The organism is Listeria sp. ILCC796 (assembly GCF_900186175.1).
In the GTDB taxonomy this organism is placed as follows: Bacteria; Bacillota; Bacilli; order Lactobacillales; family Listeriaceae; genus Listeria; species Listeria goaensis.
In genome coordinates, this window is sequence record NZ_FYBV01000001.1 from 173,015 (window position 1) to 230,685 (window position 57,671).

Genomic DNA, 57,671 nt, shown 5'->3' on the forward strand with positions numbered 1-57,671 from the left:
AAAGTGATTAAAGGTTATGCACTTCTGAAAGGAGGAATAGCTCTTTCACTCACTATTTTGAAGCATTCTGATTTTATAGTGTCCGTCATAACTGACTTACTTGAAACACTTTATTCTAATCTCTATTATTCGAAAGAGCACACTACTCATGAACTATACGACTACAAAATTATATGGAATAACTACAAAAAAACATTTATCTTACATATTAAAAATAGACCAAAAGGTTCTAATGAACATAGAACCTCTTTTTTGTGCTGATTCTTTTACAAAAACTAAAAATGAAAAAACCAGAACCTTTTTTGACCCGAATGTATCCCAAAGAAAAGTACTCAACCGGATTAACCATTACTTGCAGCAAATAGAAGCTCCTTCCTTTGCATACGGTGGGATTAAAGGAAGAAGCTATATTGACAATGCTAAAGTCCATAGTTCTCAAAGTTCTCTCTTATTAATTGATATAAAAAATTTTTTCCCTTCTACAAACGATTTTTATGTCTATAATTTTTTCAAAAATAAGTTAGCTATGTCTACAGATGTTGCAAAAATTTTAACCCTCATTGTAACTGAGAAATCTGGTTTATCAAAAAATAGATTTATTCCTCAAGGTTATCCTACTAGTCCATTAATCAGCCTTTTTTCTTACATTGATATGTTTAGCAAAATAGCTGAAATAGCTAGTTTGAATCGTCTTAATTACTCGTGTTATTATGACGATCTAACTTTGTCGTCAAATAAGTACATTGATAAATCCGTACTACGACAAATCAAAAAAACAATTTCTTTATATGATTTGAAGGTAAATGAAAATAAAACACGAGCATTATTCAATCGAGGTAGTAAACTTACTGGAGTTATTGTATTACCAGATGGTCTTGAAATACCCGGTAAAATACAATTACAAATGATTCAAAACTTTGATCTACTAATGAAAAGTATTTTTTCAGAAACTCAAATTGATAAAAAAACTATCATTACCCTTTGCAATAAAGTTCAAGGTTGTATAGCATCCATGAGATCTATTGATAAATACAAGAATGATTTTGATAGAGACTTATCTTTTTACTCAAACAAGGTGAAAGAAATAAGAAAACTCTTATAGAGAATATAGATAAATGTAAAGGATATCGTTTAATTGCAATCTTTTTTGTGAGTTCTCAAAATACTAACACCTTTTCTAATTATTATTGTTTCAAATATTTCTTATTCTTAATATTCTAATTACTACATTTACTAAAAAATCTTCAATGTAAAACGAAAGTACATATCATTAGTATGAAACGAGGATAATTATGAACCCCTACACGACTACACCTTATGTATTTAGTCCCTATGAACCTTGTCCTTGTGAAAGCGGGAAAAAATACAAATTTTGTTGTTTCGCTAAAAGCAAAAATATGTCTTATAGTAATCAGAATTATAATGCCAAAAGACTCTATTCAGAAGCTCATAAACATTTTAGAGATACCGATTTTAAAACATGTTTTGGATTTGATACTAATTGTAACTACGGTCATATAGGTGCCCATTCTTTGCAAAAAAATGGCGTTTTAAACCTAATTGCTGATGAAAACCATGTTTATATGTTGGAGATGAACTATCAAGAAAATTCCTTAACTCCAAAATTAGAATTTAAAAAAATTGGAAAAAATCAAGCAAGCGTATTTGATGGTTTTTGTAAGCATCATGATGAAGACTACTTCAAAACAATAGAAGATATTCCTTTCGAGGGAAATGCTGAACAAAATTATTGGTTTGCTTTTAGAGCTCATTGTTTTGAAGCTCACAGAAAATATAGACTAAAAAAAAGTTATTCTTCTTTCTTTAAGAAATCACCCGAAACCACAAGAAACAAGCAATTATCGAATAATTATAGGGGGAACGAATTAACTATAAGGGATATGGAAGTTGATTATAAGCGATTTAAAAGTATTTTTGAATCTCGCGATTTTGATAAATTAGAAAGCTTTGTTAAAGTTCTACCTTTTAAAACTGCATTCACAGCAACAACAGCTATTGGTGTATGTGTTGATATAGAAGGAAAGACTGCTGCGGATATTTATAATTATAATGAATCTGTATTTGTTCCAAGTATTTATTTATCTGTAATCCCGAAAGAAACTGAAACTATTATTATAGTTTCCAGATTTAAAGAGGATGAATGCTATGAAAATTTCATCAAATCTTTAAACTCTTGTGAAGAGGATAATAAGATTTTCTCTTTCTTGACTTATTGTTTAGCAGAATACAGTGAAAATGTCTATTTCTCTCCCCTACTGATTGATAAAATCTTAACTTCAAGTGAAAAAGAGCTAATTACAACAGCTTTTTTGGGATGTATTAGCCCAAATCAGGAACTGAGATTTAAAAGTATGTTCAGCACATTTAAACTAGATTTATTTAAATACAAACTACAATAAATATTTTTATTAATAGCTACTACGTTTATAGTGTAAAAAAGAGTTATATATTAATTCTTGTAACCCTTACTGTGCACCACCTTGTATAGAACTTTCTCAGCTACCCATTTTAAGCAAACACAAGAAACACAATTTTGAGCTGAGTTGCAAGTTCGATATAGTTGCTACTGTAATCCTGATTGTGACCTGAAAAAATACGATACGAAACTATGCCAATACTCGCTGACTTTTTAGCCCTAGCGAATAGGTTAGAGTGGGAATAGTAGTAGGAGAGCTAGAAAGCCTTTTGTAATAAGGGTTTTTAGCTCTTTTTTTAAATTCATTGCACTTTTATTGTACTATTTATTTGATTTTTCTCACATACTTCACCGAATCGTATTACAATGAAAAAGCTAATCTTGAATCGTATTTTGGAACTTTATCTAATGAAAAATTTGAGGAATTATGGAATACTTGTAAAAGGTATATAGGTAAAGCTGACTATTCACATCAAATGATAACGATGGCTAGCAATCTAAATGATAATTATTTTAGATTAGCGAATGGTGTAGGGCTAATTCATGGAAAAGGATTTAATCATGAGTTTGTTAATGAATTATCAGGATGGAGAGGGGATGCGACATCGCAAGCGGCAGGAATGAAAGCAATCTTAGGGAATGATGATTATAAAGCCGATTTGGATGCAGTGAATATACTTCATTTGATGGATAACAAAAAGATAAGTTATGAAACAGCTTCTAATCAATATTATAGTGATATTAAGAATGGGAAATATACAAGGGCGGAGACTTTTAAAGACAACGTAGATTTTGAATATGTCAAATCTGAAATACTAAAATCGGAAACGCCTGTTTTTGAATATACAATTAATGGTGAAACATACCAGACAAAATTTGAAGAACGATATGATGTTCCTTACAAGAACACGGAACGGGTGCTGACAGAATCTGAGAGGCTCAATAGCTTAAAGGAAAAATCTCCAGCATCATATAATTTTATAAAAAGTTTAGAAAATGATCTAAATGAACTAAAAATTTATGCAGAAGAAGGAAAATGAACTTATGGAAAAGAGAACAAAAATCATAGCAATTGTCGTGCTATTATTAATGATAGTTGTGGCGTTTGTTTCGACCAAAAACATTACACAAAGTACCAAGGCAGAGAATATATTTGATGAGATTTTTTATGATGAAAGAGAGGCATTAGATATGCCTGGCAATGGTGGTGCTGCTTTAGCAAGAGTGGAAGGTATGGAGCAATGGAATCGTGCTGGTGCTGATAATATAGGAGAGCAAATATTTTATGAAAAGTATGAGAAAAGTTCGCTTCCAATGAGAGTAAAAGATATGTACTACATTTTTTCATTTATAAATGAGGATATGGTAGAGAGCAAGCAACATATTACGAAAAAGGATAAGGTGACAATCGTAATTATGTATCAATTTGGAGATAACTTATTTACAGAGATTAGCTATATTTATGATGTCAAAGCAAAAATATTAACAAAAGGAATAGCTATACTAGATGACGAACAAGTCATTACAAAAGATAAAGAAGATATAGAGAAATATTTCGTAGAGAAGGGCACAAGTTTAGAAGAAATAGAAAATTTAGGAGAAGACCTCCTAAGAAGCAGGTTATTAACGGATTGGTGCTCTGTTTATGACAGTCAATTTTCGCAAGATGATTTTGGTGAAGTTGAGATAAAGAAAAAATATTAAAATAGTTAAGAAAAAGTTATGAGGTTCAAAATATTTAATCATTCAATTCAAAAGACCGAAGAACTTATTTTTGATAAAAATATAACGTTTTTTGTTGGCGGAAACGGCATGGGAAAATCGACTTTATTTAGAAGCGATGGCGGTTAACTACGGATTGAATCCAGAAAGCTGTACAAAAAATTTTACTTTCTATACGAAAGAAACGCATAGCCAATTAAGTGATGCAATTCGGGTTGTGAAGGGAATAAAACGAGCAGATCAATCTTTCTTTTTAAGAGCAGAAAACTTGTATAATTTAGCTACAACGATAGATTAATTGGATAAAGAAGGTGGTGGGAATCCGATTATTGATTCTTACGGGGCGGGGTATCTCTTCATGAACAATCGCATGGTGAGGCTTTTATGGCAGTCATTTTGAATCGTTTTTCCGAAAATGGCGTGTATTTATTGGATGAACCGGAAGCGGCTTTGTCACCAACTAACTTTGCTTCAGGCGATAAATAATTTAGCGAAGAAAGGGGCGCAATTTATTATCGCCACACATTCGCCTATTATAATGTCTGAGGTGGTCCATAAATGTTAGACTATAATAATGAGCGAATATCTTTGCGACTTGATGGAAAATCGCCTAGACAATACTTGAAGTTCAAAAATAAATAGTATGATTATTTGGAGGAAATAAAATGCTGAAAAATCACTTTGACAAAAGGAAATTTAGAATTTGGAAATATAGTGTATCATTAAATACATTATTGCTCAGAAGTGTCGAAGATTTAAATACTACTATAGATATATTATTTTATGGAGTTAAATCCATGAATATTGAAAGTACTATGACAATAACTGGAATTAACGAAAAAATACATAGTGAATTTTCCGAATTCATAATCAATACACCGAAAGGTATCATGACAATTAAGGCAATTTCATGTAAAGTGGTTGAGTCTGAACTAAGTTATGATGATTTAAATGGATATTTCAATCATATGCTCTGAATTAACATTGAATTCAGTCAAGAAGTCCAACTTTCGCGGTGCACTTCAGTCGTGTCCGGATGCTGCCATTTTTTTATTCAATCATGAGGACACAATTCAAAAAGTAGACTACGAGGAAACAGAACATTTTATTGTATCGAAATACTTTTTTAGCAACTATCCATCTTATCGCGACGAGTTTTTGGAAGATAATTAAAAAAGCAACAATCAAATGGTTTTCCACTTGATTGTTGCTTTTTTTAAACAAAAAAAACCAAAAAAGCGACAAGGCCAGTTCGCTCTTTTGGTAACTAGGTGGGGCAGCAAACAGCAAAAAGCTGTTTACTACATTTATACAATACCATGATAACGTGGAGGAAATATGGAGGCGCATTCTAAATTCTCCATATTTTCTCCATAGAGTTTTGCTAACCTATATGTATAAAGGAGGGGTGAGATTGAAAAAAAGTTTAATTTGGAGCATTGTTATTGGTGTTTTACTGCTGATAAGTATTTTATTAATTGGTTTTTGGCTGATGAATAAAAATATGTCCCCAAATGAACATCGCAATATGGACATGGGAGCGGAGGATAAAGTTGTTACCTTAAAAGAAGAACCAGATGAAGCGCCTCGGCCACTGAAAATACCGGATATACTTGAGCCATCGACGGTTAATGATGAAAGGGTCGTTTATGATATTGAAGCAAAAACTGGCGAATCAGTCATAAAAACAGGTGAAAAAACGAAGACACTTGGTTATAATGGAAATTATTTAGGTCCAGTTATTCGGCTGGAGAAAGGTCAAAAAGTAACCTTTCGAACGAAAAATAGTTTGAACGAGGAAACAAGTTTCCACTGGCACGGGCTTGTTGTACCTGCTGTTTCAGACGGTGGGCCGCACCAAACCATTCCTGAATATAGTAAAAAAGAGGTCAACTTCACTGTGAAGCAAGATGCAGCGACACTCTGGTTTCATCCTCATCCGAAAGGCAACACGGCAAAACAAGTCTATCAGGGCCTTGCCGGCTTAATTTATATTGATGATGAAAATCAAAAGAGTAAAAACCTTCCTTCAGCTTATGGGAAAAATGACTTTCCAGTGATTATACAAGACCGCAATTTTATGGAAGACAACCAATTTGATTATGCGAACGATCGAAACAGCGACGGGACACAAGGCGAAAGCTTAGTCATCAATGGGACTATCCGTCCGTATCTTGATGTGAAGTATGATAAAATTAGACTTAGAATGGTGAACGGTTCAAACGCGCGTGAGTATAACTTGGCCCTTTCAAATGGTGCCAAAATCACGCAAATCGCGACTGATGGTGGACTTCTTTTGAAACCAGTGTCGCTAACAAATTTAAAACTATCGCCTGGTGAGCGAGCAGAAATTATTTTAGATTTTACAAAAGTACGGAATAAGAAAGTGGCGTTACAAGACGGTCGGGCAACCGTTTTACGTTTCAATGTGGCGGATTCGCTTATTCGAACCGAGAACCCACAACAAGTGCTTAACCAAATTGATTCCCCTATGGAAACTGAAGATGCGAAGGTGGACAAAATTACGCTTTCTGGAATGGGGCATATGGTGGCAATTGATGGGCAGAAATTTGATATGAATCGCATTGACAAGGAAGTGAAGCAAGGTACGGAAGTCATTTGGGAGGTGACAAATGAAGGTGGCATGATGGGGGATATGAATCACCCATTTCACATTCACGGTACGCAATTTCAAATTGTAAGCCGAAATGGAAGGGCTACCATGGGCAATGAACGGGGATTGAAAGATACGGTTGTGATTGCGCCAAATGAATCGGTCAAGCTAAAAATCCGCTTTAATCAAAAAGGTGTGTTTATGTATCATTGTCATAACCTTGAGCATGAGGAAAACGGTATGATGGCTCAAGTCAAGGTGCTGTAGAAAAAGGAGTTGTGTGAAAATGATTGGAGATTTGTGTGACTATATTTTTGGTGGGGGGACGGTTGGAATGCTTCTGATGCTGCTTTTCTGGGTGGTCATGATGGCAGCGATTAGTTTTCTCATGTATGTCATGATGAGTCGCGAGAAGGAAAAAATTGAATTTGCCTCCTCTAGTGAACAGCCTGAACAAGTTTTACTTAACGAATTCATGCGCGGTCACATCAATGAAGAGGAGTATTTGCATAAAAAGAAATATTTATAAATCATCAGCGCGGGGAGTGTTCACATTGAAAATCTTAATTGTAGATGACGAGCCTAAAATTTTAGATGTTGTAGAGGCATACTTAGTTGCCAAAGATTATCTGGTATTTCGGGCAAATTCAGGTGAAACTGCATTCAAGAAATATACGTTAAGTAGCCCAGATTTAATCATTTTAGATTTAATGTTACCTGATAAATCTGGTTTAGAGATTTGCAAAGAAATTCGAGCAAGCGGGGACGATACACCGATTATTATGCTTACAGCCAAATCAAAAGAGCAAGATATTTTAACAGGTTTACAATTGGGCGCAGATGATTACATCGTCAAACCATTTAGCCCAAAAGAGCTTGTTATGCGAGTTGAAACGGTTCTTAGGCGAAGCGGAAGTTTAATGAGCAAAAAGAATAATAAGTTAGCCTTTGATCAAGGAACATTAATTATTTATCCGGGCTCTCGGCAAGTATTTTTACACGAAGAAGAGATTTTTTTGACTAAAAAGGAGTTTGACTTACTCGTTACATTGGCGATGAATCCGACGCAATATTTTCCGCGAGAGGCGCTTGTTGAGGCATTATATGGTTGTGATTCAATAAATTCCGATAGAGCGATTGATTCCCATATTAAGAATTTGCGACAAAAAATAGAAGTTGATTCGAAAAAACCAAGGTTTATTTTAACAATACACGGGAAAGGCTACCGATTTGGGTGTGCAGAATGAAAAAACGAACGATTAAGACGCAACTTATTTTCGGATTTGCAGCGCTTTCGGTCCTCATTATTGGCTCAATTAGTTTTATTACAGCTTATTTAATGAATACGCATTTTGAACGATACATTATGGAAAAACAAAATGAAATGATTAAGCAAACGGAACACAGCGTTTTGCTCGCTTACAATGAGGATGCGAATACATGGGATACGAAGCGGCTTAGGCAAATTAATGAATCTATTGCTACTAAGGGACAATGGTACATTCTATTTGATGTTTCGGGAAATTCAATTTTCTCACCAACAGAAAGTGAGCAAATTGACAGCCAGAAAGAGATGAAAGCGCTGCAAGAAAAGAACCCAACTAAAACGGAAGAAATGACGAAAATTTTTAATCTTGAAGATTCGAATGGTCGAGAAATTGCAACGTTAGACATTCATTATGTTGGTCCATTAAATTATACCAAACATGACCTTGCTTTTATGCGCGATATGAAAATGAATCTACTCATTGTTTCCATTTCTGCCTTTTTCTTTTTGACTTTTATCGTAACATGGATGTCTAGACGACTGAGTTATCCACTTGTTCGCTTGAATGAGAAGACAAAAGAAATTGCAGAAGGAAATCGGCTTGAAACGATGCTGCCAGAAAGTTCAACAATTGAAATCAATGAGCTTGTATTATCGATTAATGAACTGTCACGTCGCTTAGGCAAACAAAACGAATTAAGGAATCGTTTGACAACAGATATAGCGCACGAGCTTCGAACCCCTTTAACGACTGTAAAAGCGCACATTGAAGCGATGATTGACGGGATTTGGCCGGTGACTCCAGAGCGTCTGAGAAGCTGTTATGACGAAGTGGACCGATTAACTCGTCTTATTGGGAGCATTGAGCAAATATCAGCGATTGAAAGCCATATCGAAAATCTAGATATTCGACCTTTTGATTTAAAAAGAATGTTGTTTACTTTGCGTGATAATTTTGAAGCTCAGTATGAGGCGAAAGAGGTTGAGTTAGAAATTATTAGTCCTGAAATCGAATTAGTTGCAGATGAAGACAAAATTCGCCAAGTCATCACGAATCTTTTAGCCAATGCTTTAAAATTCACGCCTGCTCTTGGAAAAGTCATTGTCCAAGCGGCAGATACGGGAGATGAGGTTATTATTAAAGTGATGGATACAGGCGAGGGCATCCCAATTGAGGAACAGGAATACATTTTTAATCGATTTTATATGACGAATTTATCACGAAATAACGGCTCTCGTGGCAAAGGTATTGGACTTGCCATTGCCAGATCAATTATTCGAGCACATAAAGGGAATATTCGTGTCGAAAGTGAGCTTGGTAAAGGTAGTATTTTTATTATTCAACTACCTAAATAAGGTTTTTATTGGGCCTATAGATGGTTTAAAGCGTCTATAGGTTTTTTGTGCATTTTAGGTAGACGCCATGTAGTTCTTTATGATACATTAAAAAATAATACCGAAAATAATTTATTTGAATTGAGACGGGGGCAAACATGAATCGCTATAAAAAAATAATCATCGTATTTTGTGTGCTAGCATTGTTTCTAGTAGTAGCATCCTTAATGAAAATCGAATTTTCATCCGAAGAAAGATCTTTTTTAACCCAGTTATTACGAAATCTTTTTTAAATAAGTGAAGAGTAGGAGTATGATTTTTTAAAAATCATGCTTTTTTTGTCCCAAAAACAAAATTATTTTGTAGTAGTAATGAAAGGAAATTTGTTTTTCTTTCAGAATCCATGGTTTTGAAAGGAGGAGCGTTGTCTTATTCACCATGGAAAAACACAACTACCGAGAAGGGATGGGGAAAAATGCAAAAAAGAAAAAAGGGGACAAAAATAATTAGCATCATCTTATTAGCGGTTCTTTTAGTAAGTGTTTTGTTTCCGAAAACTGGATCTGCAGCATATTTACAACTGGATGAAACTGGATATTATTATACTGGAACGAGTGTTTCAAATGGACATTACGCTAATAATGATGATATTTGGAATATGAAAATGGACGGGAAGGACGTCTTTTGTATTGACTCGGGCGCTCGTGCAGATTCATCTGATGGGTATTACGCAGAGGAATATTTCCATGCCGAGAAAGATCGTCTATCTAAAATAGCTTATTATGGTTTCACAAATACAAACCAAACGTATACGGATTTTGCGGTCACCCAATTGATGATTTGGGAATCATTTGGGGATAGTTTAGAGTGGACTTCAGTTCCAAATTACTGGGATAGAAAACATCAAATTAATTTGAAAATCCAAAAACATAACACACAACCTTCATGGCACAATCAGGAAATCACTTTAATTGAAGGCCAGGAATTGGTCCTTGATGATACGAATAATGTGACAGACTGGCTGAATCTTGTCAGTAATACAGCGAATATTTCTGTTCAAAAAGAGGGAACTAAGTTACGTCTTAAAGCAGAACGTAGTGCAGCTTCTACTGGGGCGCTAACATTTACGAAAGTTCCAGATAATGTGGTGGGTGCTTCAATTGTGTACCACAGAGCTAACTTTCAAAGCTTAACAGATTTCAAATTGCAAGACCGCGGGGAAGCGAAATTAAATGTGAGAGTTAAAAAACTTGGCGGTGTTCGGATTATGAAAATTGACCAAGAAACGAAAGCGCCACTTCCAGGCGCGACGATTCAGTTTAATTACGGGGATCAAGAGCGGAAAGTTGTGACGAATGCAAATGGAGTTGCAGAACTTCAAGGAATTCCTGAAGGGACGATTGTTACGGCTTCAGAATCTTTAGCGCCGAATGGTTATCATAATTTGAGAGCGCGTCATGAAATCACGGTTAAGCCGCTTGAGACGGTTGAAATCATTTTGGATAATGCCAAGCAAAAAGGTACTGTTTCCTTAGCTAAAACAGGTGAAGAATTTGGTACCGCGATGCCAAATCAATACTACAGCTTGCAAGGTGCAGTTTACGGGGTCTATACGAGTGAAAACGTTCGGGTTGCTGAACTTCAAACCAGTGAAACGGGTGTCGCTACATCACAAGCACTTCCACTTGGGAATTATTATCTTCAGGAGGAAGTTGCACCAGCTGGTTATTTATTAAATACTGCAAAAATTCCTTTTAAACTTGAATATGCAGGACAAGACGTAGCAATCACAAATGTGAATGCTGCTGCTTTTGATAAAGAACAAAGAGGCGAAGCTATTTTAATTAAGGAAGACTCGGAAACGGGAGCTAAGCCCCAAGGAATGGCGCAACTAGACGGTGCGGTTTATGAACTTTACCGGACAAGTGATGATGAATTAATCGATACGATTACAATTGAAGATGGTCGGGCAAGTGTAAGCAATTTGCTGCTTGATGATTATTATTGGCTTGAAAAAGAGGCGCCGCTTGGGTATCAGTTGGACGTGGAAAAGCATCATTTTAAGCTGGAGTATGATGTTCTTTCTGAATTTGCTACAACAACGGTTACAGTAAAAGAAAACGTTATTAAAGAGCAAATTAAAGTGATTAAAATAGATGCGGATACGAAGCAACCGATTAAGAGAAATCCTGCAAAATTCAAATTGAAGGATTTAACGACCAAATTATATGTTCCGGTAGATGGCAAAGAAGAGTTTTCAACTGACAAAAATGGTGAGGTTACAACAGCGCCAGTTCCGTTCGGGGAATATGAGCTTATTGAAACGGATGCACCTGATGGTTACTCGCTATGCCGGGCAACAGAGAAAATTACGGTGGACGGCAGCCATAACGGCGAAATTGTTGTGAAAATAACGAACAGTGAAAAAGAGAAAATTACAACACTGACTTCAACAGATGACGCATCAAAAGATTTTCTATCAAACCGTTATAAAATGAAAGAGATGCCACAGCTCGGTGATGAAATGGATAAAATGGCTTTATTTATCGGATTAGTTATATTAATGGCTGGGCTTACATTGTTTTGGAGCAGCAAAAGAAGAAAAAATTCAAAAGAGTAAAGCCGAATTCTTTTGAAAAAAAGCTGTTGCGAAATCATCCTTTTTGATCGCGCAGCAGCTTTTAATACTATAAGAAATAAAATTGTATGCATAAAATGAACAATTTATAATGAGATTAAGGGGGAATCATAGAAAAAGGTGGGATAATGAATGCGAATCGCAATTGTAGATGATTCAAAGATGGATGCTACTAAATTAGAAGAAGAATTGCTATGCTACTTCAGAAAAAATGAGATGAAAAAGGTGGAAATTGATATTTTTGAAGATGATGAAACTTTTTTAACGTATGTGCTAACGAATGAATTTCACTACAAAATCATTTTCTTAAATATTGGAAAAAAACCTTTAGATGGAATAAAAACAGCAAAGAAACTCCGTTTTATCGAGAAAGATGCTCTAATTATTTATGTGACCAACGCCGATTTATATGAAATCGACACATTTTCAGTTCAGCCATTTCGCTACATCATCAAACCAGTTACTGAAAAAGTGGTTACACTTCATTTAGATGCTGCTATAGCAGAAATTATGAGTCAAGTTGACTATGTTTTTTTGAAAAAAGGACATGAACGTCATCAGTTTAAAAATAAAGATATTTTGGTAATTCAATCTTTTGGGAGAAAATTGAATATTTTAACAACGGAATTGGAAGAGTATAATTTTTATGGTCGGCTAAAGAACGTTGAAAGAAATTTAAACCCATATTTGTTTGTGAGAATTAATAATTCCGTTATTATCAATCTTTCCTATGTGAGAAAAATAACGGCAGATGATATATTTTTATATACCAACGATCAATTTCATATAAGTCGGGCAAAGAAAAAATATGTCATTGAAAAATACCAGCAGTTTATTGGTAAAAAAATGGGGATTGTTTATGAATAAGCACATTTAAATTTTTAAGATTTAGCATAAAAAATATTCTGTGCCTTTCGTAATCTGTGGGATTCCAATTTGAAAATGTCAAAATTGGTTGCCGGTTATGACATAATAGTAGCCTATTTATAGCAAGCGCATGTTTCAAGTAATTTCTTTTCTTATGCTGATAGTAAAAAGCAAAGAAAAGGGGATGAACGACTTATGTTAAATCAGAAACATCGTGTGCATAAGCAACACACTTTTGATGCTTATTGTAAAAAAGTTTTAAAAAATGAGGTACGGAATATTTATAAGGAGCTGGAACGGAAGCGTCAAAGGGAAACTTCACTTTCGCTAGTTTCACCAAGTGAGCTGTTTAAACTTGGCTTTATAAAAAAAGATGAACTGTTTATGAGCGATAAACTCATAGTTGTGCAAGAATGTGAAGTTATCATTAAAAGTGAAGTCATTAGAAATGGTATTTTAGAACTGCCTGAAACATTCCGACAAGTGGTTATTTACTATTACTTTTTAGGAATGTCTGACTATGAAATAGCGGAGAAACTTGGCATGGTTAGGCGAACAGTTTCTAGATGGCGCAATCAGGCGCTAAGTTTGTTACAGCTTTATTTTGAAGGAAAATGCTTATGAAAAAGCTGCTGCACTACGAAATTATTTGTGAGGCGACTTTAGGTGATGCTTTAGCCATTCAAAAAGTTTTACAGCGCTATATGCCATATATTAATACGCTTGCTACGCGGAATGTTGTCGATGAGTACGGTAATTCCTTTTTTCAAATTGATGAGGAAATACGGAAACGTCTGGAAAATAAATTGACAGAAACAATCCTCTTATTTGAAGTATAGTAAAAAACCGGTTATCCGCGAGGATAACCGGTTTACTTCGTTATTTAAAATCTGTTAAACCTTTTCCGCTTAAAATTTTTGGAATGTATTTTTCAATGCGGGCTATTTTAGTTTTGGATTGTTTTGGCTCTGCAAAATGGCGGATATAACCACGTTGTCTGCCAGGCGTGAGTGCGAAAAATGCTTCATGTAGTTCTGGATTTTCATTGAGTTTTTCTTGGAATTCTGGCGGGATAGGAATATCTTGTTTTTCTTGTTTAGGAACTTGTAACCCTGCTTTTTCCACCTCAATGGCTTGATTAACGTAAGCTTTGATGGAGTCTTCAAGTTTTTCGACTTCTTCTAGGGAAGTGAAGCGAATTTGACGCCCAACAACCGTATTTTCTCCAGTTTTTTTAAGAATATCATCGGGATCTTGTAATAAAGCACCTTTAAAAAAGAGGAGAGCCATATAGGCTTTAAAACCTTGAATGATAACGATATTTTTATCATCAAATGTGTAGCAAGGTTTGCCCCATTTTAATTCTTCTGTTAAGTCGCACGTTAAAAGAATGGAGCGTAGTTTTTCAGATTCAGCATACCACTGCTTTACATTACTTAAATACTCATCAATTCTCGGGTTCATTTTGCTTTCGGTCACGAAAAGCACCTCGTTTCTTCAATATCATGTTGTTTCTTTAGCCAAAAGTTGGAAAAATAAAACATTACCCGAAAATTATAACATAAAACGAGGAATTTGTATGTCAGTAATGATTTGGCAAAAACCTTGTCGTAGTAGAAAAGAGAGATTTAAATTCACTAAAATCACCTGCGACAGGAATGCTTGCTATCCATAAAATGGAGAAAATAAGTACGACAACCAGTAGAAATTTGCAAGAAAATAAAAGAATTTTCATGAGCTGCCTCCTCAAATAAAATGATTAATTAACGTTCTTTAAAATTCCGATAATATGGTGTATCTTCGCTAAAAGCTTTAAAATGATAACCTTGTTGTTTCAATTCTTTAATAATAGACGGAAGTGCGTTCAGCGTGCTTTTTCTTTCATGGAACAAAATGATAAGGGGGTTACCAGAATCTTCTAAGTTTTTCACCTGTGCTAAAACTGATTTTATGACTTGATTTGTATCATCTTTATAGCGCCAATCATTGCTATCGATATTCCAGTCAAGTAGATGAAACCCTTCACCTTTTGCTTTCGCATATTCAGCATCTGTTAAGTAAGTACTCCCGTAAGGGGCTCGAATGAGCTTGGTCGAAATCCCTGAAAGTTCTTGCAGTTGTAGTTGCATTTTCTTCATTTCTTCGAGGAAAGTTGGATTATTCTTGCGGTAAAGTAATTTGGCATCGTGGGTGTAACTATGTAGGCCAACTTTGAAAGGAGAGCTTTTTAAACGCTGGAATGTTTTTTTATCGGCTTGATGTAAATTATTGCCGACAAAAAAGAAAGTCGCTGGCGTTTTTTCGGCTGTCAGAAAATCCATGAATTGATTTAAAAAAGGGGTAGGCCCGTCGTCGAATGTAAGGAAGACTGTTTTACTGTCTATTTTTTCCACAGGAGGAGCTTTTGGTTTTTCTTTTTTGATTTTATCTGGCTTTTCTTGTGTACGCTTGGTTGAAACAGTGGAATGTTCATTTGCTTGACTTGTGAAATAGCTTGGTACTTTCCAAAGTAAAAGCAATAGGATAATACAAAGTGGGACGAAGAGAGTCAGAGACAGTGTTCTGACTCGCTTTTTCTGCGTCCTTTTCTTACGCATTTAAAAAACTCCTTTAGTAAATATAATTTGTATTTGTTAGCTCAGCTTGAATGGCCTCAGTTGGGATGACAAATGATATCGGACCCATGTAGCCAGGGGCAACATCATATTCATCAAAAGTGATAACGAGTTTGCGATTTTGATCAATATAAAAATGATTTTCAAAGTATTCTTTTGTTAGAATAGGTTCCAGTTCATTTTCATCCCAATAAATTTTATCCGAATCATCTGCTGACATTTCCGCCTTCATTTGTGCTTTAATATACTCTTGTAAAATCACGGTATAATCATCATCTTTAAATAAATCGTCTAAGCGCACCAGTTTCTGCTTCTCTTTATCAAGTGTGATATATTCATTTTGAACATAACTACTCGCCATGGTCTTTTCCACTGTGAAGCGAACTACAAGAAGCTGCTTGGTGTTAACAAGTGTGTCATAATAACTTGTAACACTATAGTGCTCACCTTTTTTTGAAACATATTCTTTGTATTCTTGGTATAGCTCTTCGCTCGTTTGGATATAAGCGTTATTGATTTGTTTCGCAAAGGCATCATTTGAAAGTCCCTTTATTTCAGGCGTTTCAATTGAGGCTTCGTTTTTTTCAGTCTTATCCTTAAACTGACTACCTGTTACGACGGCAATAACTTGATTTAAGATGGGCACGTTCCGCATTGCATTTGCAACTGTTGAATTCGTCATCACTACAACGAAAAACATCAAGCAAACTACTACGGCACTACATGCGCTCCAAGCTAGAAAGTGCTTTTTTTTCTTTGGCTGAGTTTGTAGAGCATGATTGACACGTTCATTTAATTCACTTGGGATGGGAATGTTTTTATAGGCTCTTCTTAGTTTCTGAAAGTTCTTATTTGTCATCGAATAAATCCTCCTTGCGAATATCCATGCGAAGTAATTGTAGGGCTTTATAAAGCCTTGTTTTAGTTGTACTGCTGGTTTTGCCGATAATTTCGGCTATTTCGTCAATCCGCAAATCTTCAAAGTAACGCAAGACAATGATAGTTTTATATTTGATAGGCAGTCGTTCAAGCGCTTCTTTTAAATCGATATCTTCATAGCAATCCACGTGTTGCTGGCTAATTAATTCTAAAGTTTCTCCGTCGACCAGCTTTAATTTTTTATTTTTACGTAAAAAATCTATCGCCGTTCGAATGACAATTTTATAAAACCAGCTTTTTAGCGCTTCTGGTTTTTGAATAGAGTTTAAATTTAGCAGCGCTTTTTGAATGGCATCTTGGATGATATCCAGTGCATCCGCTTCATTTTTAACATAACTATATGCCAAACGATAAAAGTCAGCTTGGTAGACGGTTATGCATTCAACAAAATGATGGCGTATTTCTTCTTTCATCGAACAGGGGCCCCCTCAATATGCATATACCTAATAGACGATACAGCATAGCAAAAAGTTTGTTTTTTTACAAAAAATTTTTTTCAGTGCTAGCTTAACAGATTTTCACTGTTTTTCATACATGATTATGTTATAATCGCCTTGAAGAGGCAATAGTTTGTCTAATCACATAGTTAGACAAGGATGGCGAGTCGTCATCTGAACACAAGAATTCGAGCATTAGCCATAAAATGCTACAATGTACAACTGCACATTAAAATGTGCTGGCCTGTCGGCAAGTACATCTCCGCATTTTACGGATCGATTTTTAGTATTGCCTCTTTTATTTTGGACAAAAAGGTGTGAGCGTTATGCAAAATCAAGATGTGTTTGGCTATGCCACGAACGCACAAATCAATGATTTCCTGTATTCGCTACAATTATTTGGCGCGTCTGATTGGTCAAAAGAAAAACAAATTGGGGCGTTGTACGCGATTTCCAACCATATTGAAGATCATTACACGCTTTTTCAGGTGCCGAAGCGGAACGGAAGTGAGCGGACGATTTGTGCGCCTAGCCCGCTACTTAAGACGGTGCAAAAGCGCATTTTATTTGCTGTTTTATCCGAGCGACCGGTTTCCGAATTTGCCACTGCTTATAAAACGGGTGTTAGTATTTTAGATAATGCGGCGGGGCATGTAGGTCAAAAATACGTGTTAAAATTAGATATTGAAAACTTTTTTGGAAGTATTTTATTTCAAGATGTGATGAATTTTGCTTTTCCAAGAGCGTTGTTTCCTAAGCGTGTAAGCGCACTATTTGCGAGTTTATGTTGCTATCATGACTGTTTACCACAAGGTGCCCCGACTTCTGCGTGTATTTCGAATATTGTATTAAAGCCATTTGATGACTATATTGGGCGAGTTGCAAAAGAAATGGGTGCAGTATATACGCGTTATTCAGATGATATGACTTTTTCTGGTGATTTTGATACGAAAAAAATGTATTACAAGGCAAAATTGTTTTTGGAAGCTATGAATTTCACGGTAAATGAAGCGAAAACACAAATTTTGACTAAAAAATCCCAGCAAAAAGTGACAGGTTTAGTCGTCAATGAAAAAGTGCAAGTTCCTAAAAACTACCGGAAAACAGTGCGCCAGGAGGCTTATTTTGCGACTAAGTATGGGCTGACAAGTCACCTTGCGTATCGCCAAAATATACAAGCGGCTGAGGTAACACAAAACGCAGCTTTCTGCTATAAACTTTCACTTCTTGGGAAAATCAACTATATTTTATTGGCGAATCCTGAGGATCAGGAATTCAAGAAATGGCAAAATGAAATTAAAAGCTTGTGACCTTTCGCGTCATGAGCTTTTTTTGACGAAATGAAAGGTAGGAAATATAATGGAGAAGGAGTGAAAAAGGTGGGGTGGAGATGGAAAATGGTGAAAACCAATTTATTATTCAAACGGCTCTTTTGACAGGGAAAATTTTGCTTGAAAACGGAGCAGAAACTTCTCGCGTGGAAGATACGATGGAGCGGATTATTAGGAAAAGTATGGGAGAAGTGGCTGCTAAAAGCTATTATACATATGTTACGCTTTCGGGCGTTTTTGTGAAAACCAATTTACTTGAAAGTAGTTTCTTGCGAATTGATACGCGCGGTTACAATTTAGAAAAGGTCGTTTCGGTCAATCAAATTTCCCGCGACTATGCGAACAATCAAATTTCGCTTTCGGAAATGTACGAGCAATTAAGACAGCTCGATTTAGATTACTCCAATGATGCCATGTGGAAACAGCTCCTTTTTACGGGGCTTTTAAGTGGTTCAATTGTTCTTATTTTTGGCGGCAATTGGACAGACTTACCAAGCAGCATCATTTCGGGCATGCTTGCCTATTTTATTTTTCAAAAGCTAACGAATTTGGCGGACTATCCATTTATTTTTGAGTTTGTTTCGACTTTTATCGGCGGATTAGTCGGCTATATGATTCATCATGTTATTGGCACGAATATTAATTTGACGATGATTGGGACGGTTGTGCCGCTTGTACCGGGAATTGGAATTACGAATGCCATTCGCGATTTGATGGCGCGCCATTATATTTCGGGCATCATTCGGTTATTTGAAAGTTTGTTTGTTGCGGCTGCACTTGGCTGTGGTGTGGCACTTGTAATTTTAATCGTATCGTGAAAGGGGCATTAAAATGGCGTTTACAATCATCTATCAGTTTGTTTTTAGTTTTATCGCATCGTGTTCATTCGGCTTTTTATGCCGTATTCCGAAACAGACGATTATCGCTGGGGGCATCGTTGGTGGAGCGGGGTGGCTCGGCTATTTTTTACTTAGCGCAAATGGATTTGGCGTTTTTATCACAAGCTTCTTTTGTTCGCTTATTTTGAGCACATTAAGCTTTGCATATAGCTACATTCGGAAGTATCCGTCGACAGTTTACTTCATTCCGGGCCTTGTGCCGGTCGTGCCGGGAATCACGTTTTACGAAGTTTTTAAAGAGCTGTTTACGGGGGAAACGGCATCCGCCGCCGCTACATTTTTCGACGTTATCAGTTCAGCGGTGGCGCTTGCATGTGGGATTACGATTGGAAATATTTTGTTCTTTCTTATTTTGAAACCAGTCATCAATAAAACTACCAAAAAATCAGACTGATGATAAACAGTCTGATTTTTTGTCCGTTTGGACTATTTTGTTAGGGCAACGAAGCGAATTTCTTTCCCAGTTACATCAAGGAAAGGAAGTTTGACGCGTGTATCTAAGCAGAAGGCATTGTAGAAGAACGGTTGTAGTGTAGTTTCTGTGCTGTCGATAGTATCTACAAAGGCTTTAATTTCTGCGTATAAAATTTCAATATTTTTTAGTTTACCAATTTTTGAATCAATGCGGTTTTCGCTCACATTAACGTTTGAGTTTTGAATTTTTTCGTCAAACTCACCATTAATTGCGGCGCGAGTTTTTTCAACACGTGTGTATCTTTGATCGTCCCAATCGATTTCAATGATATGGCAGTCTTCAAGGTGAATAAAATCGCCAACCCAAAGTTTACCCTCTATTTCGACAACCATTTTGGTTTCTGAAAAGATTTCCTTGTTGCAATATTTTTTGAGTAAATAATCGTACATTTGCATGTGTGCTAGACTTTGGCACATGTGAATCATCTCCTTATAGTGCTAGAATACCACAATGTGAAATTTTGAACAATCATTTTTTTAGAAATCCGCCTAAAGCACTGTTTATTTTTTTACTTTCTATGCGAAAGACCTAGAAAAAGTCAAAAAGATACATGTTATAATGAAAGCGGAGGTGGCGGTATGTATAAAGAAATGAAACTGAAAACGCATGACAATTCGGCTTTGCATCTATACGTGTGGGATGAGGTGGAAAATCCGATTGGTATCGTACAAATTGTGCACGGGATGTCTGAACACGGAGCTAGGTACAATTTATTTGCGGAAACTTTGAACAAAGCGGGGTATATCGCTTTGGCCGATGATCATAGGGGATTCGGCAAAACAGCTTTAAACAAAAGTGAACTTGGGCATATCGAACCGAGCGATAGCGTGCGGAAAATGGTGTTAGATGAGCGGGCTGTGCAACTTTATGCGCAGGATAACTATCCGAATTTGCCTTATTTCGTTTTTGCGCACAGCATGGGGAGCTTTATTATTCGGCTGTTTATGGCGGAATTCAAGGCTGATGGCGTCATTCTTTGCGGTAGTGGTATGCAGCCGCCGCTACTTTTAACCGCAGCCAAATGGATTTCGAGCAAGCGAATTAAAAAGAATGCTGCTAGGCGCAGCGAGATTTTAAATAAATTGGCATTTTGGGGATACAACCGTACATACCACGAGCCGTCGAATTTCAGTTGGCTAACGCGCGACCGCCACATACAAGCTGCCTATGAAAAGGATCCGTTCGGCGGGCCAATCGTTGGAACATCTGGTTTCTTCCACACACTTTTCACCGTGATTGCCGAGTCGCAGGCAGAAACGACTTTTGAGCGCGTTCCAGAAGACTTGCCGCTGCTGTTTTTATCGGGAACAGCCGACCCAGTTGGTCACTACGGCAAAGACATTCCAAAACTCGCCGTCACTTTGGCTGAAAACGGCGTGTCTGATGTGACATACAAGCTATATGAAGGCGCCCGCCACGAATTGATTAACGAAACATGCAAGGAAACTGTGTTTGCTGATATTATTCGCTGGATAAAAAGGAAGACCTCAAGTTGAGGTCTTCCTTTTTATCTAATTTGGCCTTCGCCGAAAATGATGTATTTGGTAGATGTAAGTTCGTGTAAGCCCATTGGTCCTCTGGCGTGTAATTTTTGTGTGCTAATGCCAATTTCAGCGCCGAAGCCAAATTCAAAGCCATCAGTGAAGCGCGTTGACGCATTAATATAGACGGCAGCTGCGTCCACTTCATTTTGGAATTTTAATCCAGTGAAGTAGTTGTTTGTCACAATTGCTTCTGAATGCCCTGTACCGTAGCGGTTGATATGTGCGATGGCTTCGTCTTCACTCGCAACCACTTTGATCGCTAAAATGAAATCCAAAAATTCAGTTGCGAAATCTTCTTCAGTTGCAGGGACACTGTTTGTTAAAAAGGAGCGCGCTTTGTCGTCTGCTCGAAGTTCAACGTGGAACGGCGCAAGCGCTTTTTCGATAACTGGAAGTAACTCGCTTGCGACCGTCTCATGAATGAGCAGCGTTTCACAGGCGTTACAAACGGGAGGGCGCGACGTTTTAGCGTTCACTAAAATCCGTGTAGCCATTTCAAAATCGGCATCTTGATCGATGTAGACGTGACAATTTCCCGTTCCCGTTTCAATAACCGGAACAGTGGCCGTGTCAAGCACGGTTTGAATAAGCCGCGCACCACCACGCGGAATGAGCACATCTAAATACGCATTCAGGCGCATTAAATCGCGAGCTGTTTCCCGTGACGTATCTTCCACAAGTTGAATCGACGTTTTCGGAAAGCCCGCAAGCTCTATCGCTTGCTGCAAGACGGCGACGAGCGCAGTATTCGAATGAATGGCCTCGCTTCCGCCGCGCAAAATGACAGCATTACCTGTTTTAAAGCAAAGGGCAGCAGCATCCGCCGTTACATTTGGTCTTGATTCATAAATAATCCCAATGACGCCAAGGGGAACTCGCTTTTTCCCAATAGTAAGACCTGCCTCATTTTGAAACATATTGTCAACTTGACCGATTGGGTCCGGTAACTCGGCGACCTGCATGATGCCGTTTGCCATATCGTGAATCCGCTCTTCTGTGAGGCGTAAACGATCAAGCATCGTGTCCGCTATCCCATTTTGTTTGGCGTTTGCAAGGTCTTTTTCGTTGGCAGAAAGAATGGTTTCGTAATGCGCGATTAGTCCGTTTTTCATTTCAGCAAGCGCCGCATTTTTTTGTTTCGTGCTAGCCAAAGCTAAAAAGCGACTTGCTTCTTTTGCAAGTTTTCCTTTCACTTCTAATTCACCCATTTAAGATATCCTCCTTTTTATGTGCGAAAAGTGTTCCAACTTGTTCACCAGAAATAATCGAATAAATGACTTCCGGGTTATTCCCGTTTGTAAGCACCATTTTTTGATTATTTTGCAAGCAGAGGGCAGCCGCAGTGAGTTTTGTGAGCATGCCACCAGTGCCAAATTCAGAGCCTTTTCCGCCAGCTAACTTAACTATATCAGCCGTGATTTCATGAACTTCGTGAAACATCATTGCATTAGGATTTGTAAGTGGATTTGTATTATAAAAGCCATCAATATCAGAAAGCATAATCAGCAGTTCTGCTTGAATAAGTTCAGCAACAACAGCTGATAAGCGGTCATTATCACCGAATTTCGTAATATGTTCGATTTCTTCAACCGCGACCGTATCATTTTCATTTACAATGGGAATCGTTCCTTGAGAAATGAGCATCTCAAAAGTGTTGATGACATTTTCTCGACTAATCGGGTAATCTGTCACATCGCGCGTTAGTAAAACTTGTCCAACAGTATAGCCATACTCGCCGAAAAGCTTGCTATAAATGTGCATCAATTCGCTTTGCCCAACAGCCGCGATTGCTTGTTGCTCAGGAATCGTTTTCGGACGCTCTAAAAGTTGCAACTTCCGGCAGCCGACACCAATCGCACCAGAAGACACAAGGACAACCTCTTTGCCTTCATTACGAAGCTCAGACAAAACGCGAGCCAGTTTTTCAATTGTTCGCAAATTAATATTGCCGTTTTCGTACATAAGTGTACTCGTTCCAACTTTCACTACAATTCGTTTACACTGTTTTAAAGATTCGCGCATTTTTCTTACCCCTTCTGAAATAGAATACTTCTATTTTACTATAAAATGAAGTTTTTACCAGCTATTTTTCGCAAAAAAAAGCTAGCCTCCAATTTAAAGGCTAGCTTTTACTTATTAAGCAGAACGTGTCGTCTTTGCTGCTTTTCCGAGCCGAGAAACTTGTCTTAGTCCCGTACTCATTAGTGTTAAGATAACAATCCAAGCTACGATAATCAGCACAATTTGTTTAAATGCGATTTGCGGTAGCGGGTTGAGCGGGCAATCCCACAAGAAGTGGAGGACAATTGGAATAATGAACAGTTTCCAAAACTGACCAGTAAACAAGTGCTGCATTTCCAAGTTTTCGCTTCCTTTTTTAGCGAGAACAACAGCCGCACCAGTAATCGCAGCCCAAGCCACGTGCCCACCAATCGACTGCCAACCACGCGAGAAAATAATTTCAAGCATCGTGTCACTTGCGAAAGTAACGTTTTTGGTTAAAGCAAATGCTTCAAGGCTATAATTGAACGCATACCCTAGCGATTCAAATGCTGCAAATCCAGCCCCAACAGCCGCACCAATTAAAAGACCATTTAATACATATTTAGAACGAAGTGATTTAATGAAGAGGGCAACGATAACCATTTTCCCAGTTTCTTCAATAATCCCAACAAGTAAAGCATTAAAATAATTTAGTTTTCCAACCGGAATAATACTATATAAAATTAAAGTCGCAACAAGTGCCGCAACACCCCCGATGAAAAACATCTTCACAACATCAAAAATACTAATATTTCGCGGCGCATTTGTTTCAAAGAAGAAAACAAGTGCCGAAAACGGTACCGTGAACGAACCAATTACCATTAACCCAGGAATCGTGTTAGCATTACCAAAAATATATGTACATGCAAGAAGCAATCCATAAGTGATAGCAAGAATAATAAATACACGAGAATACACCCAAGGTCTCGGCCAAGAAGCCGAAATCATATTTTCAGAAGGCGTTGTACTTTCGGTTCCTACAATAAAAATTTTGTTGGCTTCACCTTTCTTATGCTTTTTAAAAACATCTCGAAACAAATCGCCAACCTTCAGATTCGCATGCTCCTCTTCACCTGTCAAATGGTCGATACTACTTAAAACCCCGTGTTTATGCTGCGTTAAATGAGATTTAAGAGAAGACTCCTGTAAAGGCTGCCAGTCGCTTCCTCCCTCTTTCTGAACTTCAGTCAACTCATTTATTTGCTTTTTTCGGAACAGTGTTTCCAGTTCGGCTTCAGTATAGGGCCCTTTTTTCTGCCCATCTTTATTTACATACCAGCGTTCCATAAATTCTCCCCCTCGTTTGTTAGTCATAAAGTACATTCCACCAATCTTTAAAGATTAAACCAAAAATAAAAAACACCTTCAGCTGAAAGTGTTTTTTATTTGGCGAACTTTTAAATTTTATTTAATTTTTCTGCTTGTTTAAGAGCAAATTGTAAACTTTCAACCAAATAATCTTTAGCCGATTCGGAAAGTTCTTTTTTTCCTAAAAATAAATCATCTTCAAATTCCATCTTTTCGCAAACTGCTTCAACATAAATAGTAATATCTGGTGAAGTTTTTGTATGTAGCTTTTCATAAGAAGGGAGATCATTTTCGCCAAGCAAGTAATCCACACTAACCCCGTATAGTTTTGCAATTTTGGCAATCATTTCTAAATCAGGCTGGCGCAGACCATATTCCCAGTTTCCGTAAGTGGAAGGGGCCTTTAAACCAATTCGCTTTGCCGTTTCAACTTTTGACCAACCTTTTTTTTCGCGTAAAAATTTAAGCCTTTCGCTTAAATTCGCCATGTTCATCACTCCTCATCGGTGATTCGATTTATTAATTCAGCGTTATCCAAAATAAATTGAATATTTTTCCTAAGAAATTCAGCGATATGAGGTTTTAGCGGTTCATCTCCAAAAGCCAACTCATTCGCATCTAGCAATTGCTCTGAAATGTGCTCAAGCTCCAGTTTAATATTTTTATTTGGGCTTTGCTTTTTGCTTTCAGATACATCATCTTCACCAATCAAATAATCTACCGTGACATCATAAAGTGTTGCAATCTCAGCCACCGTTGATAAATCAGGTTCCCGTATCCCGTATTCCCAATTCCCGTATGTAGAAGGGGCATTTAAGCCAAGACGTTTTGCAGTCTCTCTTTTTGTCCAACCACGTTTTTCCCGTAAGTTTGTTAACTGTCGGCTTAATTTTGTCATATTTTCATCTCCTTTACACATATTATACAATATTATACACAAATAAAGTATAAAACAACCCGAATCGAATTGCAAATAAATTGACATACACTTTAGGAGTTGTTAGAATGTTTTTATAAACTCATATTGTGTGAAAGGAGACTTGCTAAGATGGAACAGTTGAACACCAAAAATATCAATGTGAATAAAATTAGAGAGATTCGCCTTGGTAGAGGTATTACACAAGCGTTTATATCGCGGGAGATGGGCTATAAATATACAAGTGGCTATTCCAATGTTGAAAAAGGTTTGGTAAGATTATCTTATCAAAATGCGCTAATTCTAAGCGAAATTTTAAACTGTGACTTAACCGATTTCTGTGATTAAAAATTACGAAATCAGTTCGTTAGAAAAAGAATAAATTTACGCTAAACTAAATAATTTATACGCAATAAGGCTGCTGATTTTAAAACCAAAATGGCTGTTTGTCATCAGTCTGGAAAAGTAAACGTCTCTACTATTTAAAAGAGGCGTTTTTTATATGGTTGACAATGCGCTTAAAATCACATAGAATGAACCAATCTATTGACGGAACAGGAGTTGTAAGGATGAAGAAAAACAATGATTCGCTTCCAACGAGTATCCTTAAAATGATGCAGGAGCGAAATTATGAGTTATCACTCGAAGAACGAAGCGAAGCATTTCATTATCTTGAAACACAACATGCATTGAATCCGGCTGATTTTAAAATCACGCATGCTTTCATTCGCCTTTTAAACCAAGGTGCGGAATATAAAGCAGCAAAAGCAATTGGGCAAGAATTTTTAATGATGGTGGGGTACAACAAAGAGATTTTAAGCGAGCTGGCAAGTACATATCAAAATTTGGATGAAATGGATCAATATTTTATGCTCGTTCGGCAATATACAGAGGAAGAAAATCAAATTCAGCAAGAAGAGCAAATCGTGGATAACATCATACCGTTCCCTAAAAAGCTAGTTACTAGGAAGCCGCAAGCTAATTTTCTTTCTTTAGATAGCCAAGAACAACTTGTTTTTTTAAGTGAGCTTAATAAGTTTGATATTGACTTGTATAAGGGGGACTTCATTGCTATTTTAGCAGATAAAAAAGCGTCTCCTTTCGTACAATCAGTCATTTTTGAACTTTTACATGAATGCCAAATTGATGACACCGTTTTGGTTTGTAAACTAGGCGAGGAGGCTGTTTTCAATCCTCAGTCACTTGAAACAGATTCTTTTTTGGATGATATGGAGGCGGAGCTTTCATTTGTTTTGGAAAACGATAATCCAGTTTTATTTATGCAAATTTTTCAGATGGTGCAACATCATTATTTCATGCTCTATCCATTTTCTTTTAAACCTAAAAATGTATCTTTATGGGTGGAATGTTATATTCTTTGGGCAAATGAGCTTTACGGCGAGGAAAAAGTGACGTTGTCGAGTGATTTATCTGCGGAAGTGGAAAAAGGGTTGAATTTTATCCGAAAATTAGAAGAGAGCGGACAAAATTATTTGTTTTAATTTGTTTTCAAATCGCATGTTTTTATGTTATTATGAGTGAGTATGGCTGAATCTTGTCATGAAATGAATTTTTAATCGAACTAAATAGATGATGGAGGGAATATGACCATGTCAGTAAAATGGGAAAAAAAAGAAGGTAACATAGGTACGCTTTCTTTTGAAATTGATCAAGAACAAATTAAATCAGGTTTAGATAGAGCTTTCCAAAAAGTTCGCAAGACGCTAAACGTACCTGGATTCCGTAAAGGTAAAGTTTCACGTCAAATCTTTAACCAACGTTTTGGAGAAGAAGCGCTTTATCAAGATGCACTTGATATTCTCCTTCCAGAAGTTTATACAAAAGCTGTTGAAGAAGCTGGAATCGATCCTGTTGACACACCACAAGTGAACATCGAATCGATGGAAAAAGGCGAAAACTGGAAATTATCAGCTGAAGTTACTGTAAAACCAGAAGTTAAACTTGGGGATTACAAAGGCTTAGAAGTTGAAAAACGCGATTCCGAATTGACGGACGAAGAAGTTGCGGAAGAATTGAAGACTTTAACAGAACGTCAAGCTGATTTAGTTGTAAAAGAAGAAGAGCCAGCAGCAAATGGTGATACGGTTGTCATCGATTTTGAAGGCTTCCACAATGAAGAACCTTTTGAAGGTGGTCAAGCGGACAACTATTCACTAGAATTAGGTTCTGGTCAATTCATTCCAGGGTTTGAAGAGCAATTGGTTGGCGCAAAAGCTGGCGATGAAAAAGAATTAAGCGTGACTTTCCCAGAAGAATATCATGCTGAAAACTTAGCTGGACAACCTGTTGTGTTTAAAGTGAAAGTACACGAAGTGAAAACAAAAGAAGTGCCTGAACTTGACGATGAGTTAGCAAAAGATATTGATTCAGAAGTAGAAACAGTAGCTGAATTAACAGAAAAAGTTACAAAACGTCTAAAAGAAGCAAAAGAAGATGCAGCTGTTCAAGGAAAACAAGATGAAGTGATTGCAAAAGCAGTTGAAAATGCGGAAGTAGACATTCCGCATGCTATGGTTCATCATGAAGCAGATCACTTAATGAACCATTTTGCGCAAGACTTGCAAGCGCAAGGGCTTACTCCTGAATTGTACTACCAATTCACTGGTCAAACAGAAGAAGCGATGCATGCACAAATGGAAACAGATGCTGAAAAACGTGTGAAAATGAATCTCGTTTTAGAAGCAATTGCGGAAGCAGAAAACATTGAGCCTACTGAAGATGCTGTTGATGCAGAAGTAGCAACTCTTGCAGAGAAATACGGAATGGAAAAAGACGCTGTTCGTGCAGCACTTGGAGATTTGAGCGAACTTAAATCTGATCTTAAAATCCGTAAAGCCATTGATGTTTTAGTGGAAAGTGCTGTTGAAAAATAAGCAAACAGTAATTTGAAGCAAAACGTACAAAAGGGCATGAGAATCTTCTCGTGTCCTTTATTTATAGAGAATGGATAACTAGAATTTCTTTTTTTATAGTGCTATGATAAAATCATAAGGTCGAAAAGATTTCGACTGAATAGGAACGAAGGGGTGAAGAAGATTTGTTCAAATTTAATGATGAAAAAGGCCAATTGAAATGCTCCTTTTGTGGAAAATCACAGGATCAAGTTCGAAAACTTGTTGCTGGACCTGGCGTTTATATTTGCGATGAATGTATTGAGCTTTGCAATGAAATCATTGAAGAAGAATTAAATGTTTCGGAATTTGTTGATTTTGGAGATGTTCCAAAACCACAAGAAATCCGACACATTTTAAGTGATTATGTAATTGGACAAGAACGTGCGAAAAAAGCACTATCTGTTGCTGTCTACAATCATTATAAACGAGTAAACTCTAATGAGTCTTCCGAAGACGAAGTAGAGCTTTCGAAAAGTAATATTTGCTTAATCGGTCCAACTGGTAGTGGTAAAACGCTACTTGCTCAAACGCTTGCGCGTATTTTAAATGTACCTTTTGCGATTGCTGATGCAACTTCATTAACAGAAGCTGGCTATGTAGGGGAAGATGTTGAAAATATCTTGCTAAAACTTATTCAAGCTGCTGATTATGATGTTGAGAAGGCAGAAAAAGGCATTATCTATATTGATGAAATTGATAAAGTGGCACGGAAATCAGAAAACCCATCGATTACTCGAGATGTTTCTGGTGAAGGTGTTCAACAAGCACTACTGAAAATCTTGGAAGGTACAGTTGCTAGCGTTCCACCTCAAGGGGGACGTAAACATCCGCATCAGGAATTCATTCAAATTGATACAAGCAACGTATTATTCATTGTTGGCGGTGCGTTTGACGGTATTGAACAAATTGTAAAAAATCGGATGGGTGAAAAAGTTATCGGCTTCGGAACGGAAAATGAAGTTCTAAAAGAAGAGGAAACCTATTTGTCAAAAGTTGTACCTGAAGATTTGCTGAAGTTTGGTTTAATTCCGGAATTCATTGGGCGTCTTCCTGTTATTGCTACTCTTGAGCAACTAGACGAGGAAGCACTCATCTCCATTTTAACCAAACCGAAAAATGCTCTTGTGAAGCAATATCAAAAAATGTTGGAACTTGATGACGTCGAGTTAGAATTTGAAGAAGAGGCGCTACATGAAATTGCTAAAGAAGCGATTCATAGAAAGACAGGTGCCAGAGGGCTTCGCTCGATTATTGAGAGTATTATGCTTGATGTTATGTTTGAAATTCCTTCGCGAGATGATATTGCGAAATGTATCATTACAAAAGATGCTGTGACTGGCGATGAAGAGCCTAAACTGCAATTGGAAGACGGTTCTGTGATTCCAATTAAAACATCTGCCTAAATAAAAGCCGGTATTCTTATGGGATACTGGCTTTTTAGTATGTTAAGGGGGCATTTTGTTATATCTTTCAAACTTTTTCATGCTATAATCAAGAAAATGAAATGGATGAAATGAGGGATTTTATGGAAACGAAGAAGAAAGAGCCAAAATCAGCCATTTTTGGATGGCTAAAAGTCATTTTATTGGCACTTATTATTGCGTTTGGAATACGCTATTTCCTCATCTCACCAGTTACTGTTTATGGGGACTCAATGGATCCTACTTTGCATGACGGGGAACATTTATTCATTAACAAAATGGCCAATCCTGATCGATTTGATATTATCGTTTTCCCTGCACCTGATGAAGAAGGAGCTGAATATATTAAACGTGTCATAGGGTTACCAGGCGACACGGTGGAATATCGTTCAGACCAGCTTTATATTAATGGAAAAAAATATGATGAACCGTACTTAGATAGCGAAAAAGAAAGTATTACAAGCGGCTATCTAACTGAGGATTTTAAACTAAATGAACTGCCTGCTTGTGGTGGTGTGAATAAAGTTCCAAAGGGAGAACTATTCGTGTTAGGTGATAATCGCCGAATAAGTAAGGATAGTCGCTATATTGGCTTTATTAAAGAAGCTGATGTTCTAGGTAAAGTAATCTCATTTGGAAACACTTTACAAAGATAGGTTTTCTATAACTTTACATCAAAAAAAATAAATGGGATAATAGGTCGTGTTATCCATTCTAGAGGGCACGATATTTATTATGTACGTGCATGAGAGGAAGTCGAAAATGGAAGAAAATGAAGTGAAAAAGAAATCAAAAAAACAACAGATTCTTAGTTGGGTTCTTGTTATTGCTACTGCATTACTGATTGCACTCCTTGTTAGAACTTTTGTTTTTGCTCCAGTAAAAGTAGATGGATTATCCATGTATCCAACATATGAAAATGGAGATCGTGTTTTTATTGAAAAAATAACTGGACCTAATCGCTATGATATTGTTGTGTTTGATGCACCAGTTTCGACTGGTGATGAAGGAAAATACTTCATTAAACGTGTCATTGGTATTCCTGGTGACAAAATTGAGTTTAAAAATGGTGAGCTTTATTTAAATGGAAAAAAACATCCGGAATCTTATCTCGCAGATGGTATGAAAACATATCGTGAACCGGGCGATGGGGACGGAAACTTCACTTTAGAAGATGTAACTGGTAAAAGTGTTGTACCAAAAGGTAAGTTATTTGTTTTAGGTGATAACCGTGAAGGAAGTATGGACGGCCGTATGTTTGGCTTTATTGATGACTCATCGATTGATGGCGTTGTCCTTCAATTTTCGAAAAAATAAAGTAGATCCGCGAGATTATCTCGCGGGTTTTCCTATTCAGGTGTATTTTTTTCGTATATAATGGAAGTATGGAAGTTAAATAGTAGGCGGTGCAATAAAGTTGAAGGAAAAGAATCTTAAAAGATTGTGGGCGTGGATTTGGGCGGCAGTGGTAGCGATTATACTCGCTTTATTTATTCGCTTTTATTTATTTGTTCCAATTATTGTAGATGGCGTTTCGATGATGCCGACATTAACAGATGGTAATCGCGTTATCATCAATCGTTATGGCTCTATAGACCGATTTGATGTGGTTGTTTTCCGCGAAGATGGAACTGATTACATTAAACGTGTTATTGGGCTTCCAGGCGATGTTATCGAGTATAAAGAAGATACGCTCTACATTAATGGGAAAAAATATGATGAACCCTATTTAGATGAGTATAAAAAGAAAATGAAAGACGGTTATTTGACGGAAGACTATAGCACAAAAGAGATGCTTCCAGATGGCAAGGTGCCAAAAAACACTTATTTTGTGTTGGGCGATAATAGAAGAGCGAGCCGAGATAGCAGAATCATCGGACCCGTTTCAGAAACGAAGATAGTTGGTACAGCGCCAATTTGTTACTGGCCGCTTGCGGATGCAAAATTTATTGAGTAGGAGAAGAACGTTCATGACAATTCAGTGGTTCCCCGGTCATATGGCGAAAGCACGTAGAGAAGTGACCGAGAAATTAAAATTAGTAGATGTGATTTTCGAGCTTGTGGATGCCAGAATTCCTCTATCCTCATCGAATCCAATGCTTGAAGAAATAATCCACCAGAAAAAACGCGTCATTATCTTAAATAAAGCGGACGCAGCAGATGAAAAAGTAACGAAGGAATGGGTGGCCTACTTTAAAGAAAAAGGTTTAAAAGCAGTTCCGGTCAATGCACAGCAAGGAAAAAATCTTCATGCAATCGAACGCGCAGCCGAAGAGCTTATGGCGGAAAAATTCGCACGTCAAAAGGAGCGAGGAATGCGACCGAGAGCTATTCGTGCCATGATTTTAGGAATCCCCAATGTAGGTAAATCCACGCTTATAAATCGCCTAGCAAAAAAAAATATTGCTAAGACGGGTAATAAACCGGGCGTTACGAAAGCACAACAATGGATAAAAGTGGGCAAAACGCTTGAACTGCTTGATACGCCAGGCATTCTTTGGCCAAAATTTGAAGACCAAGAAGTAGGATTTAAATTAGCGCTGACAGGTGCGATTAAAGATGACATTTTAAACATGGAAGAAATCGCTTTATATGGCATTCACTTTTTAGAAGCTCATTACCCTGTGAGATTAAAGGAATGGCTGGATTTTGTAAATGCTTCGGATGATACAGAAATATTAGCCCAAATTGCTAGCAAGCACGGCTACTTCGATAAATATCGCGATCCAGATTATGGACGCGCGGCAGAGTGGCTAGTACGGGAAATTAGGCAACAAAAAGCCGGTAAAATCTCTTTTGATTTACCAGAATTAGGTGACACAAATTGAGCTATTCGATAAGCGAGATAAAACAGATTATAAGCGGAATTAATACAGAAAAGGAACTCTCCCCTTTTATTCAAGATGAGCGAAAAGGGGTTCAAAAGCTTGTTGAGAATGCACGTAAACGGATGGAAAAAGCATATCTTCTTCAGGAAAAAATGCGTGAGATGCAAATTTTTGAAAATGAAGCATATCAAAAAGGTTTTCGCTATGTTGCGGGCGTTGATGAAGTTGGTCGTGGTCCACTTGCGGGGCCTGTTGTTGCGGCGGCTGTCATTTTGCCAGACGATTTTAATGTGCTTGGAATTAATGATTCTAAGCAACTTAATGAAGCAAAACGAGAAGCTTTTTTTGATGAAATTAAAGAAAATGCTATTGCCTATCATGTTGGAATCGTGCCGCATTCGATTATCGATGAAGTCAATATTTATGAGGCGACTAAAATAGCGATGAATGAGGCATTAGATGGTTTAGCTCCAGCGCCTGATCTTACATTAATTGATGCGATGCCGCTAAAACGTTCGCCTGATGAATTATCAATTATTAAAGGTGACAGCAAGAGTATTTCGATTGCGGCTGCTTCAATTTTAGCTAAAGTTACGCGTGACCGTTTAATGAGGGAGTATGACGAGAGATATCCGGGCTATGATTTTGCTCATAATATGGGATACGGAACGAAAAAGCATTTAGAAGGTTTAGCAAGTATTGGACCTTGTCCGATTCATCGAAAGACATTTGCACCAGTAAAATTGTATCTTTAAGTTAAAAGCAGTTTGAAACTAGTTAAATAGATTTTGAAAAGAGTATTTCTATGTAGAACTACTCTTTTTTTGCGTTTTAAAAATGCTATTTTCGCGATTTGCTAAATCATGGCTTCTGCGTAAAATAGAGAAAAAGGAGGTTACGATATGGATTTACTTGAAAAAAATACTTGGCAGGAGTTGCTATATTTACCTGCTACTCTTCGAGCAAGAATTTGGCAATACTGTTTAGATAAAGATTGTTTCCAATATGAAGAGCGGGAATTTCATACATTATTTTTAGATGGAGAAGAGGAGCTAGAGGTAGCAGATGTGACAACAGAACTTTCTGCGTTTGAAGAGTCAGGAGGTCAATTTCTATTTTATTTTGATGATGACTATCCAACTCAACTACGGGAAATTCAAAATGCACCGCCAATTCTCTTAATTTACGGAGAGGTGTCATTACTCTCTGAACCATCTATTTCGGTTATCGGGACGCATAAAATGAGACACTACGGGAGAGCTGTTACTAAATTTTTAACGAAAGGACTTTGCAAACAAAATATGGTAGTTGTAACGGGGATCCTCCATGGTGTTGAAGAAACTGCTGCGAGGAGCGTTTTAAAGGTGGATGGCAATTTAATTTGCGTATTACCTTCTGGCTTCAACGTACCGTATCCACTAAACAATCAGGAACTATTTGAAAGAATCAAAGCTCTGGGGAATGTTTTAGTCAGCGAATATTTGCCAAATCAACAAGCAAGAAAAAATTTTTTTGAAGAACGCAGTAGAATTATGAGTGGGTTAACGAAGGGAGTTCTTATAACAGAAGCGGAAGAAAAAAGTGGTTCGCTTGTGACGGCAAGCTATGCGCTCGAGCAGAATAGAGAAATTTTTGTGGTTCCAGGAAATATTTTTGCAACAGGTTCTGGAGGAACGAATGGCTTAATTTCAGAAGGTGCGAAACTTGTATCACAGTCCATGCATATAATAGAAGAAATTAACTAAATATGGAAAAATTATAACTAAATGAAGTGATTTGGCTTGCAATTCCTGTTTTTTTGATATAAGTTTGCTTAAGAATGGTTGAAAAATAGCATGATTTCAAAAGATGGATTGACAAAAGTTTTTGAAAGAGCTATTATTGACTACTGAATTGTATATCAATTTAGAAGAAAGCAAACGATTAGCGAGGCAGAAAATAAGAAAGTATTATTTAGCCCGCTCATTTGACCCAAATCAGGGAGGAAAAGCCAATGGCGGATTATTTAGTTATCGTAGAATCACCAGCAAAAGCAAAGACAATAGAAAAGTATTTAGGTAAAAAATTCCAAGTAAAAGCATCTATGGGACACGTACGCGACTTACCAAAAAGTCAGATGGGTGTTGATGTAGACCATGATTTTGAACCACGTTATATTACAATTCGCGGGAAAGGTCCCGTTTTAAAAGAATTAAAACAAGCAGCTAAGAAGGCAAAAAAAGTTTATCTCGCGGCCGATCCAGATCGCGAAGGGGAAGCAATTGCATGGCACTTAGCGAATAGCCTTGAACTTGATCAGACTGACGATTTACGAGTGGTTTTTAATGAAATTACAAAAGATGCAGTTAAGGAGTCTTTTAAAAATCCACGAAAAATTGATATGGACTTAGTAGATGCACAACAAGCAAGACGTATTTTAGATCGTTTAGTTGGCTATAATATTAGTCCAATTTTATGGAAGAAAGTGAAGAAAGGTTTGAGTGCTGGACGTGTTCAATCAGTGGCACTCCGTCTTATCATTGATAGAGAAAAGGAAATTAATAACTTTAAACCAGAAGAGTATTGGACGATTGATGGCAATTTTAAAAAAGGAAAAAAAGCTTTCCAAGCTAACTTTTATGGTGTAAATGGTAAGAAGAAGAAACTTAGTAATGCTGCTGATGTAAAAGAAATTATGGGACAAATCAAAGGCAAAACTTTTGAAGTTATTGACGTTACTAAGAAAGAACGTCTTCGTAATCCAGCAGCGCCTTTCACTACTTCCTCACTACAACAAGAAGCCGCTCGGAAACTTAATTTTAGAACTCGTAAAACCATGATGCTTGCGCAACAACTTTATGAAGGTATTGCACTTGGTAGACAAGGAACAGTGGGACTAATAACATATATGCGTACGGACTCAACTAGGATTTCTGATACGGCAACGGGTGAAGCTAATTCATTTATTAAGAATACTTATGGAAATGAGTTTGCTAGAAGCCAAAAGCGGAATGATAAAAACCAAAAAGGTTCTCAAGATGCTCATGAAGCGATTCGACCAACAAGTGTTTTACGAACACCACAAGAAATGAAAGAATATTTGAGTCGCGATCAACTCAGACTTTATAAATTAATTTGGGAACGATTTGTTGCAAGCCAAATGACACCGGCTGTATTAGATACAATGCGAGTTGATTTAGACAATAACGGTGTTACGTTTAGAGCAAACGGTTCAAAAATCAAATTTGCTGGTTTTATGAAAGTTTATGTTGAAAGTAACGATGACAATAAAGAAGAAAAAGAAAATATTCTTCCAGATTTGGAAAAAGGCGATAAAGTGAATTACGAAACGCTTGAACAGCGTCAACATTTTACTCAGCCACCTCCGCGCTATACAGAGGCAAGACTTGTTAAGACGCTTGAAGAAATAGGAATTGGGCGTCCATCAACTTATTCGCCTACCTTAGATACTATTCAGCGTAGAAACTATGTATCGCTTACGAATAAACGTTTCATGCCAACCGAACTCGGTGAGATTGTAAATGAGTTAATTGAAGAGTATTTTCCTGAGATTTTGAATGTTAGTTTTACGGCGAACATGGAGTCGGAACTGGATGAAGTGGAACATGGGAAACAGCAGTGGGTTCGCGTCATTGATGAATTTTATAAGAGTTTTGAACCTAATGTTGAACGCGCCGATAAAGAAATGGAAAAAATTGAGATTAAAGATGAACCTGCTGGAATTGACTGTGATGTTTGCGGAGCTCCTATGGTTTACAAAATGGGCAAATATGGTAAGTTTCTCGCTTGTAGTCGTTTTCCTGATTGCCGTAATACCAAACCAATTGTAAAAGAAATTGGTGTTACTTGTCCGAAATGTAAAAAAGGGCACGTGATTGAACGTAAGAGTAAGAAAAAACGTATTTTTTACGGCTGTGATCGTTACCCTGAATGTGACTATGTATCGTGGGATAAACCTGTTGAACGTCCGTGTCCAAAATGCGGAGAGCAAGCTTTAATTGAGAAGAAACTGAAAAAAGGTATTCAAATTCAATGTACAAATTGTGATTATAAAGAAGAAACGCAAAAATAGTAGGGTAGAGCCAACTTCAATAGTGAGGTTGGCTCGTCCATCTGTTTATAGGCTTATGGAAGGGGAATTTTCGTTTTGGAAAAAAGAGTAAATGTTATTGGAGCAGGGCTTGCTGGAAGTGAAGCAGCGTGGCAACTTGTGAAAAGAGGAATTGCAGTTGATTTGTATGAGATGCGACCAGTAAAACAAACTCCAGCTCATCATACTGATAAATTCGCAGAACTTGTGTGTACCAATTCACTTCGCGCTAATGGTCTAACAAATGCTGTAGGAGTCATTAAAGAAGAAATGCGCATGTTGGATTCTATTATTATTGAATCGGCTGACCGAGCTTCAGTTCCAGCGGGGGGAGCACTTGCGGTTGATCGTCATGAATTTTCTGGTTATATTACGGACAAAGTGAAAAACCACCCTCTTGTAACTGTCCATCTTGAAGAAGTGACAGATATTCCTGAAGGGACAACAATTATAGCAACAGGCCCTTTAACGAGTGAAGCTTTAGCGGAAAAGATACAAAATCTTACTGGAGAAGACTATTTGTATTTTTATGATGCAGCAGCTCCGATAATTGAAAAAGACAGTATTGACATGGATAAAGTTTACTTGAAATCGCGCTATGATAAAGGTGAGGCTGCTTACTTAAATTGTCCGATGACAGAAGAAGAGTTCCATGCATTTTATGAGGCACTTGTGACTGCAGAAACGGCTGAACTGAAAAAGTTTGAAAAAGAAGTGTTTTTTGAGGGGTGTATGCCAATTGAAGTCATGGCAAAACGTGGGATTAAAACAATGCTTTTTGGGCCTCTAAAACCGGTTGGGTTAGAAAATCCGAAAACAGGTAAACGACCATATGCTGTTCTACAATTGCGCCAAGATGATGCAGCAGGAACGCTTTATAATATGGTGGGCTTCCAAACGCATCTTAAGTGGGGCGAACAGAAACGCGTTTTTGGACTTATTCCGGGGCTAGAGAATGCAGAAATCGTTCGTTATGGCGTCATGCATCGAAATACATTTATCAATTCTCCAAAAGCGATGAAAAATACTTATCAACTTAAAACACGTGAAAATCTATTTTTCGCTGGACAGATGACAGGGGTTGAGGGTTACGTGGAATCTGCTGCTAGTGGGTTAGCGGCAGGAATTAATGCGGCGCAATATGTACTAGGCAATGAGTTAGTAGAATTCCCAGCTGAAAGTGCGATAGGCAGTCTTGCGCATTACATTACGAATGCGAATACTAAAACTTTCCAACCTATGAATGTTAACTTCGGTTTGTTTCCTGAACTGCCAGAAAAAGTTAGAGAAAAACAAGAACGAAATGAACAACTGGCTAATCGAGCATTAAATGCTATAAAAAAGGTTGCAGAAGTACTGGAAAACAACTATAATAAATTAGGCTGAACGTAAAGTTCAGCCTTTGTTTTAGTCTTTCTTTTCAGAAAACGCAACTTTAATTTTTTGAATTGTTCCGCATCTAATGGAAAATGTTTGCGATTTAAAGTTGAGTTTGTTAAATTGAAGGGGATTCTAGTTTAATTGGAAATGTTGCGAAAAATGCGTGAAATTATTGCAACTTGTTATTCCTTATGATACTATGGTAGTGTTTGAAAGGTGTGAATATCGTGAAAGAACAGCAAATTCTGGAGATGTTTATGACATATATCCAAAATGAGCGAAATTATTCAGACAATACTGTAGTAGCTTACCATGATGATATCTTGGATTTTCAAACTTTTTTGAATCAGCAGCATATTTTGAATTATCAGGATGTTGACTACTTGCTGATTCGATTGTATTTAACTGAACTTAAGAGGGAAGAGTATTCAAGAAGTTCAGTTTCAAGGAAGATCTCTAGTTTGCGTAGCTTCTACAATTTTATGTTGCGCGAAGAGTTTGTGAGTACGAACCCATTTACGTATGTTTCACATGCAAAGAGCGAGTTAAGGCTTCCAAAGTTTTTCTACAATGAAGAAATGGAAGCTCTATTTCAAGTTGTATACGAGAATGATGAAGCGCTTACACTGCGAAATCGTGTTATCCTTGAACTTCTATATGGAACAGGGATACGTGTGTCAGAAAGTGCTGATATTCAGATGAACGATATTGATCGAGCCTATCAAGCCATTTTAATTAGGGGAAAAGGAAATAAAGAAAGGTATGTGCCATTTGGTTCTTTTTTTGAAGATGCGATGCAAGAATATTTGAATAAAGGGCGAAAAGTTCTCATGAAGCAGCACCGAAAAGAACATAATTTTTTGCTGATCAATCATTATGGCGATCCGTTGACAGCAAGAGGTATTCGTTATGCGCTAACGAAAGTGATAGAAAAGGCATCACTAACAAGAAAAATTCATCCACATATGTTGCGTCATACGTTTGCAACGGATTTACTTAATAATGGGGCGGATATGCGTACCGTTCAGGAGTTATTAGGTCATGCTAGTCTTTCTTCCACGCAAATATATACACACGTTACGAAGGAACATTTGAAAGCAACCTATATGAAACATCATCCAAGAGCATAAAAAATAGGAGGCGAAAACGATGGAGATGCATGCAACAACGATATTTGCAGTTCAACATAATGGAAAAGCTGCAATGGCAGGAGATGGTCAAGTGACACTTGGCGAATCGGTTATTATGAAGCATAATGCTAGAAAAGTAAGACGATTATTTCATGATAAAGTAATTGCTGGATTTGCAGGTTCTGTCGCCGATGCTTTTACATTATTTGAGAAATTTGAAGGTAAGTTAAATGAATATGGTGGCAATTTAGAACGCGCTTCCGTGGAACTTGCCAAACAATGGCGCAGCGATAATGTTCTGCGCAAATTGGAAGCGATGCTTATTGTAATGGATCAAGATACTTTGTTGTTAGTTTCTGGCACTGGAGAAGTTATTGAACCAGACGATGGCATTCTGGCGATTGGATCAGGTGGAAATTATGCACTTAGTGCGGGTCGAGCTTTAAAACGATATAGCGGGGAGCATATGGAAGCAAAGGAAATTGCGAAGCACGCGTTAGAAATTGCTTCTGAAATCTGTGTTTTCACAAATGACCACATTATTGTTGAAGAGCTATGAAGGAGTGATAGATGGTGAATAGTCAAGATACGGTAAGTTTAACCCCGCGACAAATTGTTGAACGACTTAATCAATACATTATCGGTCAAAATGGCGCCAAGAAATCAGTTGCGGTTGCGCTTAGAAATCGCTATCGTCGTATGATGATGGACGAAGAAATGCGGGATGAAATCATTCCTAAAAACATTCTGATGATTGGCCCAACAGGCGTTGGAAAGACGGAAATCGCGCGGCGGATTGCTAAAATTGTTCGAGCTCCTTTTACAAAAGTTGAAGCAACAAAATTTACTGAGGTAGGGTACGTTGGTCGTGATGTTGAATCGATGGTACGTGATTTAGTTGAGGTGTCGGTTCGCTTGGTAAAAGAAGAGAAGATGCAATTGGTGCGTTTTAAAGCAGAAGAAAATGCAGAGAAACGTATTGCGAAGTTGCTTGCGCCGTCTCAGAAGAAAAAACAGCAGACAGTTCAGAATCCCTTTGAAGCGCTTTTTCAAGGGGCTGCGCCTAATCAGGACGAACAAGAAATTGTCGATGATGAGCTAAAAGAAAAACGTAATAAACTAGAGTATCGCATTAAAACTGGCGAGCTTGATGATGAGGTCGTTACAGTTGAAGTGGCTGAACAACAAAATCAAATGTTTGATATGTTTAAAGGAAGCGGCATGGATCAAATGGCGGGCATGCAAGACGCTTTTTCAGGGCTTTTCCCTAAGAAGAAAAAGAAACGCAAAGTAACAGTGAAAGAAGCGAAGAAAATTCTTTTTGAGGATGAAGCAACGAAATTGATTGATCAAGAAGAAGTTTCTTCTGAGGGCATTCGCCGTGCTGAACAGATGGGGATTATTTTTATAGACGAAATTGATAAAGTGGCAAGCCAAAATGGTGGCGGCAATGCTCAAGTTTCTCGTGAAGGTGTACAACGAGATATTTTACCTATCGTTGAGGGGTCGCAAATTGCGACAAAGTATGGTACGGTAAACACAGAATTTATTTTGTTCATTGCAGCTGGGGCCTTTCATATTTCGAAGCCGTCTGATTTAATACCCGAACTTCAAGGTCGTTTCCCAATTCGCATTGAACTTGATAAGCTTTCGCAAGAGGACTTCATCAAGATTTTAACGGAGCCAGACAATGCGCTGATTAAACAATATCGGGCTTTACTTAAAGCAGAAAATATTGATTTAATTTTTACAAAAGAAGCAGTGGAAAGATTGGCTGAAATTGCCTTTCAAGTTAACCAGGAATCTGATAATATTGGAGCAAGAAGGTTACATACAATCTTAGAAAAATTGCTCGAGGATTTGCTTTTTGAAGCACCCGATATTACACTGGATTCTGTTACAGTCACGGAAAGTTATGTTAATGAAAAACTAGAAGCAATTATGCAAAGTAAGGATTTAACACAATTTATTTTATAAATTTTAGGAGGATCTAATAATGACTTTATTAGAAAAAACAAGAAAAATTAATGCAATGTTACAAAATGCGGCAGGAAAAACAGTGAACTTTAAAGAAATGGCAGATACATTGAGCGATGTGATTGAAGCAAACACATACATTGTAAGTCGTAAAGGTAAACTTTTAGGATATTCTGAAATTTTGCCAATTGAAAACGAACGTATGAAGCAAATGCTTACTGAGCGTCAATTCCCTGAAGAATATACGCAAAGCTTATTTAATGTGAATGAAACGTCTGCAAACCTTGAAGTTTCCAGTCAATATACAGCTTTCCCAATTGAAAATAGCGATTTATTCACGAAAGGATTAACTACGATTGTACCTGTTGTCGGCGGAGGAGAACGTCTTGGTACGCTAATTCTTTCTCGTTTAGAAAATAAATTTACAGACGATGACTTGCTTTTAGCAGAATATGGTAGCACAGTTGTAGGTATGGAAATTTTACATGAGAAAGCAGAAGAAATTGAAGAAGAAGCGCGTAGCCGTGCGGTTGTACAAATGGCTATCAGCTCCCTTTCTTACAGTGAGTTAGAAGCAATTGAACATATTTTTGATGAATTAAACGGTAAAGAAGGCTTGCTAGTAGCATCTAAAATCGCTGACCGAGTTGGCATTACGCGTTCTGTAATCGTTAATGCACTTCGTAAATTAGAAAGTGCGGGCGTTATTGATTCCCGTTCACTTGGTATGAAAGGTACATTCATTCGCGTATTAAATGACAAATTCTTAGTAGAGCTGGAAAAATTAAAAAATAACTAAGTGATTAGACTGATGAACGCCGAAGCAGGCTGTTTGTCATCAGTCTTGAAAGCTCTCACATCTTGTGGGAGCTTTTTCCATCTTAATAGTTTCTGTTTTGATTGGAAATTTGCTAAAATGGTATGGAAGACTGGTTTTTGGGGAGGTAAATTATGACTTTTACGGAAACGGAAATTGAAGTTCGCTATGCCGAAACTGATCAAATGGGTGTAGTCTATCATGCGAACTATTTAATTTGGATGGAATTAGGAAGAACGCGCTTTATTGAAAGTTTAGGCTTGCGTTATTTTGATATGGAACAGCTTGGTTACTTATCGCCGGTCATTGATGTCGCCATTCATTACGGGAAGCCACTTCGCTACGGGCAAAATGCGATTGTTAAAACTTGGCTATCGGAATATGACGGCGTGCGTGTTACTTACGGATATGAAATTCGTTATGCGGAATCAGGCGAGATTGCGATTACTGGTGAAACGAAACATGTTTGTGTGACGAAGGATGGCTTTAAACCAGTGGCTTTAAAACGCGTGTTAAAAGACTGGCATGAGAAGTATGCACGGGCTATCGAAGGGGCGGAATAATATGGCATTTGGTGTAAAACGTGCTGAATTGACTGCTTTTAAAGATAAAGCAATGCGCGGCGAAATTGCCATTTTAACGCACTACTGGCTAGATGAGCGTTTTCCAAATTCGAAGACGGTCACTAAAGTGGCTAGTTCGGATTTAAATGTGTTGAAGGCATGGGGGAAGAAGTACCAATTGCCGGAAGCGTATATTGATTTTGGGCACGATAATTTACCACATTTTGACTTGTTTGGGGAAATTCAACTTGCGGTTTTAAAAAATGAAGCGAAGTGGGATCAGATTGACAGGTTCCACTTGGAGGGAGAAAAACATGATTAAACTTGAGAATGATACAATGCTTATCGAACTTAAGGAAGCGGGAGCAGAGCTTACAAAAATTTATAACAAACAAACGCAGCTAGACTATTTGTGGAATGCGGATACCGCATTTTGGGGACGTCATGCCCCTATTTTATTCCCAACAGTGGGTCGGCTTGTAGAGGACACCTATTTTGTCGACGGGGAGGCGTTCCATCTGCCCCAGCACGGCTTTGCGCGTGACCGCGAGTTTAAAGTGGTCGAGCTTTTGCGAGATAAGTGCGTTTTAGAGCTTTCTGCGGATGAAAAATCGAGGTTGGTGTATCCGTATGCGTTTCATTTGACGGTCAGCTATACGCTGCTTGAAGACGGCGTGCATGTTGAGTATCAAGTTGAAAACACGGATGAAAAACGAATTTACTTTTCAATTGGTGCGCATCCAGCGTTTAATCTCCCACTTGTTCGTGGAACGACGTTTGATGATTATTATTTGGATTTCCATGCGAAAGAAGAGCTCGAGTCGTTGCAACTGGAAGGGCCATATCGGTCTGGCAAGTTAAAACGTGTGACGGCGGAAGAAACGATGGAGCTGCCAATTAATTATGAGCTGTTTGCCAATGATGCCTTGATTTTTGAGGGGCTTAAAGAGAATAAAATCGCGATTCGTTCTAAAAAACACGCGCATTTTGTTCAAGTTGATTTTCCGAATTTTCCTTTCGTCGGTATTTGGACGGCGGGAGACGGCACACCGTTCTTATGTATTGAACCGTGGTACGGAATTGCTGATGGCGTAGGAAGTCCAGTTGAACTCCGTGATAAAGCGGGAATTGAACAGCTTGAACCAGAAGCAATTTTCACAGCGAACTATACCATTCAAGTAGGGTAACTAAAAACCCGCCAAGAATATTCTTGGCGGGTTTTTTACATCCATGTAATTTTCGGTTCGGTTCCTTCTTTGATGCGTTTAATATTGGCCCGGTGGCGCCAGATGATGAAAATGGCGAGCGCTGTAATAAGGCCGATTAAGATAGGGTCTCCCAAAAATAACGAAATAACAAAGGCCGCAGCGGCCGCAATCATCGAACTAAGTGATACGTATTTACTGATTTTAAGGGTTAAAAGAAATACTAGGACGGCCAAGACGAATAAAATTGGCGCGTAGGCTAAAACGACCCCAGCCGATGTTGCAACGGCTTTTCCTCCCCGAAAACTTGCGAAAATTGGAAAGCTATGACCAAGAATCGCGCATACACCTGTGAGTAGCATGTAATGGTGGTCGATGTTAGGGAGAAAAAAGAATGGAAGTAACGTGGCGATGGTTCCTTTTAAGATGTCCATCACGGTTACGACGATGCCTGGTTTTAAGCCTAAGACGCGAAATGAGTTGGTGGCGCCCAAGTTGCCACTGCCGTGTTCGCGAATGTCTTTTTTGTAGAATAGTTTTCCAATCCATAAACCAGAAGGAATGGAGCCGATTAAATAGGCAAGGACAGACAATAAAATTAGTTTTGTAAGCATGCGAAAACTCCTCTTTTTAAACTCATATTAAGAATTATAGCATAAAAAAATTGGGATTTGGTGAAAAATCGTTCTGTTCTTTACATTCGCGCAAGATAGCGATAAAATAAGGAATGAGGCACTTTTTAAAAAGGAGCGATTTGGATGTATCATTCGACAAAAGAAGCGCGCGATAAAATTTTAAAAGAAGCTAAAACCATTGCGGTAGTTGGACTAAGCGATAAACCGGAACGTACGAGTTATCAAGTTTCAAAAATCATGCAAGAAGCTGGATATAAAATTATTCCAGTTAACCCTAAGGCGGATAAAATTCTTGGTGAGAAAGCTGTAGCACGTTTAGCAGACATTAAAGAACCTGTTGACATTGTTAATGTTTTCAGACGTTCTGAATTTTTGCCGGATATTGCGCGTGAATTTTTAGAAATCGATGCTAATGTATTTTGGGCACAGCTTGGTATTCAAAATGAAGAAGCATATGAACTCCTCAAACAAACGCATCCAGTGGTCATGGATTATTGTATAAAAATTGCTTACCGAGAGCTAGCTGAATGAAAAGACATAAAGCAGGTTCAAAAAAAGAGCCTGTTTTTTCGCGGTTTGAGAAAGATGCTTTCCATTTTCAAAAGATAATGCTATTCTGTTAGGGTAGCTGTTTAAGGACTGCTTGATAATTTAAGGGATATGCACGAAAGGAGTTAAGAATAGATGCCTAAAAATGTTTACAATGATGATTCTATTCAAGTTTTAGAAGGGTTAGATGCAGTTCGAAAACGTCCAGCCATGTATATTGGATCGACTGATGTTAGAGGCTTACATCACCTTGTTTATGAGATTGTCGATAATTCGGTCGATGAAGCTTTAGCTGGGTTCGGCCATGAAATCAAAGTTATCCTTCATGATGACGGGAGCGTCAGCGTAACGGATAAGGGGCGCGGCATGCCAGTGGGGATGCATAAAACGGGGAAACCGACCGTTGAAGTGATTTTAACCGTTCTTCACGCGGGAGGAAAATTTGGTCAAGAGGGCGGATATAAAACAAGCGGGGGCTTGCATGGTGTTGGATCTTCCGTAGTTAACGCGCTTTCGGAATGGTTAAAAGTGACAATTTGTCGCGACGGCGCTATGTATGAACAGAATTTCATTCGTGGCGGTAAGCCTGATGGTACGCTTCGAAAAATCGGAAAATCAAAAGAGACGGGTACAACCATCCGTTTTAAACCAGATGAAAGTATTTTTCCTGTGACTTCTTTTAACTATGAAACACTTTCAGAGCGCTTGCGCGAATCGGCGTTTTTGCTTAAAGGAATGCGCATTGAACTTATCGACGAGCGTGTTGGTATGGGCGAGGCGTTCCATTTTGAGGAAGGTGTGAAAAACTTCGTTGAATATATCAATGAAGGGAAAGATGTTTTGCATCCGGTTGTTTCTTTTGAAGGAGAAAGCGGCACGATTGAAATGGAAATGGCGTTTCAATTTAATGATGGCTACTCGGAAAATATTTTAAGTTTCGTTAATAATGTGCGTACAAAAGGCGCTGGGACACATGAATCGGGCATGAAAGCTGCGATGACGCGCGTCTTTAATGAATATGCGAAACGCGTTGGTATTTTAAAAGAAAAAGATAAGAATTTAGAGGGCAGTGACATTCGTGAAGGCTTGTCGGCGGTACTTTCGATTCGGGTTCCAGAAAATCTGCTGCAATTTGAAGGGCAAACGAAAGAAAAACTGGGGACGGCAGAAGCACGTCCTGCGGTTGATGCCGTCGTAGCAGAGCACTTAGCCTACTTTTTAGCGGAGAACCCTGATACAAGTAGCCTTCTTGTGAAAAAGGCTGTGAAAGCACGTGAGGCGCGCGAGGCGGCGCGTAAAGCGCGGGAGGAAACACGGAATGGGAAAAAACGGAAACGTTCGGAAACATTGCTTTCTGGTAAACTTACGCCTGCCCAGTCGCGTAACCCTAACAAAAATGAACTGTATTTAGTCGAAGGTGATTCGGCTGGAGGTTCTGCAAAACAAGGTCGTGACAGAAGATTCCAAGCGATTTTGCCACTTCGAGGAAAAGTAATTAATACGGAAAAAGCGAAATTACAAGATATTATGAAAAATGAAGAAATCAATACAATCATCCATACTGTGGGTGCTGGAGTAGGTTCGGAATTTGAAGTAGAAGATTGTAATTATGATAAGATTGTCATCATGACCGATGCCGACACGGACGGCGCGCACATTCAAGTGCTGCTCCTGACGTTTTTCTATCGTTACATGAAGCCGCTTGTTGAAGCGGGTAAAGTCTACATCGCGCTTCCGCCATTATATAAAGTAAGTAAAGGTTCTGGGAAAAAGGAAGTTGTCGAATACGCCTGGACAGATGACGAGCTGGACAGCTGTATTAAAAAAATTGGTAAAGGCTACATGATTCAGCGCTACAAAGGGCTTGGTGAAATGAATGCCGACCAATTGTGGGAAACGACGATGAATCCAGAGTCACGGACATTAATTCGCGTCCGCATTGAAGATGCCGCTCGAGCTGAGAGACGAGTAGCTACACTGATGGGGGATAAAGTAGAACCGAGACGGAAATGGATTGAAAATAACGTTGAGTTTAGTTTAGAAGACGATCAAAGTATTCTTGAAAATGAAAATATGATCAGTCAGGAGGTGCGGGAAGTTTGAGTACACCAGAACAACATATTCAAGACTTAGCGCTTGAAGAAGTAATGGGTGACCGCTTCGGTCGTTATAGTAAATACATCATTCAAGAACGTGCGCTTCCTGATGCGCGTGACGGCTTAAAACCTGTACAGCGCCGGATTTTATTTGCGATGAATGAAGAAGGGAATACAGCAGAAAAAGGTTTCCGAAAATCGGCTAAAACAGTCGGTAATGTTATCGGGAATTACCATCCACACGGAGATACGTCCGTTTATGATGCGATGGTTCGAATGAGTCAAGATTGGAAAGTGCGAAATGCGCTCATTGAAATGCATGGTAATAATGGTAGCGTGGATGGCGACCCGCCTGCTGCGATGCGTTATACGGAGGCGCGTTTATCGCCGATTTCTGCGGAACTTCTTCGGGATATTGAAAAGGAAACGGTTGATTTTGTTCCAAACTTTGATGATACATCAAGTGAGCCGACGGTTTTACCTGCGCGCTTTCCTAATTTGCTTGTTAATGGTTCAACGGGGATTTCAGCCGGGTATGCGACAGACATACCGCCGCACAATTTAACGGAAATTATTGATGCGGTCATTAAACGACTGGATCGCCCAGATTGCGACTTAGATGCGCTTCTTAAAATTGTCAAAGGACCTGATTTTCCAACTGGGGGAATCATTCAAGGGGCAGAAGGCATTAAGAAGGCGTATGAAACGGGGAAAGGCCGAGTTGTTGTGCGTTCTAAGACGGAGATTGAAGATATTCGTGGTGGACGCAAACAAATTACGATTCATGAAATTCCTTATGAAATTAATAAAGCGAATTTAGTGAAACGAATTGATGAACTTCGCATTGAAAAGAAAATTGAAGGTATTTCGGAAGTGCGCGATGAAACGGACCGTACGGGTCTAAGAATTGCAATTGAACTGAAGAAAGATGCTAATGCTGAGGGCGTACTTAATTACTTATTTAAAAATACGGACTTGCAAGTGAGTTATAATTTTAATATGGTGGCGATTCATAATAAACGGCCAGTCTTAATGGGGCTTACCCAATTATTAGATGCCTATATCGCGCACCAGAAAGAGATTATTACAAAACGATCGGAATTCGACATTCGGAAGGCGCGAGCAAGGCAACATATTTTAGACGGTTTAATCAAAGCCTTGTCGATTTTAGATGAAGTGATTAAGCTGATTCGTGGCTCGAAGGACAAACGTGATGCGAAACTGAATCTTGAGAAGCGCTACGAGTTTAGTGAGAAGCAAGCAGAGGCGATTGTGTCCTTGCAACTTTATCGTTTGACGAATACGGATATTACGGAACTTCGCACGGAAGCGGAAGAACTGACTAAAAAAATCGCGATTTTAGAGCGGATTTTAGGGAGTTCGGATGCGCTTGTTGGCGTTTTAAAAGAAGAGCTTACGGAAATTAAGAAGACGTATAAAACGCCGCGTTTAACGGAAGTGCAGGCGGAAATTTCCGAAATTAAAATTGATACGGAAGTGCTTGTGGCGAGTGAAGATGTTGTTGTGTCTGTTACGAAAGAAGGCTATGTGAAGCGTACAAGCATGCGCTCTTATGCGGCTTCAAACGGGCTTGAGCTTGCGATGAAAGAAGCCGATCATCCTATATTTATTGAAAAAGTAAATACGATGGATACGATTCTACTCTTTACGAATAAAGGGAATTACATTTATCGTCCGGTGCACGAGCTCCCAGAAATTCGCTGGAAAAATATTGGGGACCATATTAGTCATTTAGCGACGGATATTAGTCAAGGTGAGGAAATTATCGCGGCGAAAGTTGTACATGCGTTTGACGAAGCACACTACTTCTTGTTTATAACGAAGAACGGGATGATTAAGTCGTCCCTTATGACGAACTACAAACCACAACGCTACTCGAAATCAATGATGGCGATTAAGCTGAAAGATAGCGATGAACTGCTTGCTGTATCGCTTATTGCGAATACAGAAGATGTCTTTTTGGCAACAAAATTTGGTTATGGTTTGCGTTACAATGTAAGTGAAGTACCGGATTCTGGGGCGCGTACTGCCGGGGTTAAAGCGATTAATTTAAAAGCGGGCGATGAAGTCATTGGCGGTTTTGTGATTACGCCTGATGAAACGAGAAATATGATTCTTGTTACGCAACGTGGGTCACTGAAACAAATGAAACTTTCGGAATTTGAACCGATTACACGTGCGAAACGCGGTTTAATTATGCTGCGGGAATTGAAATCGAATCCGCACCGTTTTGTGGCGCTGCTTTTAGCTGGTGCAGAAGACAAACTTGTGATTGAAACAAATAAAGAACAGCTTGTTGAATTAGATGCTGCCAATCTGCGACTCACGGATCGCTATTCAAATGGTTCGTTTGTTCTTGATGAAGCGATGGAAGGACAGCCAGTTGATATGTGGACGTTAATTCCAGAAATTACGGATAGCGAAACACCAGAATCTTAAACAATAAGGAGCTGAAAAACGTGTCTGAAAAAATGAATGTGGAAAGTTTTAATTTGGACCATACAAAAGTAAAAGCGCCATATGTAAGGCTCGCAGGAACAAAAACGGGCTATCATGGCGATGAAATTTATAAGTATGATGTCCGGTTTAAGCAACCGAATAAGGCGCATATGGAAATGCCAGCACTTCATTCGCTGGAGCATTTAATGGCGGAACTAGCTCGAAATCATACGGATAAAATTGTCGATATTAGTCCAATGGGCTGTCAAACGGGCTTTTATGTATCACTTATTAATCATGATGATTTTGATGATGTGTTGCGCATTTTAGAGGCGACACTAAACGACGTTTTAGAAGCGACTGAGGTTCCTGCGTGTAATGAAGTCCAGTGTGGCTTTGCAGCTAGCCATAGCTTGTCTGGCGCGCAAGAATTGGCACGCGAATTTTTAAGTGAAAAAGATACTTGGGCAGATGTTTTCGCATAATAAAGAAAAGAGGTTCCGAATTCGGAACCTCTTTATTTTTTCATTGCGTTAAGCGCTAAATTAACGTAGGCTTGGGAGCCGGATTTTGTAAGATGTACGCCATCAGAACCAAAATAGTTATTGTGGTTTACGGCGACTGAATACCAGTCAATGACAGTGACATTCTCGCGACTAGATGCATTTTGAATGGACTGGTTGACTTCTGATTCCCAACCGCGCGGGACGCGTGTGTTGACAAGATAAACATCGGCCTGATTGAAGCGATCTAAAAGCTTGTTTAGTTGGGCTTCGGTGAATGGACCATTTGTACCAAGTTCAATTAAAACGGCGCTTCCTTTAGTGTTGAATTTTTTATAGCTGTAAGACACATCAATCGCATCAACGAGCTGTCGACCAATTTTCCCATCAATCGTCACATTGGGTATGGCTTCTTTTAAATAGGGCTCAATGTCAATCATAATCGAGTCGCCTAATGCTAACGTCTGGGTGTATGTGTATTTTTTCGGAGGAATAGGGGTTGTTGCTTTTTTCGGTTCCTCTTTTTGCTCGGGTTTTTGTTGTGTATTTGGTTGTTTTTCTTCGTGTTTACTTTCCGTCTTTTCATTGTTTGTGGACGTTTTTACTTCAGTGACGGTCCGTTCTGCCTGCGTTTTGATGGGAAGAATGCCAGACATACCTGTTGCAAAAATCCCGATGGAAAGAACGAGTGCTGATATAGCTGCCCAAAGTCCGATTGGTTTATTTTTAATCACGGCGTAATTTTTGTGCTTAAAGCCTTTCATGTAAGCGATAAAGCCTTTTTTACGAATAGGTGTTTCGACAAATCGGAAGGAAAGTTCTGCGATGATGAACGTAGCAGTCACTTGGAAAAACGCACGCAGTAAGCTCGGTTGACCGATTTCTGTGACAGGAGTTGTCAGCGTAATAATCGGGTAATGCCACAAGTAGATACCGTATGATCTAGTTCCAATCCAGCGCAGCGGTCTAAAACTAAACAATCTGCTTAAATAACAAGAAGGGTGGGCAATAGCTGCAATCATAAGAACACCGAGAATCGCAACAAGCAGTAGTCCTCCGCGGTATAAAAATGGTTGATATTCGTTCATTTTGTAGACGAGTATGCAGAATAAAACAATGCTTATCGTTCCCGAAATATTTAAAGCAAGTTTACTTTGCCGCGGTATTTTTGGACTTAAACGATTAAACGGCCAAACAAAGGCTAAAGCACAGCCAATAAGAAGGTCGAATAAACGCGTATCAGTGCCGTAATAAACTCGACTTGGGTCGCTTCCAGGAGTGTAAAGCACAGCCATTAAAATCGCGGATAAAAGTGCGATGATTAAAATGATGCGCAGCAACCACTTCGGATTTTTAATCCATTTTAAGAAACCGTATAAAAATAGTGGCCAAACTAAGTAAAACTGTTCTTCAATGGCAAGTGACCATAAGTTTTTAAGCGGGGAAGGTAAGCCAAATGAGTCAAAATACGACACATTATGAAAAATAAACCACCAATTGCTCATATAAAAAAAGGAAGCAATGGCATCACCGCGTAAAGTAGTAAGTAGTTCGCGATTGAATAAAACAGCAAAAATCACAACAACAATTATCATCAAGTATGCGGCAGGAATTAGACGCCTAAAACGCCGCAACCAAAATTCTTTTAAGTGAATCGTATTTTCATTTTCCCACTGTGTAAGAAGAATGTTTGTAATTAAATATCCAGAAAGTACAAAAAATATATCAACGCCGATAAAACCGCCTTGCGCCCATGAAAAGTTTAAGTGATAGGCAATAACAGCTAGGACAGCAAGTGCACGAAGTCCATCAATACTCGGAACATATTTTCTACTGTATCGAGCTGTTCTCTTCAAAATAACATCTCCTATTAATGTCATATCTTTGTTTGTTTCTTGAAGTCATGTACAATAATAACATACAAATATACCACTGTAACGCAGAAAAACGCGTCTTTAGAGAATTTTAATAAATTTGAGCCATTTGGAATAGTAAAAAAGAAAGGAGTGTTGGCATATGCTTGAAATCTATGCACATCGAGGTAGTTCCGGCACATTTCCAGAAAATACCATTCCCGCTTTTCAAAACGCCTTACTTTCGGGGTGCGACGGGGTTGAATTTGACGTGCAACTCACAAAAGATGCAGTCCCAGTCGTCATCCATGATGAAAAAGTTGACCGCACAACAAACGGTACCGGCTACGTAAAAGACATGACCTATAAAGAACTACAAGCACTTTGGATTAAAACGGGCGGGGCGGACGCGTCAACTTTGCGCGTGCCTAGACTAGACGAAGTACTAAACGTATTTGAAAACAGCCATATGCGTTTAAATATCGAACTTAAAACGGATAAATTTTCATATACGGGCATTGAAGAAATTGTGTGGCAAAAAACGAAAGATAATCCGCGGATAATTTTTTCTTCCTTCAATATGAAAACCCTCCAAAACATGCGCGCTTTAAGCGATTCAGTTGAACTTGCTTTTATTTGTTACAAGGAAAATGAAGCAGACGAAGCGCTCCTTGACGCGTATCAAATTCAGTCGTTGCATTTTTCTAAGCGAGCATTTCCAGTGAGAAAAACAAATCGTAAATTGCGTTACTGGACGGTAAATCAGACGGCGGAGATGGAAACCTTCCTTTTAGCCCAAGTAGCAGGTATTTTCACAGATTTCCCAAGTGACGCCGTACAGCTTCGTGAGTGGCTCAAACAAAAAAGTTTGCTTTCCAAAGAGGATTCGGTATAATGAAAGTAAGTTAATACGAAACAGTCTAATGATATGAGAGGGACTACAAACGGCGAGCGCAATCGCTATGTTTGTAGTCCCTTTTTCTATCAAAATGTTTAAAAAACGCTCGAAGTGGAAAAAGCCGAGTAGTTAACGGATAGTAGTCTAAAATCAAGGGGGCAAATACAAAATGGTACAATTATTTTCAGCATTTGACAGAGAAACAATTGAAAGAAAAGCGCAAGATGAAACATTTGATCTTGTTATTGTTGGCGGCGGGATAACGGGCGCTGGCATTGCGCTAGATGCAACAAGTCGCGGTATGTCGGTGGCGCTCATTGAAATGGGGGATTTTGCAAGCGGTACCTCGAGTCGTTCGACAAAACTTGTACATGGAGGTTTGCGCTATCTCCAACAATTTGAAGTGAAGGAAGTTGCAGAACTTGGAAAAGAACGGGCAATCGTTTATGAAAATGGACCGCACGTCACGACACCTGAATGGATGATGTTACCTTTCCATAAAGGCGGAAACATGGGGAAAAGAACGGCTTCCATGGGCATTCGCCTATACGATTACCTCGCTGGAGTCAAAAAAGATGAACGCCGTCAAATTCTTTCCGTGAAAGAAACACTCGCTAAAAATCCTTTTGTGAAAAAAGAAGGGTTAAGAGGCTCTGGATTTTATGTGGAATACAGAACGGACGATGCACGCTTGACTATTGAAGTGATGAAAAAAGCGGTTGAACTTGGGGCACTTGCCATCAATTATACACGTGCGGAAAAATTGATTTACGATGAGGCGAAACAAGTTCGCGGGGTGACAGTTACGGACCGTATTTCTGGTCGCGTATACGATATTCGAGGCCATAGAGTAATCAATGCTGCGGGACCTTGGGTTGACCGTGTGCGCAACCTCGACTATTCACACAACAATAAACATCTTCGTTTAACCAAAGGCGTTCACCTTGTTATCGATAAAAGTAAGTTCCCGATGGAGCAAGCTGTTTATTTTGATACGCCAGACGGTCGGATGGTGTTTGCGATTCCGCGTGATAAAAAAGTTTATGTTGGCACGACGGATACGTTTTATGATGAGTTTCCGATTCATCCGAGAGCGCTTGAATCCGACCACACGTATGTGATTAAAGCGATTAACTATATGTTCCCAGACGTTAAAATTACCGAAAAAGATATTGAATCTAGCTGGGCAGGCGTTCGGCCACTGATTTATGAGGAAGGAAAAGATCCGTCTGAAATTTCCCGTAAAGATGAAGTGTGGTTTTCTGAAAGTGGTCTCATTACGATGGCTGGCGGTAAATTAACGGGCTACCGGAAAATGGCGGAAAAACTTTTAGATGAAGTGACAAAACCGTTAAGTAGCGAAACGGGTAAAACATATCAAACTGTTCAAACGAAACATTTACCGATTTCAGGTGGAGATATTGGCGGCTCTGAAAATTTAGAGGCTTTCATTGATAAAAAAGCAAAAGAAGGCAGTAATCGCTTCGGTTGGTCACTTGCCATTTCACGTGAATTAGCGAAACGCTTCGGTACGAACATTGATCAACTCTTTACGTATGCACAAGAACATAAGGAAAAAGGTATTACGACACTTCCAAATAGTTTATACGCAGAACTGCACTATTCGGTTTATCATGAATCCGCTATTCACCCTGTTGATTTCTTGTTACGACGCACAGGTTACTTGCTTTTCGATATGCCGTATCTGCTTGAATGGAAAGATGCAGTAGTCGATGAAATGCAAAATTTATTCCACTGGGACGCTGAAACAGAAGAAAAATTGAAAAAAGAGCTTGAAGCGGAGATACAAGATGCTAGAGAGCCAGCGGATTGGCACGATAGATAAAGAAAGAGCTGACGATAATATCAAAATTATCGTCAGTTTTTATTTTGAAAAAAAGGTTTGCTTCTAGCGTTTTTCATGGTACATTAGTAGTAGATGCAAGGAGGGGTTTATTTGGCTGGAATTCCTGTCATTGTCCTCGTTGGTCCAACAGCAGTAGGAAAGACGGCGTTAAGTATCCAATTAGCGAAAAAATGGCAAGGAGAAATCATCAGTGGTGACTCCGTTCAAGTCTATAAAAAGCTGGATATTGGAACGGCTAAAATTACGGAAACTGAAAAAGAAAGCGTACCGCATTACTTAATTGATGTGGTGAACCCAGACGAACCGTTTACTGCCTCAAAATTTAAGGAAGCAACCATCACCGCGATAAGAGATATTTCTTCTAGAGGAAAACTCCCTTTTATTGTTGGTGGAACGGGTCTTTATATTCAGTCCGTTTTTTACGATTACGCATTTGGAAAGTCTGGCGAAGATGCTAATTTCCGTACTGAAATGGAACAGCTTGATAATGAAACGCTTTTTGCGCGCCTTAAAAAAGAAGACCCAAAAAGTGCTGAAACCATTCATCCGAACAATAAACGACGAGTAATTCGTGCACTGGAAGTCATGCATGCAAGTGGCCAACCGTTTAGTGCCATGCAAAACCAGCGTGAATTGAATCCTGAGTTTTCACCGCTTTTTATTGGCTTGGATTTACCTAGGGAACTTTTATATGAGCGAATTAATGAACGTGTGCGACATATGATGGATGATGGCTTACTTGATGAAGCGAAATGGCTCTATGAACAACATCTAGGCGACAATTCGGCGACAAGAGCAATTGGTTATAAAGAATTATTTCAATACTTTGATGGTCAAGTCACTATGGACGCGGCTGTTGAATTAATTAAAAAGAACTCAAGACACTTTGCAAAACGCCAACTTACTTGGTTTAGAAATCGTATGTCTGTCAAGTGGATTAACATGCTTTCTGAAAATAGTTTTTTACAGGCAGATGACGCTATACAGCGTTTTTTAAACGAATAAACGGTTTATTAGTGCGAAATACAGGGTAATGAATTTAAAATAGTTCTCGGACTGTTTTAGATGAACCTCTTTGGGGGGAGTTCTTAGAAAGATAGATAGGAGAGGTATACATGACTAAAGGTGGACAAGCGTTACAAGATCAATACTTAAATCAACTAAGAAAAGAGAAAATTTTGGCGACTGTATTTTTAACAAATGGTTTCCAATTGCGTGGAAGAGTTGTTAGCTTTGATAATTTCACGGTTCTTCTTGATGTTGAAGGAAAACAACAATTAGTATTTAAACATGCGATTTCGACATTTTCACCACAAAAAAATGTGGCACTCAATCCAGAAGACTAATTGTATTTCATTCGTAAGAGGGACAGGTGAAAACGCCTGTCTTTTTTGCTGCAAACATAAAAGAGGTGCGGATTTATGGAAAAAGAAAAAGTCATTCTTGTTGGCGTCCTATTAAAAGATGGAGATGAGACGGCGTTTCATTATTCAATGGAGGAGCTAGGGCGCCTTGTCAAAACGGCTAACGGCGAAGTGCTTGATGTGATGGTTCAAAAAATGGAGCGTGTGCGCCAAGCAAGTTTTGTTGGGCGAGGGAAGCTAGAGGAGCTTAAAAATCTGGTTTTAGAGTTGGAAGCTGAAACGGTCGTTTTTAACAGTGAGTTGACACCAACGCAAATTCGAAATATTGAAGCAGAGGTTGATGCGAAAATTATTGACCGAACTGGTCTTATTTTGGATATTTTCGCGATGCGCGCAAAATCGCGAGAAGGAAAATTGCAAGTCGCTTATGCGCAGTATGAATATTTGTTACCTCGCCTTTCTGGTCAAGGGAGCTCTCTTTCAAAATTAGGTGGGGGAATTGGCACGCGTGGACCTGGGGAGACGAAGCTTGAGATGGACCGGCGGCTTTTGCGGCTGAAGATGCATGAAATTAAAGAGGCGCTTATACAAGTGGAGAAGCATCGTGCGCGAATTCGCGAGAAGCGTAAGCAAAATGGAATTTTCAGGTTTGGTTTAATTGGTTATACGAATGCGGGGAAATCTACTATTTTCAATCGTTTGACGACTGCCGAGACGCTCGAGGAAGATCAGCTTTTTGCGACGCTTGATCCGACTACTCGGAAAGTAAGGCTTGCAGCTGGTTTTGAAGTGTTATTAACGGATACGGTTGGTTTTATTCAAGATTTACCAACGTCACTTGTTGCGGCTTTTAAATCAACGCTTGAGGAAAGTGCGGATATGGATATGCTTCTTCATGTGGTCGATAGCTCAAATGCAGATTATTTGAAGCATATTGAAACGGTAAAAGAGATTTTGCGTGCCCTTCAAATAAGTGATATTCCAATTTTAACATTGTATAATAAAAAAGATCACAAGCACCCGACTTTTGTTGCTACAGAAGCAAACTATAAGGAAATTTCAGCACTTAGTGCGGAGTTTTCAGGCGATATGCGCGAATGGCTGTTAACGGAAGTTAAAAAAATATGGCTTCCTTACTTTTTAACAGTAAAAGCAAGTGAAGGTACGAAAATAGCCTTTTTGAAGCGAACGACTTTTGTTTCAAAAATTGAGTTTGATGAAGAAAATGAAACCTATCAAATTCGCGGCTACTTTTCTGGAAAGGAAAAATTATGACGGAACAAGTGAAACGATTAAAAGAACGAGCAGAACAAATGATTGAAGCGCTACATAAGGAAACGGACGAGATTGCGGAACAAAACCAAGCAAAAGTGCTAGAAGCTTTTCGGAAAAATAAAGTGAGCGACTATCATTTCAATCCGTCAACGGGTTATGGCTATGATGATGAAGGTCGAGATACGCTCGAACGCGTTTACAGCGACGTTTTTCATACGGAAAAAGCTATCGTCAGACCGCAGCTGATTTCAGGAACACATGCGATTTCAACCGCGCTATTTGGCGTTTTGCGACCGGGCGATGAACTTTTGTATATCACCGGCAAACCTTATGATACGCTTGAAGAAATCGTTGGCGTGAGAGGAAGCGGCAATGGCTCGCTAAAAGATTTTCAAATTGGTTATGATGCTGTTCCTTTAAAAGGAAATCAAGTTGATTTTGATACAGTGGCGCAAAAA

Annotated in this window: 60 protein-coding genes (2 of these 60 running past the window's edge); 48 read left to right on the plus strand and 12 right to left on the minus strand. The window is 38.4% G+C overall.

All coding sequences use genetic code 11. The annotated features are described in order from the left end of the window. The 15 genes from CFS04_RS12935 to CFS04_RS00920 all read left to right on the plus strand — a co-directional run. Positions 1-261, plus strand: partial view of a hypothetical protein gene (locus CFS04_RS12935; protein WP_159457872.1) — the 3' portion only. Its footprint begins 87 nt before the window's first position; only the last 261 of its 348 coding nucleotides appear in the window; the start codon falls outside the window, past its left edge; the stop codon is at positions 259-261. Beyond that, positions 233-1,102 (plus strand): reverse transcriptase family protein, encoded by an 870-nt coding sequence (locus CFS04_RS00850; RefSeq protein ID WP_159457873.1) that lies wholly within the window; start codon positions 233-235, stop codon positions 1,100-1,102. The genes CFS04_RS12935 and CFS04_RS00850 overlap by 29 nt, the downstream gene beginning before the upstream one ends. Before the next feature lie 190 nt (positions 1,103-1,292). Further along, positions 1,293-2,420 (plus strand): YecA family protein, encoded by a 1,128-nt coding sequence (locus CFS04_RS00855; RefSeq protein ID WP_088808712.1) that lies wholly within the window; start codon positions 1,293-1,295, stop codon positions 2,418-2,420. Positions 2,421-2,922: 502 nt separating this feature from the next. Next, positions 2,923-3,477 carry a hypothetical protein gene (locus CFS04_RS00860; protein WP_088814580.1) on the plus strand — a complete coding sequence of 185 codons (555 nt, stop codon included), beginning with the start codon at positions 2,923-2,925 and terminating at the stop codon, positions 3,475-3,477. Positions 3,478-3,481: 4 nt separating this feature from the next. Next, positions 3,482-4,141, plus strand: coding sequence for a TipC family immunity protein (locus CFS04_RS00865; protein WP_088808714.1), 660 nt, complete (start codon positions 3,482-3,484; stop codon positions 4,139-4,141). Positions 4,142-4,235: 94 nt separating this feature from the next. Then, positions 4,236-4,457 carry a hypothetical protein gene (locus CFS04_RS00870; RefSeq protein WP_088808715.1) on the plus strand — a complete coding sequence of 74 codons (222 nt, stop codon included), beginning with the start codon at positions 4,236-4,238 and terminating at the stop codon, positions 4,455-4,457. 367 nt (positions 4,458-4,824) lie between these two features. Further along, the gene (locus CFS04_RS00875; RefSeq protein ID WP_088808716.1) at positions 4,825-5,136 is read left to right on the plus strand and encodes a hypothetical protein; all 312 of its coding nucleotides are present in this window, start codon (positions 4,825-4,827) and stop codon (positions 5,134-5,136) included. A 431-nt stretch (positions 5,137-5,567) separates the two neighbouring features. Further along, complete coding sequence (locus tag CFS04_RS00885) at positions 5,568-7,040, plus strand: multicopper oxidase family protein (protein WP_255377758.1); 1,473 nt, start codon at positions 5,568-5,570, stop codon at positions 7,038-7,040. Positions 7,041-7,059: 19 nt separating this feature from the next. After that, complete coding sequence (locus CFS04_RS00890; RefSeq protein WP_088808719.1) at positions 7,060-7,302, plus strand: hypothetical protein; 243 nt, start codon at positions 7,060-7,062, stop codon at positions 7,300-7,302. Between the two features lie 16 nt (positions 7,303-7,318). After that, positions 7,319-8,020, plus strand: coding sequence for a response regulator transcription factor (locus CFS04_RS00895; protein ID WP_369821453.1), 702 nt, complete (start codon positions 7,319-7,321; stop codon positions 8,018-8,020). Beyond that, on the plus strand, positions 8,017-9,396 hold the full coding sequence (locus CFS04_RS00900; protein ID WP_088808721.1) for a cell wall metabolism sensor histidine kinase WalK: 1,380 nt from the start codon (positions 8,017-8,019) through the stop codon (positions 9,394-9,396). Before CFS04_RS00895 ends, CFS04_RS00900 begins: the two co-directional genes overlap by 4 nt. A gap of 454 nt (positions 9,397-9,850) precedes the next feature. Then, entirely contained in the window at positions 9,851-11,995 is a 2,145-nt protein-coding gene (locus CFS04_RS00905) for a thioester domain-containing protein (protein WP_159457874.1), read from the plus strand. 150 nt (positions 11,996-12,145) lie between these two features. Beyond that, positions 12,146-12,880, plus strand: coding sequence for a LytTR family DNA-binding domain-containing protein (locus tag CFS04_RS00910; protein ID WP_088808722.1), 735 nt, complete (start codon positions 12,146-12,148; stop codon positions 12,878-12,880). Between the two features lie 195 nt (positions 12,881-13,075). Further along, positions 13,076-13,504 carry an RNA polymerase sigma factor gene (locus CFS04_RS00915; protein WP_088808723.1) on the plus strand — a complete coding sequence of 143 codons (429 nt, stop codon included), beginning with the start codon at positions 13,076-13,078 and terminating at the stop codon, positions 13,502-13,504. Further along, positions 13,501-13,719: a helix-turn-helix domain-containing protein gene (locus CFS04_RS00920; protein WP_240310279.1), complete on the plus strand. Its 219-nt coding sequence runs from the start codon at positions 13,501-13,503 to the stop codon at positions 13,717-13,719. The genes CFS04_RS00915 and CFS04_RS00920 overlap by 4 nt, the downstream gene beginning before the upstream one ends. 40 nt (positions 13,720-13,759) lie before the next feature. On the opposite strand, the gene CFS04_RS00925 is transcribed toward CFS04_RS00920, so the two are convergent. The 4 genes from CFS04_RS00925 to CFS04_RS00940 all read right to left on the minus strand — a co-directional run bounded on the left by CFS04_RS00925 (position 13,760) and on the right by CFS04_RS00940 (position 16,847). Continuing rightward, entirely contained in the window at positions 13,760-14,359 is a 600-nt protein-coding gene (locus CFS04_RS00925; protein ID WP_088808725.1) for a YdeI family protein, read from the minus strand. 284 nt (positions 14,360-14,643) lie between these two features. After that, entirely contained in the window at positions 14,644-15,477 is an 834-nt protein-coding gene (locus CFS04_RS00930) for a polysaccharide deacetylase family protein (protein ID WP_088808726.1), read from the minus strand. A 13-nt stretch (positions 15,478-15,490) separates the two neighbouring features. Further along, entirely contained in the window at positions 15,491-16,354 is an 864-nt protein-coding gene (locus tag CFS04_RS00935) for a DUF3298 and DUF4163 domain-containing protein (RefSeq protein ID WP_088808727.1), read from the minus strand. Beyond that, entirely contained in the window at positions 16,344-16,847 is a 504-nt protein-coding gene (locus tag CFS04_RS00940) for an RNA polymerase sigma factor (protein ID WP_088808728.1), read from the minus strand. The genes CFS04_RS00935 and CFS04_RS00940 overlap by 11 nt, the downstream gene beginning before the upstream one ends. A 350-nt stretch (positions 16,848-17,197) precedes the next feature. On the opposite strand from CFS04_RS00940, the gene CFS04_RS00945 reads away from it, so the two are divergent. The 3 genes from CFS04_RS00945 (at position 17,198) to CFS04_RS00955 (ending at position 19,495) form a co-directional block, all read left to right on the plus strand. After that, positions 17,198-18,181, plus strand: coding sequence for a reverse transcriptase family protein (locus CFS04_RS00945; RefSeq protein ID WP_088808729.1), 984 nt, complete (start codon positions 17,198-17,200; stop codon positions 18,179-18,181). Positions 18,182-18,261: 80 nt separating this feature from the next. Next, entirely contained in the window at positions 18,262-19,020 is a 759-nt protein-coding gene (locus CFS04_RS00950; RefSeq protein WP_088808730.1) for a threonine/serine exporter family protein, read from the plus strand. 13 nt (positions 19,021-19,033) lie between these two features. Further along, entirely contained in the window at positions 19,034-19,495 is a 462-nt protein-coding gene (locus CFS04_RS00955) for a threonine/serine exporter family protein (protein ID WP_088808731.1), read from the plus strand. Between the two features lie 32 nt (positions 19,496-19,527). On the opposite strand, the gene CFS04_RS00960 is transcribed toward CFS04_RS00955, so the two are convergent. Beyond that, a complete protein-coding gene (locus CFS04_RS00960) occupies positions 19,528-19,992 on the minus strand; it encodes a hypothetical protein (RefSeq protein ID WP_088808732.1) in 465 nt (154 codons plus the stop codon). Between the two features lie 162 nt (positions 19,993-20,154). Between CFS04_RS00960 and CFS04_RS00965 the strand changes: the two genes are divergently transcribed. After that, on the plus strand, positions 20,155-21,072 hold the full coding sequence (locus tag CFS04_RS00965) for an alpha/beta fold hydrolase (protein ID WP_088808733.1): 918 nt from the start codon (positions 20,155-20,157) through the stop codon (positions 21,070-21,072). Between the two features lie 11 nt (positions 21,073-21,083). Here CFS04_RS00965 and CFS04_RS00970 read toward each other — a convergent pair whose 3' ends face one another. The 5 genes from CFS04_RS00970 to CFS04_RS00990 all read right to left on the minus strand — a co-directional run bounded on the left by CFS04_RS00970 (position 21,084) and on the right by CFS04_RS00990 (position 25,369). Continuing rightward, complete coding sequence (locus CFS04_RS00970; protein WP_088808734.1) at positions 21,084-22,328, minus strand: glutamate-5-semialdehyde dehydrogenase; 1,245 nt, start codon at positions 22,326-22,328, stop codon at positions 21,084-21,086. Further along, positions 22,321-23,142, minus strand: a complete 822-nt coding sequence (proB, locus tag CFS04_RS00975; protein ID WP_088808735.1) for a glutamate 5-kinase — start codon at positions 23,140-23,142, stop codon at positions 22,321-22,323. Before proB ends, CFS04_RS00970 begins: the two co-directional genes overlap by 8 nt. 114 nt (positions 23,143-23,256) lie before the next feature. Further along, a complete protein-coding gene (locus CFS04_RS00980) occupies positions 23,257-24,450 on the minus strand; it encodes a PrsW family glutamic-type intramembrane protease (protein ID WP_088808736.1) in 1,194 nt (397 codons plus the stop codon). 110 nt (positions 24,451-24,560) lie between these two features. Next, a complete protein-coding gene (locus tag CFS04_RS00985; RefSeq protein ID WP_088808737.1) occupies positions 24,561-24,959 on the minus strand; it encodes a helix-turn-helix domain-containing protein in 399 nt (132 codons plus the stop codon). Positions 24,960-24,964: 5 nt separating this feature from the next. Then, positions 24,965-25,369, minus strand: a complete 405-nt coding sequence (locus CFS04_RS00990) for a helix-turn-helix domain-containing protein (RefSeq protein ID WP_088808738.1) — start codon at positions 25,367-25,369, stop codon at positions 24,965-24,967. Positions 25,370-25,519: 150 nt separating this feature from the next. Between CFS04_RS00990 and CFS04_RS00995 the strand changes: the two genes are divergently transcribed. The 19 genes from CFS04_RS00995 to CFS04_RS01085 all read left to right on the plus strand — a co-directional run bounded on the left by CFS04_RS00995 (position 25,520) and on the right by CFS04_RS01085 (position 43,695). Further along, a complete protein-coding gene (locus CFS04_RS00995; protein ID WP_088808739.1) occupies positions 25,520-25,735 on the plus strand; it encodes a helix-turn-helix transcriptional regulator in 216 nt (71 codons plus the stop codon). 221 nt (positions 25,736-25,956) lie between these two features. Beyond that, on the plus strand, positions 25,957-26,889 hold the full coding sequence (locus CFS04_RS01000) for a hypothetical protein (RefSeq protein WP_088808740.1): 933 nt from the start codon (positions 25,957-25,959) through the stop codon (positions 26,887-26,889). Between the two features lie 108 nt (positions 26,890-26,997). Further along, positions 26,998-28,281: a trigger factor gene (tig, locus tag CFS04_RS01005; RefSeq protein ID WP_088808741.1), complete on the plus strand. Its 1,284-nt coding sequence runs from the start codon at positions 26,998-27,000 to the stop codon at positions 28,279-28,281. A 164-nt stretch (positions 28,282-28,445) separates the two neighbouring features. Next, positions 28,446-29,705: an ATP-dependent protease ATP-binding subunit ClpX gene (gene clpX / locus CFS04_RS01010; protein ID WP_088808742.1), complete on the plus strand. Its 1,260-nt coding sequence runs from the start codon at positions 28,446-28,448 to the stop codon at positions 29,703-29,705. A 122-nt stretch (positions 29,706-29,827) separates the two neighbouring features. Further along, entirely contained in the window at positions 29,828-30,379 is a 552-nt protein-coding gene (gene sipX / locus CFS04_RS01015; protein WP_088808743.1) for a type I signal peptidase SipX, read from the plus strand. A 106-nt stretch (positions 30,380-30,485) separates the two neighbouring features. Then, positions 30,486-31,040: a type I signal peptidase SipY gene (gene sipY, locus CFS04_RS01020; protein ID WP_088808744.1), complete on the plus strand. Its 555-nt coding sequence runs from the start codon at positions 30,486-30,488 to the stop codon at positions 31,038-31,040. A 100-nt stretch (positions 31,041-31,140) separates the two neighbouring features. Next, complete coding sequence (sipZ, locus tag CFS04_RS01025) at positions 31,141-31,680, plus strand: type I signal peptidase SipZ (protein ID WP_088808745.1); 540 nt, start codon at positions 31,141-31,143, stop codon at positions 31,678-31,680. 13 nt (positions 31,681-31,693) lie between these two features. Beyond that, entirely contained in the window at positions 31,694-32,551 is an 858-nt protein-coding gene (gene ylqF / locus CFS04_RS01030) for a ribosome biogenesis GTPase YlqF (protein WP_088808746.1), read from the plus strand. Continuing rightward, positions 32,548-33,306 carry a ribonuclease HII gene (locus CFS04_RS01035; RefSeq protein ID WP_088808747.1) on the plus strand — a complete coding sequence of 253 codons (759 nt, stop codon included), beginning with the start codon at positions 32,548-32,550 and terminating at the stop codon, positions 33,304-33,306. The genes ylqF and CFS04_RS01035 overlap by 4 nt, the downstream gene beginning before the upstream one ends. Positions 33,307-33,453: 147 nt before the next feature. Further along, positions 33,454-34,296 carry a DNA-processing protein DprA gene (gene dprA, locus CFS04_RS01040; protein ID WP_088808748.1) on the plus strand — a complete coding sequence of 281 codons (843 nt, stop codon included), beginning with the start codon at positions 33,454-33,456 and terminating at the stop codon, positions 34,294-34,296. 248 nt (positions 34,297-34,544) lie between these two features. After that, positions 34,545-36,623, plus strand: coding sequence for a type I DNA topoisomerase (gene topA / locus CFS04_RS01045; RefSeq protein ID WP_088808749.1), 2,079 nt, complete (start codon positions 34,545-34,547; stop codon positions 36,621-36,623). Positions 36,624-36,698: 75 nt separating this feature from the next. Further along, positions 36,699-38,027, plus strand: a complete 1,329-nt coding sequence (trmFO, locus tag CFS04_RS01050; RefSeq protein ID WP_088808750.1) for an FADH(2)-oxidizing methylenetetrahydrofolate--tRNA-(uracil(54)-C(5))-methyltransferase TrmFO — start codon at positions 36,699-36,701, stop codon at positions 38,025-38,027. 218 nt (positions 38,028-38,245) lie between these two features. Continuing rightward, positions 38,246-39,151 carry a tyrosine recombinase XerC gene (gene xerC, locus CFS04_RS01055; protein WP_088809066.1) on the plus strand — a complete coding sequence of 302 codons (906 nt, stop codon included), beginning with the start codon at positions 38,246-38,248 and terminating at the stop codon, positions 39,149-39,151. A gap of 19 nt (positions 39,152-39,170) precedes the next feature. Beyond that, the gene (gene hslV / locus CFS04_RS01060; protein WP_088808751.1) at positions 39,171-39,710 is read left to right on the plus strand and encodes an ATP-dependent protease subunit HslV; all 540 of its coding nucleotides are present in this window, start codon (positions 39,171-39,173) and stop codon (positions 39,708-39,710) included. 11 nt (positions 39,711-39,721) lie between these two features. Beyond that, positions 39,722-41,128: an ATP-dependent protease ATPase subunit HslU gene (gene hslU, locus CFS04_RS01065; protein ID WP_088808752.1), complete on the plus strand. Its 1,407-nt coding sequence runs from the start codon at positions 39,722-39,724 to the stop codon at positions 41,126-41,128. A gap of 19 nt (positions 41,129-41,147) precedes the next feature. Then, positions 41,148-41,927, plus strand: coding sequence for a GTP-sensing pleiotropic transcriptional regulator CodY (codY, locus tag CFS04_RS01070; RefSeq protein ID WP_088808753.1), 780 nt, complete (start codon positions 41,148-41,150; stop codon positions 41,925-41,927). Between the two features lie 152 nt (positions 41,928-42,079). Continuing rightward, entirely contained in the window at positions 42,080-42,508 is a 429-nt protein-coding gene (locus tag CFS04_RS01075) for a thioesterase family protein (RefSeq protein WP_088808754.1), read from the plus strand. Between the two features lies 1 nt (position 42,509). Beyond that, on the plus strand, positions 42,510-42,830 hold the full coding sequence (locus CFS04_RS01080) for a hypothetical protein (protein WP_088808755.1): 321 nt from the start codon (positions 42,510-42,512) through the stop codon (positions 42,828-42,830). Continuing rightward, positions 42,823-43,695, plus strand: a complete 873-nt coding sequence (locus CFS04_RS01085) for an aldose 1-epimerase family protein (RefSeq protein WP_088808756.1) — start codon at positions 42,823-42,825, stop codon at positions 43,693-43,695. The genes CFS04_RS01080 and CFS04_RS01085 overlap by 8 nt, the downstream gene beginning before the upstream one ends. Before the next feature lie 35 nt (positions 43,696-43,730). Here the strand turns inward: CFS04_RS01085 and plsY are convergent, their stop codons facing one another. Then, entirely contained in the window at positions 43,731-44,327 is a 597-nt protein-coding gene (gene plsY / locus CFS04_RS01090; protein ID WP_088808757.1) for a glycerol-3-phosphate 1-O-acyltransferase PlsY, read from the minus strand. A 144-nt stretch (positions 44,328-44,471) separates the two neighbouring features. Here plsY and CFS04_RS01095 point away from each other — a divergent pair, with 144 nt between their 5' ends. The 4 genes from CFS04_RS01095 to CFS04_RS01110 all read left to right on the plus strand — a co-directional run bounded on the left by CFS04_RS01095 (position 44,472) and on the right by CFS04_RS01110 (position 49,938). Beyond that, a complete protein-coding gene (locus CFS04_RS01095; protein WP_088808758.1) occupies positions 44,472-44,879 on the plus strand; it encodes a CoA-binding protein in 408 nt (135 codons plus the stop codon). Positions 44,880-45,032: 153 nt separating this feature from the next. Then, positions 45,033-47,000 (plus strand): DNA topoisomerase IV subunit B, encoded by a 1,968-nt coding sequence (gene parE, locus CFS04_RS01100; RefSeq protein ID WP_088808759.1) that lies wholly within the window; start codon positions 45,033-45,035, stop codon positions 46,998-47,000. Continuing rightward, positions 46,997-49,453 carry a DNA topoisomerase IV subunit A gene (parC, locus tag CFS04_RS01105; protein ID WP_088808760.1) on the plus strand — a complete coding sequence of 819 codons (2,457 nt, stop codon included), beginning with the start codon at positions 46,997-46,999 and terminating at the stop codon, positions 49,451-49,453. Before parE ends, parC begins: the two co-directional genes overlap by 4 nt. Before the next feature lie 20 nt (positions 49,454-49,473). After that, entirely contained in the window at positions 49,474-49,938 is a 465-nt protein-coding gene (locus CFS04_RS01110; RefSeq protein ID WP_088808761.1) for an S-ribosylhomocysteine lyase, read from the plus strand. Positions 49,939-49,970: 32 nt separating this feature from the next. On the opposite strand, the gene CFS04_RS01115 is transcribed toward CFS04_RS01110, so the two are convergent. Further along, positions 49,971-51,812: an acyltransferase family protein gene (locus CFS04_RS01115; RefSeq protein WP_088808762.1), complete on the minus strand. Its 1,842-nt coding sequence runs from the start codon at positions 51,810-51,812 to the stop codon at positions 49,971-49,973. A gap of 160 nt (positions 51,813-51,972) precedes the next feature. On the opposite strand from CFS04_RS01115, the gene CFS04_RS01120 reads away from it, so the two are divergent. The 6 genes from CFS04_RS01120 to CFS04_RS01145 form a co-directional block, all read left to right on the plus strand. Beyond that, a complete protein-coding gene (locus CFS04_RS01120; RefSeq protein WP_088808763.1) occupies positions 51,973-52,704 on the plus strand; it encodes a glycerophosphodiester phosphodiesterase family protein in 732 nt (243 codons plus the stop codon). Between the two features lie 172 nt (positions 52,705-52,876). Next, complete coding sequence (locus CFS04_RS01125) at positions 52,877-54,553, plus strand: glycerol-3-phosphate dehydrogenase/oxidase (protein WP_088808764.1); 1,677 nt, start codon at positions 52,877-52,879, stop codon at positions 54,551-54,553. 111 nt (positions 54,554-54,664) lie between these two features. Beyond that, a complete protein-coding gene (gene miaA, locus CFS04_RS01130; RefSeq protein WP_088808765.1) occupies positions 54,665-55,579 on the plus strand; it encodes a tRNA (adenosine(37)-N6)-dimethylallyltransferase MiaA in 915 nt (304 codons plus the stop codon). A 110-nt stretch (positions 55,580-55,689) separates the two neighbouring features. After that, positions 55,690-55,920, plus strand: a complete 231-nt coding sequence (gene hfq, locus CFS04_RS01135; RefSeq protein WP_088808766.1) for an RNA chaperone Hfq — start codon at positions 55,690-55,692, stop codon at positions 55,918-55,920. Positions 55,921-55,995: 75 nt separating this feature from the next. After that, positions 55,996-57,213 (plus strand): GTPase HflX, encoded by a 1,218-nt coding sequence (gene hflX, locus CFS04_RS01140; protein WP_088808767.1) that lies wholly within the window; start codon positions 55,996-55,998, stop codon positions 57,211-57,213. Next, positions 57,210-57,671, plus strand: partial view of a methionine gamma-lyase family protein gene (locus CFS04_RS01145; protein WP_088808768.1) — the 5' portion only. The gene runs 792 nt beyond the window's last position; only the first 462 of its 1,254 coding nucleotides appear in the window; its start codon is at positions 57,210-57,212; its stop codon lies off the right edge, out of view. Before hflX ends, CFS04_RS01145 begins: the two co-directional genes overlap by 4 nt.

Excerpts from the sequence above, each read along its gene's own strand:
- CFS04_RS00850 (WP_159457873.1), top strand. The coding sequence starts at position 233 with ATGAACATAGAACCTCTTTTTTGTGCTGATTCTTTTACAAAAACTAAA.
- CFS04_RS00855 (WP_088808712.1), top strand. The coding sequence starts at position 1,293 with ATGAACCCCTACACGACTACACCTTATGTATTTAGTCCCTATGAACCT.
- CFS04_RS00860 (WP_088814580.1), top strand. The coding sequence starts at position 2,923 with ATGGCTAGCAATCTAAATGATAATTATTTTAGATTAGCGAATGGTGTA.
- CFS04_RS00865 (WP_088808714.1), top strand. The coding sequence starts at position 3,482 with ATGGAAAAGAGAACAAAAATCATAGCAATTGTCGTGCTATTATTAATG.
- CFS04_RS00875 (WP_088808716.1), top strand. The coding sequence starts at position 4,825 with ATGCTGAAAAATCACTTTGACAAAAGGAAATTTAGAATTTGGAAATAT.
- CFS04_RS00890 (WP_088808719.1), top strand. The coding sequence starts at position 7,060 with ATGATTGGAGATTTGTGTGACTATATTTTTGGTGGGGGGACGGTTGGA.
- CFS04_RS00900 (WP_088808721.1), top strand. The coding sequence starts at position 8,017 with ATGAAAAAACGAACGATTAAGACGCAACTTATTTTCGGATTTGCAGCG.
- CFS04_RS00905 (WP_159457874.1), top strand. The coding sequence starts at position 9,851 with ATGCAAAAAAGAAAAAAGGGGACAAAAATAATTAGCATCATCTTATTA.
- CFS04_RS00910 (WP_088808722.1), top strand. The coding sequence starts at position 12,146 with ATGCGAATCGCAATTGTAGATGATTCAAAGATGGATGCTACTAAATTA.
- CFS04_RS00915 (WP_088808723.1), top strand. The coding sequence starts at position 13,076 with ATGTTAAATCAGAAACATCGTGTGCATAAGCAACACACTTTTGATGCT.
- CFS04_RS00920 (WP_240310279.1), top strand. The coding sequence starts at position 13,501 with ATGAAAAAGCTGCTGCACTACGAAATTATTTGTGAGGCGACTTTAGGT.
- CFS04_RS00930 (WP_088808726.1), bottom strand. The coding sequence starts at position 15,477 with ATGCGTAAGAAAAGGACGCAGAAAAAGCGAGTCAGAACACTGTCTCTG.
- CFS04_RS00935 (WP_088808727.1), bottom strand. The coding sequence starts at position 16,354 with ATGACAAATAAGAACTTTCAGAAACTAAGAAGAGCCTATAAAAACATT.
- CFS04_RS00940 (WP_088808728.1), bottom strand. The coding sequence starts at position 16,847 with ATGAAAGAAGAAATACGCCATCATTTTGTTGAATGCATAACCGTCTAC.
- CFS04_RS00945 (WP_088808729.1), top strand. The coding sequence starts at position 17,198 with ATGCAAAATCAAGATGTGTTTGGCTATGCCACGAACGCACAAATCAAT.
- CFS04_RS00950 (WP_088808730.1), top strand. The coding sequence starts at position 18,262 with ATGGAAAATGGTGAAAACCAATTTATTATTCAAACGGCTCTTTTGACA.
- CFS04_RS00955 (WP_088808731.1), top strand. The coding sequence starts at position 19,034 with ATGGCGTTTACAATCATCTATCAGTTTGTTTTTAGTTTTATCGCATCG.
- CFS04_RS00960 (WP_088808732.1), bottom strand. The coding sequence starts at position 19,992 with ATGTGCCAAAGTCTAGCACACATGCAAATGTACGATTATTTACTCAAA.
- CFS04_RS00965 (WP_088808733.1), top strand. The coding sequence starts at position 20,155 with ATGTATAAAGAAATGAAACTGAAAACGCATGACAATTCGGCTTTGCAT.
- CFS04_RS00970 (WP_088808734.1), bottom strand. The coding sequence starts at position 22,328 with ATGGGTGAATTAGAAGTGAAAGGAAAACTTGCAAAAGAAGCAAGTCGC.
- proB (WP_088808735.1), bottom strand. The coding sequence starts at position 23,142 with ATGCGCGAATCTTTAAAACAGTGTAAACGAATTGTAGTGAAAGTTGGA.
- CFS04_RS00980 (WP_088808736.1), bottom strand. The coding sequence starts at position 24,450 with ATGGAACGCTGGTATGTAAATAAAGATGGGCAGAAAAAAGGGCCCTAT.
- CFS04_RS00985 (WP_088808737.1), bottom strand. The coding sequence starts at position 24,959 with ATGGCGAATTTAAGCGAAAGGCTTAAATTTTTACGCGAAAAAAAAGGT.
- CFS04_RS00990 (WP_088808738.1), bottom strand. The coding sequence starts at position 25,369 with ATGACAAAATTAAGCCGACAGTTAACAAACTTACGGGAAAAACGTGGT.
- CFS04_RS00995 (WP_088808739.1), top strand. The coding sequence starts at position 25,520 with ATGGAACAGTTGAACACCAAAAATATCAATGTGAATAAAATTAGAGAG.
- CFS04_RS01000 (WP_088808740.1), top strand. The coding sequence starts at position 25,957 with ATGAAGAAAAACAATGATTCGCTTCCAACGAGTATCCTTAAAATGATG.
- tig (WP_088808741.1), top strand. The coding sequence starts at position 26,998 with ATGTCAGTAAAATGGGAAAAAAAAGAAGGTAACATAGGTACGCTTTCT.
- sipX (WP_088808743.1), top strand. The coding sequence starts at position 29,828 with ATGGAAACGAAGAAGAAAGAGCCAAAATCAGCCATTTTTGGATGGCTA.
- sipY (WP_088808744.1), top strand. The coding sequence starts at position 30,486 with ATGGAAGAAAATGAAGTGAAAAAGAAATCAAAAAAACAACAGATTCTT.
- ylqF (WP_088808746.1), top strand. The coding sequence starts at position 31,694 with ATGACAATTCAGTGGTTCCCCGGTCATATGGCGAAAGCACGTAGAGAA.
- dprA (WP_088808748.1), top strand. The coding sequence starts at position 33,454 with ATGGATTTACTTGAAAAAAATACTTGGCAGGAGTTGCTATATTTACCT.
- topA (WP_088808749.1), top strand. The coding sequence starts at position 34,545 with ATGGCGGATTATTTAGTTATCGTAGAATCACCAGCAAAAGCAAAGACA.
- hslV (WP_088808751.1), top strand. The coding sequence starts at position 39,171 with ATGGAGATGCATGCAACAACGATATTTGCAGTTCAACATAATGGAAAA.
- hslU (WP_088808752.1), top strand. The coding sequence starts at position 39,722 with ATGGTGAATAGTCAAGATACGGTAAGTTTAACCCCGCGACAAATTGTT.
- codY (WP_088808753.1), top strand. The coding sequence starts at position 41,148 with ATGACTTTATTAGAAAAAACAAGAAAAATTAATGCAATGTTACAAAAT.
- CFS04_RS01075 (WP_088808754.1), top strand. The coding sequence starts at position 42,080 with ATGACTTTTACGGAAACGGAAATTGAAGTTCGCTATGCCGAAACTGAT.
- CFS04_RS01080 (WP_088808755.1), top strand. The coding sequence starts at position 42,510 with ATGGCATTTGGTGTAAAACGTGCTGAATTGACTGCTTTTAAAGATAAA.
- CFS04_RS01085 (WP_088808756.1), top strand. The coding sequence starts at position 42,823 with ATGATTAAACTTGAGAATGATACAATGCTTATCGAACTTAAGGAAGCG.
- plsY (WP_088808757.1), bottom strand. The coding sequence starts at position 44,327 with ATGCTTACAAAACTAATTTTATTGTCTGTCCTTGCCTATTTAATCGGC.
- CFS04_RS01095 (WP_088808758.1), top strand. The coding sequence starts at position 44,472 with ATGTATCATTCGACAAAAGAAGCGCGCGATAAAATTTTAAAAGAAGCT.
- parE (WP_088808759.1), top strand. The coding sequence starts at position 45,033 with ATGCCTAAAAATGTTTACAATGATGATTCTATTCAAGTTTTAGAAGGG.
- CFS04_RS01120 (WP_088808763.1), top strand. The coding sequence starts at position 51,973 with ATGCTTGAAATCTATGCACATCGAGGTAGTTCCGGCACATTTCCAGAA.
- CFS04_RS01125 (WP_088808764.1), top strand. The coding sequence starts at position 52,877 with ATGGTACAATTATTTTCAGCATTTGACAGAGAAACAATTGAAAGAAAA.
- hfq (WP_088808766.1), top strand. The coding sequence starts at position 55,690 with ATGACTAAAGGTGGACAAGCGTTACAAGATCAATACTTAAATCAACTA.
- hflX (WP_088808767.1), top strand. The coding sequence starts at position 55,996 with ATGGAAAAAGAAAAAGTCATTCTTGTTGGCGTCCTATTAAAAGATGGA.